This window comes from Peribacillus sp. ACCC06369, from assembly GCF_030348945.1.
GTDB lineage: Bacteria > Bacillota > Bacilli > Bacillales > DSM-1321 > Peribacillus.
In genome coordinates this window covers 4,727,662-4,785,332 of the sequence record NZ_JAUCEN010000002.1, presented here as the reverse complement: position 1 = coordinate 4,785,332, position 57,671 = coordinate 4,727,662, and the positions used below count along the sequence as shown (strand labels likewise).

At 41.5% G+C, this 57,671-nt stretch carries 54 protein-coding genes, 2 pseudogenes, 1 riboswitch and 1 other annotated feature (2 of these 58 only partly in view); of the genes and pseudogenes, 37 read left to right on the top strand and 19 right to left on the bottom strand.

From position 1 onward, the window contains the following. Positions 1-46, top strand: a riboswitch (SAM riboswitch) (it extends 118 nt beyond the left edge of the window). Positions 47-209: 163 nt separating this feature from the next. From metK to QUF78_RS24210, 3 genes are all read left to right on the top strand, one after another. Then, positions 210-1,403 carry a methionine adenosyltransferase gene (gene metK, locus QUF78_RS24220; RefSeq protein ID WP_289314667.1) on the top strand — a complete coding sequence of 398 codons (1,194 nt, stop codon included), beginning with the start codon at positions 210-212 and terminating at the stop codon, positions 1,401-1,403. A gap of 160 nt (positions 1,404-1,563) precedes the next feature. Beyond that, entirely contained in the window at positions 1,564-1,731 is a 168-nt protein-coding gene (locus QUF78_RS24215) for a hypothetical protein (protein ID WP_289326705.1), read from the top strand. A 36-nt stretch (positions 1,732-1,767) separates the two neighbouring features. Beyond that, positions 1,768-1,917 carry a hypothetical protein gene (locus QUF78_RS24210; RefSeq protein ID WP_289326704.1) on the top strand — a complete coding sequence of 50 codons (150 nt, stop codon included), beginning with the start codon at positions 1,768-1,770 and terminating at the stop codon, positions 1,915-1,917. Positions 1,918-2,367: 450 nt separating this feature from the next. Here the strand turns inward: QUF78_RS24210 and QUF78_RS24205 are convergent, their stop codons facing one another. Beyond that, positions 2,368-2,886 carry a gamma carbonic anhydrase gene (locus tag QUF78_RS24205; RefSeq protein WP_289318282.1) on the bottom strand — a complete coding sequence of 173 codons (519 nt, stop codon included), beginning with the start codon at positions 2,884-2,886 and terminating at the stop codon, positions 2,368-2,370. A 210-nt stretch (positions 2,887-3,096) separates the two neighbouring features. Here QUF78_RS24205 and QUF78_RS24200 point away from each other — a divergent pair, with 210 nt between their 5' ends. Beyond that, positions 3,097-3,900, top strand: coding sequence for an alpha/beta hydrolase (locus QUF78_RS24200; protein WP_289314668.1), 804 nt, complete (start codon positions 3,097-3,099; stop codon positions 3,898-3,900). A gap of 274 nt (positions 3,901-4,174) precedes the next feature. On the opposite strand, the gene mnmM is transcribed toward QUF78_RS24200, so the two are convergent. Together mnmM and mnmL are read right to left on the bottom strand one after the other, a co-directional pair. Continuing rightward, the gene (mnmM, locus tag QUF78_RS24195) at positions 4,175-4,747 is read right to left on the bottom strand and encodes a tRNA 5-(aminomethyl)-2-thiouridylate-methyltransferase MnmM (protein WP_289326703.1); all 573 of its coding nucleotides are present in this window, start codon (positions 4,745-4,747) and stop codon (positions 4,175-4,177) included. Continuing rightward, a complete protein-coding gene (gene mnmL, locus QUF78_RS24190) occupies positions 4,744-5,703 on the bottom strand; it encodes a tRNA modification radical SAM protein MnmL/YtqA (protein ID WP_289326702.1) in 960 nt (319 codons plus the stop codon). Before mnmL ends, mnmM begins: the two co-directional genes overlap by 4 nt. Before the next feature lie 169 nt (positions 5,704-5,872). On the opposite strand from mnmL, the gene QUF78_RS24185 reads away from it, so the two are divergent. The 12 genes from QUF78_RS24185 (at position 5,873) to QUF78_RS24130 (ending at position 18,581) form a co-directional block, all read left to right on the top strand. Further along, positions 5,873-6,379, top strand: a complete 507-nt coding sequence (locus QUF78_RS24185) for an SMI1/KNR4 family protein (protein ID WP_289326701.1) — start codon at positions 5,873-5,875, stop codon at positions 6,377-6,379. A 95-nt stretch (positions 6,380-6,474) separates the two neighbouring features. Further along, on the top strand, positions 6,475-6,738 hold the full coding sequence (locus QUF78_RS24180; RefSeq protein WP_289326700.1) for a DUF2524 family protein: 264 nt from the start codon (positions 6,475-6,477) through the stop codon (positions 6,736-6,738). Positions 6,739-6,891: 153 nt separating this feature from the next. After that, positions 6,892-7,124, top strand: a binding site (T-box leader). A 53-nt stretch (positions 7,125-7,177) separates the two neighbouring features. Further along, the gene (gene leuS / locus QUF78_RS24175) at positions 7,178-9,592 is read left to right on the top strand and encodes a leucine--tRNA ligase (protein WP_289326699.1); all 2,415 of its coding nucleotides are present in this window, start codon (positions 7,178-7,180) and stop codon (positions 9,590-9,592) included. Between the two features lie 340 nt (positions 9,593-9,932). Beyond that, positions 9,933-13,097 (top strand): S8 family peptidase, encoded by a 3,165-nt coding sequence (locus tag QUF78_RS24170; RefSeq protein ID WP_289326698.1) that lies wholly within the window; start codon positions 9,933-9,935, stop codon positions 13,095-13,097. 280 nt (positions 13,098-13,377) lie between these two features. After that, positions 13,378-13,863: a DUF2712 domain-containing protein gene (locus QUF78_RS24165; protein ID WP_289326697.1), complete on the top strand. Its 486-nt coding sequence runs from the start codon at positions 13,378-13,380 to the stop codon at positions 13,861-13,863. A gap of 70 nt (positions 13,864-13,933) precedes the next feature. Next, the gene (locus QUF78_RS24160; protein ID WP_289326696.1) at positions 13,934-14,698 is read left to right on the top strand and encodes a DUF2705 family protein; all 765 of its coding nucleotides are present in this window, start codon (positions 13,934-13,936) and stop codon (positions 14,696-14,698) included. Further along, positions 14,688-15,419 carry a WxPxxD family membrane protein gene (locus tag QUF78_RS24155; protein ID WP_289326695.1) on the top strand — a complete coding sequence of 244 codons (732 nt, stop codon included), beginning with the start codon at positions 14,688-14,690 and terminating at the stop codon, positions 15,417-15,419. Before QUF78_RS24160 ends, QUF78_RS24155 begins: the two co-directional genes overlap by 11 nt. Continuing rightward, positions 15,412-16,134 (top strand): DUF2705 family protein, encoded by a 723-nt coding sequence (locus tag QUF78_RS24150; protein WP_289326694.1) that lies wholly within the window; start codon positions 15,412-15,414, stop codon positions 16,132-16,134. Before QUF78_RS24155 ends, QUF78_RS24150 begins: the two co-directional genes overlap by 8 nt. An 11-nt stretch (positions 16,135-16,145) precedes the next feature. Next, positions 16,146-16,787: an ATP-binding cassette domain-containing protein gene (locus QUF78_RS24145; protein ID WP_289326693.1), complete on the top strand. Its 642-nt coding sequence runs from the start codon at positions 16,146-16,148 to the stop codon at positions 16,785-16,787. Then, positions 16,774-17,418, top strand: a complete 645-nt coding sequence (locus QUF78_RS24140; protein WP_289326692.1) for a hypothetical protein — start codon at positions 16,774-16,776, stop codon at positions 17,416-17,418. The genes QUF78_RS24145 and QUF78_RS24140 overlap by 14 nt, the downstream gene beginning before the upstream one ends. A gap of 52 nt (positions 17,419-17,470) precedes the next feature. Next, positions 17,471-17,962, top strand: coding sequence for a DUF2716 domain-containing protein (locus tag QUF78_RS24135; protein ID WP_289326691.1), 492 nt, complete (start codon positions 17,471-17,473; stop codon positions 17,960-17,962). A 97-nt stretch (positions 17,963-18,059) separates the two neighbouring features. After that, complete coding sequence (locus QUF78_RS24130; RefSeq protein WP_289326690.1) at positions 18,060-18,581, top strand: hypothetical protein; 522 nt, start codon at positions 18,060-18,062, stop codon at positions 18,579-18,581. A gap of 594 nt (positions 18,582-19,175) precedes the next feature. On the opposite strand, the gene QUF78_RS24125 is transcribed toward QUF78_RS24130, so the two are convergent. From QUF78_RS24125 to gltC, 3 genes are all read right to left on the bottom strand, one after another. Next, positions 19,176-19,775 carry a hypothetical protein gene (locus tag QUF78_RS24125; protein WP_289326689.1) on the bottom strand — a complete coding sequence of 200 codons (600 nt, stop codon included), beginning with the start codon at positions 19,773-19,775 and terminating at the stop codon, positions 19,176-19,178. A 127-nt stretch (positions 19,776-19,902) separates the two neighbouring features. Further along, positions 19,903-20,397, bottom strand: coding sequence for a spore coat protein (locus tag QUF78_RS24120; protein WP_289326688.1), 495 nt, complete (start codon positions 20,395-20,397; stop codon positions 19,903-19,905). 136 nt (positions 20,398-20,533) lie between these two features. Then, a complete protein-coding gene (gene gltC / locus QUF78_RS24115; RefSeq protein WP_289326687.1) occupies positions 20,534-21,436 on the bottom strand; it encodes a glutamate biosynthesis transcriptional regulator GltC in 903 nt (300 codons plus the stop codon). 133 nt (positions 21,437-21,569) lie between these two features. On the opposite strand from gltC, the gene gltB reads away from it, so the two are divergent. Then, positions 21,570-26,120, top strand: coding sequence for a glutamate synthase large subunit (gltB, locus tag QUF78_RS24110; protein WP_289326686.1), 4,551 nt, complete (start codon positions 21,570-21,572; stop codon positions 26,118-26,120). A 16-nt stretch (positions 26,121-26,136) separates the two neighbouring features. Further along, positions 26,137-27,618 (top strand): glutamate synthase small subunit, encoded by a 1,482-nt coding sequence (gene gltD, locus QUF78_RS24105; RefSeq protein ID WP_289314680.1) that lies wholly within the window; start codon positions 26,137-26,139, stop codon positions 27,616-27,618. Between the two features lie 29 nt (positions 27,619-27,647). Here the strand turns inward: gltD and QUF78_RS24100 are convergent, their stop codons facing one another. Together QUF78_RS24100 and QUF78_RS24095 are read right to left on the bottom strand one after the other, a co-directional pair. Further along, entirely contained in the window at positions 27,648-28,025 is a 378-nt protein-coding gene (locus QUF78_RS24100) for a hypothetical protein (protein WP_289326685.1), read from the bottom strand. Between the two features lie 40 nt (positions 28,026-28,065). After that, entirely contained in the window at positions 28,066-28,632 is a 567-nt protein-coding gene (locus tag QUF78_RS24095; protein ID WP_289326684.1) for an MEDS domain-containing protein, read from the bottom strand. A 330-nt stretch (positions 28,633-28,962) separates the two neighbouring features. On the opposite strand from QUF78_RS24095, the gene QUF78_RS24090 reads away from it, so the two are divergent. Beyond that, complete coding sequence (locus QUF78_RS24090; protein WP_289326683.1) at positions 28,963-29,682, top strand: DUF4386 domain-containing protein; 720 nt, start codon at positions 28,963-28,965, stop codon at positions 29,680-29,682. 144 nt (positions 29,683-29,826) lie between these two features. Here QUF78_RS24090 and QUF78_RS24085 read toward each other — a convergent pair whose 3' ends face one another. Next, on the bottom strand, positions 29,827-30,462 hold the full coding sequence (locus tag QUF78_RS24085) for a FusB/FusC family EF-G-binding protein (protein WP_289326682.1): 636 nt from the start codon (positions 30,460-30,462) through the stop codon (positions 29,827-29,829). A gap of 159 nt (positions 30,463-30,621) precedes the next feature. Further along, positions 30,622-30,885, bottom strand: coding sequence for a CD3324 family protein (locus tag QUF78_RS24080; RefSeq protein ID WP_101225543.1), 264 nt, complete (start codon positions 30,883-30,885; stop codon positions 30,622-30,624). 349 nt (positions 30,886-31,234) lie between these two features. Here QUF78_RS24080 and QUF78_RS24075 point away from each other — a divergent pair, with 349 nt between their 5' ends. Next, complete coding sequence (locus QUF78_RS24075) at positions 31,235-31,879, top strand: SDR family oxidoreductase (protein ID WP_289314685.1); 645 nt, start codon at positions 31,235-31,237, stop codon at positions 31,877-31,879. 43 nt (positions 31,880-31,922) lie between these two features. Here QUF78_RS24075 and QUF78_RS24070 read toward each other — a convergent pair. Beyond that, positions 31,923-32,484: pseudogene (locus QUF78_RS24070) on the bottom strand (maltose acetyltransferase domain-containing protein). 356 nt (positions 32,485-32,840) lie between these two features. Between QUF78_RS24070 and brnQ the strand changes: the two are divergent. The 4 genes from brnQ (at position 32,841) to QUF78_RS24050 (ending at position 38,381) form a co-directional block, all read left to right on the top strand. Next, complete coding sequence (gene brnQ / locus QUF78_RS24065) at positions 32,841-34,172, top strand: branched-chain amino acid transport system II carrier protein (RefSeq protein ID WP_289326681.1); 1,332 nt, start codon at positions 32,841-32,843, stop codon at positions 34,170-34,172. Positions 34,173-34,703: 531 nt separating this feature from the next. Then, a complete protein-coding gene (locus QUF78_RS24060) occupies positions 34,704-35,570 on the top strand; it encodes an ATP-binding protein (RefSeq protein WP_289326680.1) in 867 nt (288 codons plus the stop codon). 15 nt (positions 35,571-35,585) lie between these two features. Further along, positions 35,586-37,502 (top strand): vWA domain-containing protein, encoded by a 1,917-nt coding sequence (locus QUF78_RS24055; RefSeq protein ID WP_289314688.1) that lies wholly within the window; start codon positions 35,586-35,588, stop codon positions 37,500-37,502. A gap of 183 nt (positions 37,503-37,685) precedes the next feature. Further along, a complete protein-coding gene (locus QUF78_RS24050; RefSeq protein ID WP_289326679.1) occupies positions 37,686-38,381 on the top strand; it encodes a hypothetical protein in 696 nt (231 codons plus the stop codon). Positions 38,382-38,432: 51 nt separating this feature from the next. On the opposite strand, the gene QUF78_RS24045 is transcribed toward QUF78_RS24050, so the two are convergent. After that, complete coding sequence (locus QUF78_RS24045; protein WP_061465287.1) at positions 38,433-38,552, bottom strand: DUF4023 family protein; 120 nt, start codon at positions 38,550-38,552, stop codon at positions 38,433-38,435. Between the two features lie 174 nt (positions 38,553-38,726). Between QUF78_RS24045 and QUF78_RS24040 the strand changes: the two genes are divergently transcribed. After that, positions 38,727-39,470 carry an SDR family oxidoreductase gene (locus QUF78_RS24040; protein WP_289326678.1) on the top strand — a complete coding sequence of 248 codons (744 nt, stop codon included), beginning with the start codon at positions 38,727-38,729 and terminating at the stop codon, positions 39,468-39,470. 65 nt (positions 39,471-39,535) lie between these two features. Here QUF78_RS24040 and QUF78_RS24035 read toward each other — a convergent pair whose 3' ends face one another. Continuing rightward, entirely contained in the window at positions 39,536-40,135 is a 600-nt protein-coding gene (locus tag QUF78_RS24035; RefSeq protein ID WP_353957926.1) for a Na+/H+ antiporter NhaC family protein, read from the bottom strand. Between the two features lie 741 nt (positions 40,136-40,876). On the opposite strand from QUF78_RS24035, the gene QUF78_RS24030 reads away from it, so the two are divergent. From QUF78_RS24030 to eutC, 7 genes and pseudogenes are all read left to right on the top strand, one after another. Continuing rightward, positions 40,877-41,206, top strand: a complete 330-nt coding sequence (locus QUF78_RS24030) for a hypothetical protein (protein WP_289314690.1) — start codon at positions 40,877-40,879, stop codon at positions 41,204-41,206. Between the two features lie 163 nt (positions 41,207-41,369). After that, complete coding sequence (locus QUF78_RS24025; RefSeq protein ID WP_289326677.1) at positions 41,370-42,749, top strand: sensor histidine kinase; 1,380 nt, start codon at positions 41,370-41,372, stop codon at positions 42,747-42,749. A gap of 9 nt (positions 42,750-42,758) precedes the next feature. Further along, the gene (locus QUF78_RS24020) at positions 42,759-43,343 is read left to right on the top strand and encodes an ANTAR domain-containing response regulator (protein ID WP_289326676.1); all 585 of its coding nucleotides are present in this window, start codon (positions 42,759-42,761) and stop codon (positions 43,341-43,343) included. A gap of 146 nt (positions 43,344-43,489) precedes the next feature. After that, the gene (gene eutH / locus QUF78_RS24015; RefSeq protein WP_289326675.1) at positions 43,490-44,761 is read left to right on the top strand and encodes an ethanolamine utilization protein EutH; all 1,272 of its coding nucleotides are present in this window, start codon (positions 43,490-43,492) and stop codon (positions 44,759-44,761) included. An 18-nt stretch (positions 44,762-44,779) separates the two neighbouring features. Then, positions 44,780-46,186 carry an ethanolamine ammonia-lyase reactivating factor EutA gene (locus QUF78_RS24010; RefSeq protein WP_289326674.1) on the top strand — a complete coding sequence of 469 codons (1,407 nt, stop codon included), beginning with the start codon at positions 44,780-44,782 and terminating at the stop codon, positions 46,184-46,186. 18 nt (positions 46,187-46,204) lie between these two features. Then, a complete protein-coding gene (locus tag QUF78_RS24005) occupies positions 46,205-47,569 on the top strand; it encodes an ethanolamine ammonia-lyase subunit EutB (RefSeq protein WP_289326673.1) in 1,365 nt (454 codons plus the stop codon). A gap of 32 nt (positions 47,570-47,601) precedes the next feature. Then, positions 47,602-48,327: pseudogene (gene eutC, locus QUF78_RS24000) on the top strand (ethanolamine ammonia-lyase subunit EutC); the annotation flags it as partial. Between the two features lie 321 nt (positions 48,328-48,648). Here eutC and QUF78_RS23995 read toward each other — a convergent pair. Further along, a complete protein-coding gene (locus QUF78_RS23995) occupies positions 48,649-49,374 on the bottom strand; it encodes a DUF4261 domain-containing protein (protein WP_289326672.1) in 726 nt (241 codons plus the stop codon). Positions 49,375-49,636: 262 nt separating this feature from the next. Here QUF78_RS23995 and QUF78_RS23990 point away from each other — a divergent pair, with 262 nt between their 5' ends. Beyond that, positions 49,637-50,356, top strand: coding sequence for a YebC/PmpR family DNA-binding transcriptional regulator (locus tag QUF78_RS23990; protein WP_289314697.1), 720 nt, complete (start codon positions 49,637-49,639; stop codon positions 50,354-50,356). A 98-nt stretch (positions 50,357-50,454) separates the two neighbouring features. Here QUF78_RS23990 and QUF78_RS23985 read toward each other — a convergent pair whose 3' ends face one another. Beyond that, on the bottom strand, positions 50,455-51,861 hold the full coding sequence (locus QUF78_RS23985) for a polysaccharide deacetylase family protein (protein ID WP_289326671.1): 1,407 nt from the start codon (positions 51,859-51,861) through the stop codon (positions 50,455-50,457). A gap of 185 nt (positions 51,862-52,046) precedes the next feature. On the opposite strand from QUF78_RS23985, the gene QUF78_RS23980 reads away from it, so the two are divergent. Together QUF78_RS23980 and rsiV are read left to right on the top strand one after the other, a co-directional pair. After that, positions 52,047-52,562: an RNA polymerase sigma factor SigV gene (locus QUF78_RS23980; protein ID WP_289326670.1), complete on the top strand. Its 516-nt coding sequence runs from the start codon at positions 52,047-52,049 to the stop codon at positions 52,560-52,562. Beyond that, positions 52,547-53,416: an anti-sigma-V factor RsiV gene (gene rsiV, locus QUF78_RS23975; RefSeq protein ID WP_289326669.1), complete on the top strand. Its 870-nt coding sequence runs from the start codon at positions 52,547-52,549 to the stop codon at positions 53,414-53,416. The genes QUF78_RS23980 and rsiV overlap by 16 nt, the downstream gene beginning before the upstream one ends. 107 nt (positions 53,417-53,523) lie before the next feature. On the opposite strand, the gene QUF78_RS23970 is transcribed toward rsiV, so the two are convergent. Further along, positions 53,524-53,748: a hypothetical protein gene (locus QUF78_RS23970; protein WP_289314701.1), complete on the bottom strand. Its 225-nt coding sequence runs from the start codon at positions 53,746-53,748 to the stop codon at positions 53,524-53,526. 333 nt (positions 53,749-54,081) lie between these two features. Here QUF78_RS23970 and QUF78_RS23965 point away from each other — a divergent pair, with 333 nt between their 5' ends. After that, complete coding sequence (locus QUF78_RS23965) at positions 54,082-55,572, top strand: peptide MFS transporter (protein WP_289326668.1); 1,491 nt, start codon at positions 54,082-54,084, stop codon at positions 55,570-55,572. Here QUF78_RS23965 and arfA read toward each other — a convergent pair. Continuing rightward, entirely contained in the window at positions 55,569-55,790 is a 222-nt protein-coding gene (gene arfA / locus QUF78_RS23960; protein WP_289326667.1) for an alternative ribosome rescue factor ArfA, read from the bottom strand. The two genes, QUF78_RS23965 and arfA, sit on opposite strands and share 4 nt — an antisense overlap. Before the next feature lie 21 nt (positions 55,791-55,811). Next, positions 55,812-56,084 (bottom strand): YesK family protein, encoded by a 273-nt coding sequence (locus QUF78_RS23955; RefSeq protein WP_289326666.1) that lies wholly within the window; start codon positions 56,082-56,084, stop codon positions 55,812-55,814. Between the two features lie 474 nt (positions 56,085-56,558). On the opposite strand from QUF78_RS23955, the gene QUF78_RS23950 reads away from it, so the two are divergent. Continuing rightward, positions 56,559-56,840, top strand: coding sequence for a hypothetical protein (locus QUF78_RS23950; protein WP_289326665.1), 282 nt, complete (start codon positions 56,559-56,561; stop codon positions 56,838-56,840). Positions 56,841-56,917: 77 nt separating this feature from the next. On the opposite strand, the gene bioA is transcribed toward QUF78_RS23950, so the two are convergent. Next, positions 56,918-57,671 carry the 3' portion of an adenosylmethionine--8-amino-7-oxononanoate transaminase gene (bioA, locus tag QUF78_RS23945; RefSeq protein ID WP_289326664.1) on the bottom strand. The gene runs 629 nt beyond the window's last position, so the window shows 754 of its 1,383 coding nt (coding positions 630-1,383); its start codon lies beyond the right edge, outside the window — the gene reads right to left on this strand; it ends in the stop codon at positions 56,918-56,920.

Genomic DNA, 57,671 nt, shown 5'->3' with positions numbered 1-57,671 from the left:
GATGGTGCTAACCTGAGCAAGGTAAAAAACCCTTGAACGATAAGAGTGAAAGGATAGAAGACAGAATTTTAAACCTTTCCTCATTTGCCAGGGAAGGTTTTTGTGTATTTATAAGTAATTCTGTGTCTATAGTTGAAACTAATGAGGGAAACGAGTTCCGTAAAAAATCAGGCTTATGCCTACAACATACTAACTTCCAAGGAGGAAATATGATGTCAAAGAAACGTCTATTTACTTCTGAATCTGTTACAGAGGGCCATCCGGACAAAATTTGTGATCAGATTTCAGATTCCATTTTAGATGCTATCCTTGCTAAGGATGCAAATGCACGTGTTGCGTGTGAAACAAGTGTAACAACAGGTCTTGTGCTTGTTGCTGGTGAAATTACAACATCCGCTTACGTGGATATTCCGCGTATCGTTCGTGATACCATTGCAGGAATTGGTTACACACGTGCGAAATATGGTTTCGATGCTGAAACTTGTGCTGTATTGAGTTCCATTGATGAGCAGTCTGCTGATATCGCAGCTGGCGTCGATAAAGCATTGGAAGCTCGTGAAGGAAACATGTCAGAGGAAGAAATCGATGCAATCGGTGCAGGGGACCAAGGTCTTATGTTCGGATTTGCTTGTAATGAAACAGAAGAGCTTATGCCACTTCCGATTTCCTTGGCACATAAACTTTCATTCCGCTTGGCTAAAGTTCGTAAAGATGAAACTCTTGCTTACTTACGCCCTGATGGTAAAACACAGGTAACTGTGGAGTATGATGAGAATAACCGTCCTGTACGTGTAGATACGATCGTTATCTCTACACAGCATGATGCAGAAATTACGCTTGAACAAATTCAAGCCGATATAAAAGAACATGTGATTAAAGCAGTTGTTCCAGCTGAATTGATCGATGCTCAAACTAAGTACTTCATCAACCCGACCGGCCGTTTCGTAATTGGCGGACCTCAAGGGGATGCTGGTCTTACTGGACGTAAAATCATCGTTGATACGTACGGCGGATACGCTCGTCACGGCGGTGGTGCATTCTCTGGTAAGGATGCTACTAAAGTTGACCGTTCTGCGGCATATGCAGCGCGTTACGTTGCGAAAAACATCGTTGCCGCTGGCCTTGCTGACAAAGCGGAAGTTCAATTGGCATACGCAATTGGTGTGGCAGAGCCTGTATCGATCTCGATTGATACATTCGGAACTGGTACAGTTAGCGAAGAAGTCCTAGTTGACCTAGTTCGTGCAAACTTCGACCTTCGTCCAGCTGGTATCATCAAAATGCTTGATCTTCGTCGCCCAATCTACAAACAAACAGCTGCATACGGACATTTTGGCCGTACAGATGTCGATCTTCCATGGGAACGCACGGATAAAGCAGAAACATTAAAAGCACAAGCATAATCCATAAAAAAAGGTGTCCCGCAACAGCGGGGCACCTTTTTTTATGGATTAATTTTGCCTTCAGGGGGAATAATTCAAGAAATCGATAGTTACTCTTGAGTTTGGAGCTTTCTCGTGAATTGGAGCAAATACTCGCGTGTTATGTGCGTTTACTCGTGGATTGGAGCAAATACTCGCGTGTTATGTGCGTTTACTCGTGGATTGGAGCAAATACTCGCGTGTTATGTGCGTTTACTCGTGGATTGGAGCAAATACTCGCGTGTTATGTGCGTTTACTCGTGAATTGGAGCAAATACTCGCGAGTTATGTACGTTTACTCGTGAGTTAGGAGTATTTACTCGCGAAATTAGCATTTACTCGTGAAATGGGAGCAAATACTCGTGAGTTATGTGCTTTTACTCGTGAGTTAGGAGCAAATACTCGTGAAATGGGAGCAAATACTCGCGAGTTAGGAACGTTTACTCGTGAATTGGAGCAAATACTCGTGAGTTATGTACGTTTACTCGTGAGTTAGGAGTATTTACTCGCGAAATTAGCATTTACTCGTGAGTTAGGAGCAAATACTCGCGAGTTATGTGCATTTACTCGTGAGTTAGGAGCAAATACTCGCCAGTTATATACGTTTACTCGTGAGTTAGGAGTATTTACTCGCGAATTAGAGCAAATACTCGTGAATTGGAGCATTTACTCGTGAAATGGGAGCAAATACTCGCCAGTTATATACGTTTACTCGTGAGTTAGGAGCATTTACTCGCGAATTAGAGCAAATACTCGTGAATTGGAGCAAATACTCGCCAGTTATGAACGTTTACTCGTGGATTGGAGCATATACTCGCGTGTTATGTCGTTTACTCGTGAATTGGAGCAAATACTCGTGAGTTAGGAGCAAATACTCGCCAGTTATGTACGTTTACTCGTGAGTTAGGAGTATTTACTCGCGAGTTAGGAGCAAATACTCGTTAGTTTATTTTATTCGTTCTGCCGTTTTATAGTATTGTCCTTTTTCGGCATATTCGCGTACGATTCGTTCCATATCCTGGCGATCTTCTTCGTTGATTTCGCGAATGACTTTAGCTGGGCGTCCGAATGCCAACATGTTCGGGGGAATGACTTTACCTTGGGGAACGAGACTGCCGGCACCGATAAATGCCCCTTCGCCGATTTCCGCTGCATCAAGCACAATCGATCCCATGCCGATCAAAGCTCCTTTACGGATTTTGCAGCTATGTAAAATGACCTGATGGCCGATGGTCACTTCATCCTCGATGATCAATGGATTATTTGGGCTTTGGTGCAGGACGCTATTATCCTGTATACTGACTTTTTTCCCTATGATGGTTGGGGATACATCACCGCGAATGACGGAATTGAACCATATTGATGATTCGTCACCAATTTTCACATCACCTGTGACGACAGCATTTTCAGCAATATAAGCGCTTTCAGCGATTTCAGGTTCTTTGCCTTTAAACGGATAAATAATCATTTTCAATCATTTCCTTTCCGAAGTTAATGTTTTTATGTATTATTTTAATATACCGTATGCAAATACACTTGGCTATTTATAATACCAATGTACAACTTGTTAGATTTCTTTTTTGTCGAAAATCACGAATATGGTTATAATTTATATATATTATTTTAACTATCATGGATCGTATACAACAAGTGAAAAGTGAAAGGGGGATTTCGAATGTGGAAATGGGAGACAGAAGGAGACGCAAAAGGCGTCATTGTCATCATTCATGGGGCTATGGAGCATCACGGCCGTTATAAGTGGGTTACACAAATGTGGCTTTCAGCCGGATACCATGTGGTCATGGGCGACCTTCCTGGGCAGGGAATGACAACACGCGCCTACCGGGGACATATCGATTCCTTTGATGAATATTTAGATGAAGTGAAAAGCTGGATAGAAGATGCCTACGAATATTCGCTGCCGGTGTTTTTACTTGGTCACAGCATGGGCGGTTTGATCTCGATACGCCTTCTTCAGGAAGAGGAATGGGACATTGCAGGGGTGATTCTATCTTCACCATGCTTAGGCCTCATGACGAAGCCGCCGAAGTTCATGACAGCCCTCTCTCATGGTTTGAACATCGTGATGCCTAAGTTCAGGGTAGATTCCGGATTGACACCTGAAATGGCAACGAGAAGTTCTGAAGTTCGTGAATCCGATAGAAACGATACCCTATATATCACAAAAGTTTCGATTCGTTGGTATCGCGAGCTTGCACAGGCTATGAAGGATGCTTTTGAAGAGATTCCCGAAATTCAGGATGTACCGCTTTTGGTCATGCAGGGCGGAGATGACAAAATCGTGAATAAGAAGGCGGTTCGTGAGTGGTTTAATTATAATTTGGCCAGTGAAAAGCAATATAAGGAATGGCCGAAGCTTTATCATGAAATCTTCAACGAGCCAGAGCGTGATGATGTATTTCAATATGCACTGAGTTTTGTTGAAAATCGTTTAAAGATATTAGGGTATGTCGTTTGATCGGTACATACTGCGGGATATAATGAAAAAGCTGCCGAAGTGAGATCTTTGGCAGCTCTTTTGATTTGGATTAACCTGTGTTTGTAAGCAATTCGTTCGTCTTGATGACCGGTGCACGGAATACATAACAAGTATCTTTTTATAATGTGGAGGATATTGGCGAATAGGTCTAAAAGGGGGGCTTTCATATTTTGTTCCATGCACCCTTCGAGTGGAGGCTTAAACGAATGTCTAATGCAAAAACACCGTTACTAAAGAACGGTGTCATGCGTGATCATCTCTTTTCAATCGCCACGATGAATGGCGGATTGTTGGCTTGGTTGATGAAACCGTATTTCAGGATATGCGCTTTCTGTTGAGGAAAGTCCCGTACATAATCCATCAATGCATCCCGTTCTTCAGATCCCCCTGGATGTCCATGATAAATGACGAGGATGATGATGCCTTCTGGTGCCAGCATCTCGAACAGCTGTTCAATGGCCGATATCGTCGTATCTGCTTGGGTGATGATTGATTTGTCTCCGCCAGGAAGGTAGCCTAGGTTGAATATGGCACCTGTGATCTTTCCGGAATGTTCTTGCCTGATGTATTTGCTCAATTGTTCATGCCCATCGTGAATGAGGGTGCAGTGCGCTTGTAAATTCTCGGCCTTCAGTTTCGCCGCTGTGGTTTGGAGGGCTTCTTTCTGAATGTCAAAACTATAGACATGTCCGTTTTCACCTGTAAGTCCTGCAAGAAAGACCGTATCAAAACCGTTGCCCATCGTGCCATCAATGCTTATATCTCCAGGCTGAACCGCCTTTTCAAGCAGAATCCTGGCGAATGGCAAAATTCGATCAAGCTTCATGTTTGTACCTCCGTCTGATGATTTTTCCCCTGCCAGCTGTGGCGGCGTTTCAATTCGGCGTCAATGGCATTCAAGACATCCCATTTATTGACGCTCCACATTGGTCCGATCATCAAATCGATCGGACCGTCACCCGTAATGCGGTGAACAATCATTTCTGGAGGGATAATTTCCAACTGGTCACATACCAGGCTGACATAATCGTCACGGTCGAGAAACTCAAGTAGGCCTTTTTCATATTGTTTGACCATTGGTGTCCCTTTTAATAGATGAAGTAAATGGATCTTTATGCCCTGCACATCGAGTTTGGCGACTTCCCGGGCTGTTTCCATCATCATTTCGTAATCTTCCTGAGGAAGACCATTGATGATATGGGAGCATACGCGGATGCCGTGTTTACGCAGTTTATCGACACCCTCTTTGTAGCAATTGAAGTCATGGGCACGGTTGATCACCGTCGCGGTCTTTTCATGAACCGTCTGGAGACCGAGTTCCACCCATAGGTAAGTGCGCTCGTTCAATTCCGCTAAATACTCGACTACATCATCTGGGAGGCAATCCGGGCGTGTCGCGATGGAGAGTCCGACGACACCTTCCTGGGTCAATACACTTTCATATTTCTCGCGAAGCTCTGCCACGGGTGCATGGGTATTCGTGAACGCTTGGAAATAGGCCATATATTTTCCGTCTTTCCATTTATGATGCATCCGTTCGCTGATTTTCTTAAATTGGACTTCTAACGGTTCAACCCTGCTGCCCGCAAAGTCACCCGAGCCTGAGGCACTGCAGAAGGTGCAGCCTCCATGTGCGACGGTGCCATCACGGTTCGGGCAGTCAAAACCGCCATCCAGGGCAACTTTAAAAACCTTATGTCCAAAATGATTTCTCAAGTGGTAATTCCATGTATGATATCGTTTGTTATCCGTTGCATATATAAACGGGTTTGCTTGATTCAAATCAGCAACCTCCTAATTAAAAATAAAGCGCAACATATATTATACAACATTCTGGCAGCTAGGTCTTTTTTTGAAAAATAAGCGTATACTGTATACTTGAAGGTTAAAATTTAGCTGCTATTTTCAGTATATCTAATGAATGACTATATCCAATCGGGAGCTGATGGACATGACCGGTCAAGTTGAAGAAGCGATTAATCAAATGAAAAAGAAATTAGCCGAAAATAATCAGGTGATCGAAGTAAATGAAGATGGGTTCATATACAAAGCCACTTGCACCTTCAATTCACCTGCTTCGGATGAACAAATTCATTCCTTTGAAAAGAAAACCGGATTGCTTCTGCCCGATGATTATAAAGAGTTTTTAAAAATAACGAATGGATGCCGTCTATTCGATAATGTGGAATCTGGCGGGGAAAATGATTTATACAGCCTGGATGATATTGTTAATTACACATATGAAAATTCATACGAAGGATGTTATAAAGTGGCATGCATTTATCAAGATAATATCGTGATAGATGGGGAAGCCGTCGCTAAAGGTGATAAGGATTATTTAATGGTAAAAGGCCATATTGATGATTTTGAAGAAGGCGAGAAACTCCATATGGGCTTTGCCGAGTGGATCGAGCAGTTCATTTCCCATCATGGGGAGAAGTTTTGGGATAAAGGTTGATTCCTCAAAAAAAATGATAATCCACTCGTTATTTGCTCAAACTAAACAAGATGATTCCGAATCATCCACATGAGACGCGAAGGAGAGGGTTTGTAATGGCAACCAGACAATCCGTCGATCATTTTTTAGAGCAATGTGAAGGAGCTCTCCATTTTGCAGAGTTTGAATTTAACGAGGCCTCACGGCAGGAGCATTATGATGATGAACAATTTCAAAATTCGCAAAAGTATATCGAAGAGGCTTTGACGGATATGGAACGATTGTATGCCAGTTCGAATGCCCAACAACGGGATATGCTTTCGCGGATGCGGCAGCAGATGAATGAATTGAAAAATGAAATGATTTTACTGCGGCATTAAAGGGAAGCAAGGGAGCTATGGATGCATAGCTCCCTTTTTTGCACGATTTTCCTTGAATTCGAATATATAATGAAAAACCTGTCGATAATGTTTATGTACGGCTATTGCAATTATCGGTGAAATTGACTAGAATTAATATAATCAAATATTCTCATAAAGACTATGATGAGGAACAGTAGCGATTTGATTCCAGTAAAGAGAGTTGACGGGTGGTGCAAGTCAACCTGGGAGGGTCGTGAACTCCCCTTGGAGTTCCGGGTGTGAAGGTAAAAAGTAATGCCTGGCGTTTTAATCCATGTTACGGATGTTTTAAGCTGGGCGGATTTTAGCTATCGCCAATGTGGGTGGTACCGCGGGAAGATATACATAATCCTCTCGTCCCTATTTTGGGATGAGGGGTTTTTTATTGTTTTTTATACGGAAATTAGGAGGAAATCATATGAGTTTTGACCATAGAAGCATAGAAACGAAATGGCAGCAGTATTGGGAAGGCAATAAGACATTCAAAACGGGTGAAGAAAGCGGCAAACGTAAATTCTACGCGCTGGATATGTTCCCATACCCTTCAGGCGCAGGTCTTCATGTGGGGCACCCGGAAGGTTATACGGCAAGCGATATTTTAGCACGTATGAAACGGGCGCAGGGGTATAATGTTTTACACCCGATCGGCTGGGATGCATTTGGACTTCCGGCAGAGCAATATGCGATCGATACGGGAAATGATCCAGCTGAATTCACGGAGCACAATATCAACACGTTCCGCCGCCAAATCAAAGCCCTTGGTTTTTCTTATGATTGGGATCGCGAAATAAACACGACAGATCCCGACTATTACAAATGGACGCAATGGATCTTCTTGAAATTATATGAAAAGGGCCTTGCATATATTGATGAAGTGGCCGTTAACTGGTGTCCGGCTCTTGGCACGGTATTGGCGAACGAAGAAGTCATCGATGGAAAAAGTGAGCGTGGAGGCCATCCGGTTGAGCGCCGCCCGATGAAACAATGGATGCTTCGAATCACGGCTTATGCGGACCGCTTAATCGACGATTTGAATGATGTGGATTGGCCTGAAAACATCAAGGATATGCAACGTAACTGGATTGGACGTTCCGAGGGAGCGGAGGTTACATTCAATATCGATGGCTTTGAAGATACATTCACGGTATTCACGACCCGTCCAGATACGTTATTCGGTGCAACATATGCCGTATTGGCACCTGAACATCACTTTGTCGATAAAATTACGACAGCTGATCAAAGGTCGGCAGTCGACGCATATTTAGATGAAGTGAAACATAAAAGCGATTTGGAAAGAACAGACTTGGCTAAGGATAAATCAGGCGTGTTCACGGGGGCATATGCCATTAACCCGGTAAACGGCGAAAAAATGCCGATCTGGATTGCTGATTACGTGTTGATCAGCTACGGAACAGGTGCGATCATGGCCGTTCCTGCGCATGATGAGCGGGATTATGAATTTGCAGTCAAGTTCAACTTGCCGATCAAGGAAGTCGTAGCTGGCGGAGATGTGACAAGTGAAGCATATACAGGCGATGGCCTTCATGTGAATTCGGAATTCCTTGATGGATTGAATAAAGAAGAAGGCATTTCAACCATGATCAAATGGCTGGAAGAAAAAGAAATCGGCACGAAGAAAATAACTTACCGTCTTCGCGACTGGTTATTCAGCCGTCAACGTTACTGGGGTGAACCGATTCCAATCATTCATTGGGAAGACGGCACGATGTCTGCAGTGAAGGAAGAAGAACTTCCATTGATTTTACCGAAAGCTACGGACATCAAGCCTTCGGGTACGGGCGAATCACCACTTGCGAACATTACGGAATGGGTGAACGTAACGGATGAAAACGGACGAAAAGGGCGCCGTGAGACAAATACGATGCCACAATGGGCAGGCAGCAGCTGGTACTTCCTTCGTTATATCGATCCGGACAACAAGGAAGCACTCGCAGATCCTGAAAAATTAAAAGAATGGATGCCGGTCGACATTTATATTGGCGGCGCTGAGCATGCGGTGCTTCACTTGCTTTACGCTCGTTTCTGGCATAAATTCCTATACGATATCGGTGTTGTGCCAACGAAGGAACCTTTCCAAAACCTATTTAACCAAGGGATGATCCTTGGCGAGAATAATGAAAAAATGAGTAAATCAAAAGGGAATGTCGTGAACCCGGATGATATCGTTGAAAGCCATGGTGCAGATACACTTCGCATGTACGAAATGTTCATGGGACCATTGGATGCTTCGATTGCCTGGTCTACAAACGGATTGGACGGTTCCCGCAGATTCCTTGACCGCATTTGGCGTTTATTAGTCAACGAAGACGGTTCGATCACAGATAAGATGACCGAAACGGATGACACGGGCAAGCTTGAAAAAGTCTATCATCAAACAGTTAAAAAAGTGACCGAGAATTATGAAGAATTGAAATTCAATACGGCGATTTCACAATTGATGGTTTTCATCAATGATGCTTATAAAGCCGATTCGCTTCCTAAAGTATATATCGAAGGCTTCGTCAAATTGCTTGCACCGGTTGCACCGCATATCGCCGAAGAGCTTTGGTCTAAACTAGGCCATTCCGAGAGCATCACATACGGAACATGGCCGGCGTTCGACGAAGCGAAGTTAGTGGATAACGAAGTCGAAATCGTCATCCAAATCAACGGAAAAGTCAAAACGAAATTAATGGTGCCGACTGACACTACGAAAGAAAAGTTGGAAGAAATTGCGATGGGTGATGATTCCATCAAAGAACAAATCGATGGGAAAACCATCCGTAAAGTCATTGCTGTACCAGGTAAATTAGTCAATATCGTCGCAAACTAACGAAATCGAATGAGAGCTGTTCCGCATGTTTTAATGCTGGGACAGCTTTTTTTTTCGCGGGCATTGGCGGAACTTAGGAATTAGGTCATGTTAGGATTTTCACCGATTTAAGTCCATTAACGATGAATCTATCAAATTTTGGCATCAACAATCCTTATAAGGTGTCGATCGGAGCTCAAATATCTTGCTTAATTGGTACAGGAGAATCATTTTTCTGCTCGCTGTCCAATTATATCAAGCATTTCTCATAAAAAAGGGAAAAAATTGGTTGATAAAATTATACAGTGTGATAGTTTGGTATAGTACTGTTATTTTATAACCAAATATTGGAGGCGGAACTGTGAAATTTAAGAATGTGAGTCGAATTACGGTGTTTGTGCTTATTTTTGCACTGATTTTCAGCTTGGTTCCACAAAATTCTCAAGCTGCAGCTGTAACACCTATTGAAAATGTAAATACGATTAAAAATGGGGACACTTTGGACGGGAAGTTTGAAAAGCCGGGTGTTCAATGGTATCAAATCAGTCCCACACAAGAAGAAATACAAAAATTCTCCCATATTGAGTTCGAAGTCAATTCGGATAAAATCTTGAATATTTCCGTATATCAAGATAAAGAAAAAGCAGAAAAAGATGAGAGCAATTATTTTGTCTCTTCTTATCCTGATGAAAAAGCTGTAGTCGATTTCCCATATGCTTGGGACGGCACATATTATGTTAAAGTTGAATATTTCGGCGATACGGATGATGAAGGAAATCCTCTACCGGATGCGGAAAATGTAGCTGAATACTCCATCAATGCCCATTCAGTGACATTGCCACCATCTGCCGGGGACGAAGGGGAAAATCTCGAATCATGCCCGGTTGAATTGAGTGTAAACGATAAGAAAACGGGAGAATCCATGTTGAAAACACTCCGCGTGTTTAGAGATGAAGTTCTCACGAAATCATCTGAGGGACGCACCATGTCCTCTTTATACTATAAGGCTTCTCCATTCCTGGCACTTCATCTGGCTGGTAATAAAACGGCAAGGGAAGCCGTCTATAATCATTTAGTCGTCATTAAGCCCCTTATTGAGGATCTTAATGAAAATGGAGCAAGCAGTACGGCAGTCATTAGCAACAAGCAGCAAGAAGCGATTAAAGCTTTATTCACTAAGACGGCAGACGTCGCTCCGGCTGGATTGAAAAAGGATATGGACGGCATTGCAAAGAAAATCAATCTTGATAAGCTTGCCGGTGAGAGAATCGTCGATATCGCAAGCAAAGCGGGAATTGAAGTTCCGGCTTCGAAAAATATAAAGAACAAATATATCGTCAAACTTAAACCAGGGAAGTCATTAAGCTCTGTCCAATCCAAAGTAAGCGGAAAAGGATATGGAACATTATCGGCACCTAAGAAACAAGAGGTTCTGTATGATGATATGTATGTCGTAGAGTTAAAGAATCAAGCAAAAATGAGCACAGCAGCTCTTTCCGGTATTGAAAATCTTCCAGAAGTGGAATATATCGAACCGGTAAAAACGTATAAAGCACTTTCAGCCGATATTCAATCATCGTATCAATGGTCTTTAAATAACCTCGGTGGTGAAGAGGGCATAAAGGGTGCGGACATCGATAACGAAAAACTGCAAAACCTTATTAAGAAACGTAATCTAAAGGATACATTAGTAGCGGTTATCGACACAGGTGTCGATGATTCACTTGCGGATTTGAAAGATACGGTTCGCATGGACTTAGGCAAGAATTTCATTGATAAGAAGGGAAATGCCGTCGATGACAATGGCCATGGTACACATGTATCCGGAATTATCGCTGCAAAAGCAGACAATGGCTATTCCATGCAAGGAATCAATCCAGTAGCTAAAATCATGCCTGTAAAGGTCTTGGACTCTTCAGGATATGGAGACAATGAGAAAATTGCACTAGGCATTAAATATGCCGTGGAACATGGTGCCAAGGTCATAAACCTTAGCTTGGGCGGAGAATATAGCAGGACGATTGAACACGCCTTGAAAGATGCAGCCGCCAAAAATGTAATGGTTGTCGTAGCAAGCGGTAATGATGGGATGGAAGGTCTTTCTTATCCTGCATCATCTAAATACGCCATTTCCGTCGGCGCAACCAATGCCCTTGATTTAGTATCGGATTATTCCAATTATGGAACGAAATTGGACATGGTCGCTCCAGGGACAGGCATCCCGAGCCTTGTACCTAATGGAAATGTTACCTATATGGATGGTACATCAATGGCAGCTCCCCATGTTGCGGCAGCTACGGCCTTGTTATTATCCGGAAACCCTGGATTGAAATTGAATGAAGTAAGGGAAATCCTTCATGAGACATCGGAATATGTTGCTTTTGAAGAAGAAGATAATGTAGACCCTTATGAGGACTATCCACCTGAGGATGGAGAAATCATAATACCAGAAGAAGAACTTCCTGTCGGAAAAGATTTAGTATCCGGATATGGAAGGCTGAATGCATACAGTGCACTTAGTGCAGTGGATTTAAAAGCAAAAGTCAATCTTGTGATGGATACGCAAACAAAACTGACTGGTTCAGCTAAAAAAGGTTCAGTAATCGAAGTGAAAAGCGGAAGCAAAACGATCGGTAAAGGAACGGCGTCAGCTAACGGAACGTTCACCGTTACGATTCCGGTCCAAAAAGCTGAGCAAATGCTTACTGTGAATATCTCTGATTCTTCAAAACTGGCAACCTCTTCAATCAAAGTATTCGTGAAGAAAGGGGAAACCCCTAATAAGCCAACCGTTAAAGCTGTAAGTGACAAAGATACGTATGTAACTGGTCAATCACAAGCGGACATGAAAATCACGGTCAAAAATAATGCAAAAAAAGTAATTGGTTCAGGTAACACGGACAGCAAAGGGAATTTCAAAGTGAAAATCAGCAAACAAAAAGCTGGCACTAAACTTTCAGTCACAGCTACAGATCTAGCAAAACGGGAAAGTAAGGCGACAACCGTAACTGTTCTGGATAAAACCGCCCCAGGTGCACCGAAAGTGAATGAAGTGAACGACAAAGCCACCAAAGTAACAGGTAAAGCGGAAATCGGTTCAACCGTTACCGTGAAGTACAACAATAAAAACATCGGAACGGCAAAAGCTGATAACAAGGGGAACTTCTCCATCAAAATCAGCAAGCAAAAAGCAGGGTCCGCATTATATGCCTCTGCAAAAGACAAAGCAGGCAATACAGGAAAAGCAGCAAAAGTAACGGTTAAAGATAAAACGGCTCCAGGAGCACCGAAAGTGAATGAAGTGAACGACAAAGCCACCAAAGTAACAGGTAAAGCGGAAATCGGTTCAACCGTTACCGTGAAGTACAGCAATAAAAACATCGGAACGGCAAAAGCTGATAACAAGGGGAACTTCTCCATTAAAATCAGCAAGCAAAAGGCAGGGTCCGCATTATATGCTTCAGCAAAAGACAAAGCGGGCAATACAGGAAAAGCAACAAAAGTAACCGTTAAAAAATCAAAATAGTTATAAGAGGTGAAGGCCGTTTAACTTACATGTTAAACGGCCTTTTTATGTGAGAAGACGAATGAAAACACCGCTCGATAATCAGCGGTGTTTTTGCCATGAGCGTGTCTTTTGACTGTGTGTTGTCATTGCATGATGTCAGATCTGGAGTTTCGCGTTTTAATTCTGAAATAGAACCTACTCTTTTTTCTTGTACTATAAAACTTTATTAGAGAAAAGGAGAAGAGAAAGAATAAAAGTCAAATTGCAGTAATACCAAATTTCAGGAGGAATTATAATGATGAAAAAAGGAAGAGTAATAGCATTAGGTACTATTTTAGCTTGCTCAATCGGGTTAGGAACGCTTTCAGTTGAAGCTGGAAATGAGAATTCGGGATATTCTTTTATGATTAAGAAAGATCAAGCAAACACATCTACAGGTACAAAGTATCGCCAAACGACTACAGAACGGAATACATGGAAGGTGAGGATGTATTTTTCACAAGAAGGTACGAATACTTATACGAAGTATTGGCTCGAAAAAAGCGATGGCACGAATGTATCTCCTGCAGTGGATGTGAAAGCTGGCAATAAAGACTCAAAAAGTGGGCGCAATCATTATATTAAAGGCAATGCAGGTGCCAATGCGACCGAGGTACGATTAACGGCAGAAAATAATAATGTAAATTCTAGCACCTATTCAGTAGAAGGGTATTGGGATGAGGAGACCGGGAGAATATTACCTGGACAGTATAAGACTTTTTACACCACGGAATATAATAAATAAAAAATGATGAATATGGTGAAGCCACCTTGGATGATTGTTGACTCAAGGTGGCTTTCTAAAGGGAGACAAAATGAATAGTTATTATTATCGATTAACAAATAATAAAAAAACAAAGTTCATCGTGTTATGTATTGTGGCGATTGTTATTATTGATATTTTTATTTTGATCGGCAATGTTTTAGAGTCATGGATCATGCCCCATCTAGCCACTTTTTTAGCGGGAAGTTCATTAGGTCATATGATGCAAATACTACTTATTTGGTTTTTGCCTATTTTTCTATTAATCTTGTGTGCCGACAGCTATATCCAAGACTATAAAACAGGCTACCGATATATCGTAGCGACCAAAAAAGGGAGATATAATTATTATAAAACCATGCTATTCGGAAATATGTCATTTTCCTTTTTAGTCATGGTTGGTTGCTTGCTATTAAACATGATTATTGCATATTTGGTATTCATGAATGGTGAATTTGATATGGGTTTATCACCAGATTTATCGCCGGAAAATCCTTTATATACACTCGCCAACAAAATGCCTTTTGTTAGCAATGTGTTTTATATCATCATTTTTGGATTTTTCACTAGTTTATGCGCAGGCATGGCTACCGTCCTTAGTTGGTGTTTTCCGGATATAAAGTATACGTATCCGTTAAGCTTTGTTATTTGGTTTTCACAAATTTTAGGGTTGAATTATTCAGTGGCCCTAATTTTTCAACCTTTTAACGAAGTGACCTTAGAAGCTTTCATTTTGATTTTCTTTAAATCTACCATTCTTTTTTTAGCGATCATCATTATCGGGTTCATGTATAAGGTGAAAAGTGATGAAGTCTAATCAAAAAAAAGTATATGTATCACTGCTGCTTGTTCTGTTATTTGGATGTTTATGGATGACCTATAATATTCATTATTTAAAAATAAAGCAGCTAGACCCAGCGTATCTTTTGATCATTGATGTAAGTGCGAGTGTAGATGGCTATCTCTCGGTTAAAAATTTATTGATCACATATATTGTTCCTTTGTTACTATTTTATCGTTTTTTTATTGAAGATGAGCATCCACACATTATCGTTCGCTTACAATCAAGAATCGACATGTATCGGAGACGGACCATCCAAGTTTTTATAAGTTCGTTTATCTTTGCGTTCATCATTTTCTTGATTAATTTCGCAGCTGTTTTCATATTCGATAGATTTCACTTTATATCATCAAAATATTGGAACTTATCTCTTCTTAATTTAGCCCTATTGACGTGTATATATTTCTCGATTGGCCTGCTTTATTATTTCATTTTTGATTATTCCAATTCAATCATAGCGACGGCAGCAACCTTTTGTATCTGTTTTCTATTATATGTGATGAAGAGTCAGCTGAATATTGATTGGGGTCCTGCCAGCTCCGCAAATGTTATCGATCCTTTATTAAGCAGCGGAATTACAGGATATTATTCGCTAATCATGATTGGAAAAGAATTATTTCTATCTCTCGTGATGGTTTTACTTGGGCTATTTGCGATCGAGAAAAAAGATTTCATTTTTGGTTTTTCTGATGACTAAACGAATCTTCTTAACGATGTTGATCGTCATTTTGTTGCAAATTTTACTATTTGATTATTTCGATGGCTCTAAAACCGATCTTACGGGATATATGATCGTTAGCGGAGTTCCGATCAGTAATAAGTTTGTTGTATTGGGAACATGGTATATGTTTTTTTCTGGATTGAGTTTTTTGTCGTTAGGTTATTTGCGGCAATATATTTCCGGTTATGGGGTCTACCTCATGATCAGGGAAAAAAGCAGGGTGAAACTTGGGCTTAGAAGAATCGGGAACTTAATGATCCTTATATCTGGATTATCGTTAATTCAACTTCTTTTCTCGATCATATTCGCTTTTATAAATAAGGAGGATCAGGTTTTTTTTTATGATGATTTTCAATCATTGATTTGTATAGCGGGTCTTTATATGATGTCCAATATTGTCCTGATTTTCATTCAAATGGCACTCGAACTTCATTTTACGGAGGAAGTATCTTTATTGCTGATAAATGTTTATGTGCTTTTTTCGGTTACAGTAGGCGGAGTTCTATTATCTACACAAAAGCTGACGTGGATTTTATATTTTTTGCTTCCCAATTTCGGCATGTATGTAAGAAGTGATGTACTTGAAACTGGCGGAATATCAACAGTAAATGCTTATATCGTTTTAACCGTAATGACGATCATTTTAACTGTTTTAACCTATAGACGATTAAAGAAAATCGATTTAATTTAACGAGGTGCACAATGACAAAAATACGAATTAGCTCTTTACATAAAAAGATGAAGAAGAAGACACTTTTGCATGATATCAATTATGAGTTTAACAGCGGGAAAATTTATGGTTTGTATGGAAGGAATGGCTCCGGTAAAACGATGCTGCTTAGAGCGATTGCAGGATTAATCATGCCAAGCTCAGGAGAAATTGCCATAGACGAAAAAATTCTTCATAAAGATATTTCCTTTCCTGCTAATAGTAGTGTCATTATTGAAAACACTTCGCTGCTGCACCAATATGACGCTTATACAAATCTGGAAATATTAGCAAAAATCAGGAACATCGCCACTGATGAAGATATTAAAGCGAATATAAAAAGAGTCGGCCTTGATCCGGAATCAAAAATGAAGGTTGGAAAATTTTCGTTAGGAATGAAGCAGCGTCTAAGCGTCGCCCAAGCGATATTTGAAAAACCGGACATTTTATTATTGGATGAACCGACCAATGCCATCGATGAAGAAGGTGTTACGCTAGTTTATCAGATCTTGAAGGAAGAAAAAGAGCGCGGTGCACTCATTCTGTTGACAAGCCATCATAAACAGGACCTGGAGGCATTAGCCGATGAATATGTAAAGATGGATAATGGAGGAATCGTCCTTGACTCTAAATAAAACCATAGCCGCGATAACTTTACTATTATTAGTAGGCGGATTTCTTATTTATAAAGTGTACTTTGTTTCTTCAGCGATGAGTGCCGCTAATAGAAATACCGAAAATAATGCTGCTTCCTATAAGGTGTTGGAATCACAAAACATCATGGTCGGGAAAGACATCGATCAGGGCTATTATGATATCAAAGCTCTCGATAATGAAGCGGAAGTTGGTAGCAATAAAATGCACAAAAATGCTGTACTGCATGCAGAGCCCTTTCATATGAATGTGAAATTCTCGATTAAAGGGAAGATCGAATTCAAGCCTTCTGAATTTAAAAAAGCAGGGAAAAAAAATCAAAAAATCATCATGAAAAATCCTGGTCATTATGTGGTCGGTACAGAGATACCAGCGGGGAATTATGTACTAACAAGGACAACCGATAAAATCCGAGTGTTTGTCGATATAAAAGATGAAACGCAAACCGAAAGCTTGCAAACGATTCAATGGGAAATTGACGAAAAAGTGAAAAAACCAATCGAGATCGAACTGAAAAAGGGCTATAACGTATATATTAAGAAAATGGATAAAGATGGTTTTATATCAAATGAGGGCGATCTGGTATTGGAGAGAAATAATGAGAAATTTTAGGAAATTTAATAGTTTGAGATCCTAGCAACTGCAATTTAAAGGTGGTTATTTAATGAAGAACTGGGTTCCTTTTTCGGACAAAGAGTACGACCAAATTTGGGAAAGGATATATAGAGATTTTAAATTTGAGCCAAGTATTTCTGAATTTCCTTCCTTTAAAGTGCCGTATCCTTTTATAACATATGATGTTTCTGATTACTTCGGAGAGTCAGTGGATTTGGATGCTTATGATGACCTCGAAGAAAAGGCATTACTTGTATTTAAAGAGAACACATCATTTAACGAATATATACTGGCACTCGATTGGCAGCACGAATGTTATTGGGTAAATCCAAACGTAAAGTTTGAAAGAGATGAATTCGGTGAATGGATAATACCAATCTTTCCGAATGGCGATTACTATTTCTTTATTCAGAAGGATTTTAAGTGGGGCTTTTTAGGGCATCCATGGGAAAAAAGTATAACTATATTTGGAAAAGAACTAATAAATGGTTTTTGTAAACATAAGCCAAGGATGTTTCATAAGATTTTAAGACAGGAATGATATATAATTTTAAAGACCCCATATTGGGCCCCTTATCGTTTTGGTAAAATCAACACTATCATTTAATAGAGCCATTAATTTTTAGGAGTATTTATAATTGGAAAAAATAAAAAAAGCAAACAATTTTTTGTTATTTACTATAATCATTTTAGCAGTAATAAGTTTTTTTGTAGGGTATAAGTTTTATGAATATAAAACAAAAACGACAGATCTATCAAAAGAAAATATAGATCATATATATTTATTGGACAGTATGGAAAAGTATCGAAAGAACCACTTTTTTTCTCTCGCTAAAGATGTTAGCCATCCGGGTTATAAAATGTATAACATCGATAAAAATCTAAATAAACGAATTACTGTACATAAGGGTAAAAAAAATAACAGGATATATAGAATTGAAACTTTTGATTCTAGCTCCAAGACTTCTAAGAATGTTTCCATAGGTACATCTGAAAAAGACTTAATTAAAATCTATGGGGGAAACTATATAGAGCGCTCCAGTGATCAAACTGACAAATTAATTGAATATATTGATCAGGATAACCATATATTAATTTCATTCTTTATCTATAAAGATAAAGTAGATGGTATTAATTTAGAAGTGAAGGACTTTAAATAAATTCACAAAATTTATATTAGAACAATAAGAACTTGTACGCTCTTGGCGGACTCTCATTAGCTTATTTTAATCTCGGTAAAAAAGTCTAGTGTACTTACGATAAACTAGGGGAATGTTGGAACATTGATCCGTAATCTGTCATCTTGCAGGATTCCTTATTTCAAATGTATATACCTAGGGCGGGATTTTCGAGGGTCATTATATCCGCCGGTTATTTGATGTCCGAGAGAGCTCGCAATGACTACTGCTGCAAAGAGGAGGATGATTTTCTTCAATTTAATATCTTCTTTCCGTTTTTTTTTATTTTAAAAGATTACACCCAAATGCCTCTTCCTTCAACCCCTTTTTAAAATGTAGAAAAATTTACTCATTAAAATTTTCCCATACCCATTATTTGGACTTGCTCATATATCGAATGAGCAAGATCAGCATTTGCTTGGGCTTTTTCACTTCATCAATTTGATCGCCAACCCTTTTTTGAATCTTCAAATGTCTCATTTATTTTCTTGAAACCATAGAGTTTTGTAGTATTAGCGTGCTATAAAAAACTTTGCAGGTGCAAGTTCGATTCAACTTGCCCCTGCATTTGTCAGCTCATTTAGTGAATTCACTTCTGAGGAGGTAGACAACATCGTATTCCTTCAACTCGTCCATATGGGCATCCATATCACCATAAAAATCAGTGGAAAGTGAACGTATGCCTCCATTTCCGCTTGAGTAGCATATACTCGCCAATGCAAGCTTTGTTGTGCTGTTAATATTGATATTATCAGGACTGCCCCATACGCTGGAATCCTTTCTATCAATGCTCTCAGGATAAGTAGCTGAAACCAAACCGTCATCGTTTTGAATGCTGATATTGAACATCGATTGATCTTGGTCATCATCCGTTTTGGATGTGGTGAAGATAATCGTCCCATTCTTTTCAACCCCAGTTGTCATGCGGCCTTTTTCATCCTCAACTAGTTTACCAAATTCATATTTCTCGACCCAGACGGATATCTCCTTGTATGTATCATCAACTTTGAAATCGATAAGGAAGGAATGTTCACTTGAACTCTCCAGGATTGCTTTTTCCCTAGCGGTCAACTCAGGAACTGAAAGGATATTCTCGGATTTTGGCCCATCAGCCTTACAGGCGACTAAAGAAAATGATAGTAGGGATATGCTGATGGATAAAAAGATCTTTTTCATGATTTTCACCTCTTTAATACTTTCAACCTAATTAAAACCAATTCTTATATATTATAACATTATAATGAAAACCGGAATCGGAACGCGGCAAAAAGGCAAGCAATCGGTATGCTTACCTTTTTTGCATTTAGAATGGCTGGGAAAGAGCCTTATTGGCAACATCGACGTCATTTTGAAGCAGTTGGTTCAAGTCGTATGCAGGATAGAGGTTTCTTTCATAAAGGTAGTTGAAAATCTTGGCATGGGTATCGATGGCTCCATTTAAATGTTTCTTAAATACTTTTCGAAGAGAAGGGGTGGCTGTTTCAGTAATGGCAAGTGCATAACTTTTGATGGATGATTTGGCAAAGCCCAGCAATTCCCCGGCAGCAGCGGCCGAAGCGTCATCCCTTAATACATCGTCATCCCGGCCCGTCTTAGGCGCCAATGGGTAAAATTGCAGCAGCTCCATGATGTTTTGGGTAAGGGTATCAATCGTTTGCTTATATATCGTTTTTAAAATGGGGTCTTTTATTTTTGGAAAAGCTTTTTTAAATTTCATAAGGGCATTGGACTGGGCGGCGACCAATTCATGAAGCTCGAGTGTTTCATGCCATGCAAGATGTGAATGGGTGGGTGTCATTTAAGTTCCTCCTGAACGAATAATCTTGATACGTTATTCGAACAGTGGGCTATTTGTAAGTTGTCTAGTGAAATCATTTATGGAAAAGGCTGTCCCATCTTCGTTCACATTCACAGTTTAGAAGGATCGCCATATTTTATTGATATTGCTCGAGAACAGAGAAAAACTTTTTGGCAAATTCATAAAACACCTTTTCCGATGGAGCCAATTCCCTGTGTTTTGGAGTGATGATGCCAACAGTCCGTTTGACTTCGGGTGTATCGATCGGGATTTTGACGGTAAGTCTTGGAGTGACTTCATAAAACGTACTTTCAGGGAGCAGACTGACTCCGATTCCGGCTGATACGAGACCTTTAATGGAATCCATGTCTTCACCTTCCGAGGTGATGTTCGGTGCGAAACCAGCTGCTTTGCACGCTTCGATAGCGATAGTGTGAAGGATGTATCCTTTCGGAAACAAGACGAATGGATCATTTCGTAAGTCATTTAGTCGCAAACTCTTCCTTTCCGCTAATGGGTGAGTTATGGGCAGTAAAGCGGAAATGTTTTCCGTGAACAGGATATGACCTTCGATATCTGGATCGTTTGTCGGGATTGGTCCAAGGAAGGCTAATCCGATTTCGCGATTTTTGATGGCTTCCTTTAAAGAGGAATAAGATCCCTGTCTTAAGTGGAACCCGATATTCGGCTGCTCATCTTTAAAAGCAGAAATAACGGTAGGCAGTAAATGGGTGGAAAGGCTAGTCGGGAACCCAATCTTAATGGTTCCGTGTTCAGGGTCCAAAAACTCCTCAATTTGATATTTGGCATATTCTATCGCATGTATCGCCGTTTTTGCATGGATAAGGAATATTTTTCCGATAGGGGTTAACTGAATATTTCGGCCGATTTTTTCAAATAAAAGGACGCCAAGCTCATCTTCCAATCTGGAAATTTGCCGGCTGATTGCTGATTGTGCGATATGCAGGTGCTCTGCGGCTTCAGAGACGTGTTCTCTCTCGGCGACTTCAACAAAATAACGTAATTGCCGTAGTTCCATTTATTCATCCTCCAACCATTCATCTCAAATTGAGATAGATTCTATTAGAATTATATATTGTTTATATCGATTTGAAAACCTAGAATAAATGTAAGTGATATAACGGTGTAAGAATACGATGGGGGCGATTAATATGACATACAATCAAATACCAAAAGCACAAGGGCTCTACCATCCTGAATTTGAACATGATGCATGTGGGATCGGTTTATACGCTCATTTAAAAGGGCTTGCTACACATGACATCGTCAAACAAGGACTGAAGATGCTGTGCCAATTAGATCATCGCGGCGGACAAGGCAGCGATCCCCTTACAGGAGATGGCGCAGGATTAATGGTGCAGATTCCCGATAAATATTTCAGGCTGGCATGCCCGGAGATGAATTTGCCAGCAAAAGGGCGCTACGGTGTAGGCATGCTTTTTTTCTCTAACAATGAGGATGAACGGAATGAAATTGAAGCTCGTTTGAATGCATTTATCGAACAAGAGGGCCAAACGCTATTAGGCTGGAGAACGGTCCCTGTTGATGCAGCGAAAATCGGGGAGGTCGGTAAGGAGACATGTCCGACGATCCGCCAAGTATTCATCGGTGCCAGTGAAGGAATAACCGATGATTTAGCTTTTGAACGTAAATTGTTCATTATTAGAAAACAAGCTGAAAACTGGGCTCGTGAACGTGGGAATCGTTTTTATTTTGCCAGCCTTTCAAGTACTACGATCGTTTACAAAGGTTTGTTGACACCTGAGCAGGTGGATGCATTTTATCTTGACCTTCAACAGGAGGATTTCGTTTCGGCTTTCGCTTTAGTGCATTCCCGCTTCAGCACGAATACTTTTCCTAGTTGGGAACGGGCACATCCAAACCGTTACCTGATTCATAATGGCGAAATCAATACGCTTAGAGGCAATGTGAATTGGATGAAAGCGCGTGAGCAGCAGTTTGTTTCAGAAGCATTCGGAGATGACCTGCAAAAGGTACTGCCCATTTTGGATATAGACGGCAGTGATTCCTCGATTCTTGATAATGCACTTGAATTCTTCGTCCTAGCCGGGCGTAAACCGGCACATGCGGCCATGATGCTCATTCCTGAACCATGGACGGAAAATCCGCATATGACGAAGGAAAAGAAGGCATTTTACGAATATCATAGCATGCTCATGGAGCCATGGGATGGTCCGACGGCCATATCCTTTACGAATGGCAAGCAAATCGGGGCAATCCTGGATCGAAATGGTTTAAGGCCTGCAAGGTATTATGTGACAAAAGATGACTACATCATTTTCTCCTCCGAAGTCGGCGTGATCGATGTGGAGCCGGAGAATGTATTATATAAAGATCGTTTAAGCCCAGGCAGAATGCTTTTAATAGATTTAGAGGAAGGCCGTATTGTTTCCGATGAAGAAATCAAGACGGAAATGGCTCAGGAAAATCCATACCAGCAATGGCTGGACGAACAGCTTGTTCAATTAAGTGACGAAGAACCAGTGACCGAAGGGAAGCCATTGAGTGATTTGTTATTCAGGCAAAAAGCGTTCGGATACACATATGAAGATGTCCAAAAATATTTACTGCCGGTCATTACCGAAGGCAAAGACCCGCTGGGCAGCATGGGGAATGACATTCCGTTAGCGGTCTTATCAGATCGTCCGCAGTCGCTATTCAACTATTTCAAACAATCCTTTGCACAAGTAACCAACCCGCCAATCGATTCGCTTCGTGAACAGATCGTCACGTCAACGATGACATTTCTGGGTGCGGAAGGAGATTTGCTGAAACCGGATGAAACGAACAGCCGCCGCATTCAATTGGATTCACCTGTTTTGACGCCAGGTCAAATGCAGCAGTTGAAGGAAAATGCCTATCCGGAATTCAAAAGCAAAGTCATACACACTTTATTTTCAGAAGATTTAGAGAGTGAACTCGATCGCATCTGCCGTGAAGCGGAACAAGCGATCGCTGATGGTGTCAGCCTTTTGATATTATCTGATAAGGATATGAGCAAAGAAAAGGCTGCGATTCCTTCCTTGTTGGCTGCGAGCTCCCTTCATCAAGAGCTTATCCGTCATGGAAACCGTACGAAAGTGAGCATTATCGTTGAATCGGGTGAAGCAAGGGAAGTCCATCATTATGCGTCCCTTATCGGGTATGGAGTGGATGCGATTTACCCATACCTTGCTTATGAAACATATAAGCAAGCTGTATTGGAAGGCAGTTTAGCCATCAGCTACGAAGAAACGGTAAGGAAATATGTAAGCTCCTTGACGGAAGGTATCGTAAAAGTGATGTCGAAAATGGGGATTTCCACGATTCAAAGTTATCGTGGGGCACAAATTTTCGAAGCAGTCGGAATTGGTGCTGATGTAATCGAACGCTATTTCAGTGGTACGGCATCGCAGCTTAGTGGGATAGATTTGGAAACGATAGCGGATGAAGCGTTGATTCGCCATAGAAAAGCTGCAGCTGATTCCCTTGACCAAACACTTGAAAGCGGAAGTGATTTTCAATGGAGAAAAACAGGGGAACATCATGCTTTCAATCCTAAAACGATCCATACACTGCAATGGGCCTGCCGGAAAGGCGATTATAATTTATTTAAGCAATATTCAAACTTGGCGAATGAAGAGAGACTCGGATTTTTACGGAATTTATTCTCGTTCGATCAAAAGCGCCAAAGCATTTCAATAGATGAAGTGGAATCCGTGGAATCCATCGTCAGCCGATTCAAAACGGGTGCGATGTCATTCGGTTCATTGAGTCAGGAAGCACATGAAACATTGGCGATCGCGATGAACCGTTTAGGCGGAAAAAGCAATAGCGGTGAAGGCGGGGAACATCCAAGCCGTTACCAAGTGGATGAAAATGGTGATAACCGCCGTAGCGGGATTAAACAAATTGCATCTGGACGCTTTGGTGTGAAAAGCCATTACCTAGTCAATGCCGATGAACTTCAAATCAAAATGGCACAAGGTGCAAAGCCGGGTGAAGGCGGCCAGCTACCGGGGAATAAAGTATATCCTTGGGTTGCAGAGGTTCGTGGTTCCACACCAGGTGTCGGCCTGATTTCACCGCCTCCGCATCATGATATCTATTCGATTGAGGATTTGGCACAGCTGATCCATGATTTAAAGAATGCGAATCGTGATGCCAGGATCAGCGTCAAGCTAGTGTCAAAAGCAGGCGTAGGCACGATTGCAGCGGGTGTGGCCAAAGGTGCCGCAGATGTCATCGTTATCAGCGGGTATGATGGCGGTACGGGTGCATCACCAAAAACAAGTATTAAACATACGGGTCTTCCTTGGGAGCTTGGCCTTGCTGAAGCACACCAAACATTGATGCTGAATGGCCTGCGCAGCCGTGTAGTCCTTGAAACGGACGGGAAATTAATGACGGGACGCGACGTTGTCATGGCGGCAATCCTTGGAGCGGAAGAATTCGGCTTTGCTACGGCACCGCTTGTGGTACTTGGCTGTGTCATGATGCGTGCTTGTCATTTGGATACATGTCCAGTCGGGGTAGCTACTCAAAACCCTGAGCTTCGCAGCAAATTCACTGGAGATCCGGATCATGTCGTGAATTTCATGCGCTTCATCGCTGAGGAAGTGCGGGAAACGATGGCTGAGCTTGGTTTTAGAACACTAGAGGAGATGGTCGGCCGCACTGATGTTTTACAAGTGAGCGAGCGGGCACAAAACCATTGGAAAGCGAAGCATCTGGACTTGACGACACTTCTTTTCCAACCGGAGGGGATACGTACGTATCAACTTCCGCAAAACCATAAAATTGACGAATCCTTAGATATCCGTGAGATTTTACCTGTGGTGCAGCCTGCTTTAAATGATCAAACCCAAGTGGATGTCAGCTTCCCGATTACAAACGTGAACCGTGTGGTGGGAACGATCGTCGGCAGTGAAGTATCCAAACGCTATGGGGAAGATGGTTTGCCTGAAGATACGATCACACTTCGCTTTACGGGATCGGCGGGCCAGAGCTTCGGTGCGTTCATTCCAAAAGGAATGTCGATGTATTTGACAGGTGATGTCAATGACTATGTTGGGAAAGGATTATCTGGCGGAAAGATCATTGTCACGGCACCTTCTGGGAATCAGATTGAGGCCGGGGACAATGTAATTGCCGGTAATATCGCCTTATACGGTGCAACAAGCGGCGAGGCCTACATTAATGGCCGTGCGGGAGAACGATTTGCCGTACGGAACAGTGGAGTCAATGTCGTGGTTGAAGGAATTGGAGACCATGGCTGTGAGTATATGACAGGCGGTCGTGTGGTCATCCTTGGCGACGTCGGCAAAAACTTTGCGGCAGGAATGTCAGGCGGCATCGCTTATGTACTTGCCGATGATGCAGAAGAATTCAAGGCATTATGCAATGGTGAAATGATAGAATTCGAGACGCTGGCGGATATGGATGATGCAAAAGAGGTAAAAGAAATGCTTTACAGCCACCTTCATTATACAGAGAGTGCAAAAGCCTCTTATGTACTGGAGAACTGGGAGGATTTCGTTAAGAAATTCGTAAAAGTCATTCCGAAAGATTACAAACGGATGATGAAAAGCATCAATGAGCAGAAGAACGCTGGGTTGTCGGATGAAGAAGCGATCATGAGTGCATTTCAGGCAAATTCCGTTCAAGATAAAAAAATCACTAAACAAGCTGTGATGCAGTAAGGAAGGGGAGAGAAAGATGGGAAAAGCAACAGGATTTATGGATTATCCGCGAGAAAAGCCAACAGACCGGAATCCTCTCACTCGTTTAAGCGACTGGAGAGAATATACAGCTCCTTTCTCTGATGAAAAGTTAAGTACACAGGGAGCGCGGTGTATGGACTGCGCGACCCCTTTCTGCCATATGGGCATGGAATTGAACCGAGTCACAACAGGATGTCCGATTCATAATCTGATCCCGGAGTGGAATGATTTGGTTTACCGCGGCAGATGGAAAGAAGCATTGGACCGTTTGTCGAAAACGAATAATTTCCCTGAATTCACCGGGCGAGTTTGCCCGGCCCCATGTGAAGGGTCTTGTACGGTAGCGATAAGCGACCCTGCGGTTACCATCAAGAACATTGAACGGACCATCATCGATAAAGGATTTGAAAATGGCTGGATCACGCCTCGCATCCCTGAGAGCAGGACCGGCAAGAAAATTGCCATCATCGGTTCAGGCCCAGCAGGATTGGCGAGTGCCGATCAGTTAAATCAAGCAGGTCATTCTGTCACGGTTTATGAGCGCGCAGACCGTGCAGGCGGGCTGTTGACATACGGCATCCCGAACATGAAACTTGAAAAAGATGTCGTTGCACGCCGGATCAAATTATTGACCCAAGAAGGCATCGATTTCATTACCAATACGGAAGTGGGCAAAGATATTTCAGCCGAAGAACTGCAAGATCAATATGATGCAGTCATCCTATGCACAGGTGCCCAAAAGCAGCGTGACCTGGAAATTGAAGGCCGCGGGGCATCAGGCATTCACCTAGCTATGGATTACTTGACCACTTCGACTAAAAGCCTGTTGGACTCCAATTTTGAAGACGGCAAATTTTTAGACACGAAGGGTAAGGATGTCATCGTCATCGGCGGCGGGGATACAGGAGCGGACTGTGTCGCGACTGCCCTTCGCCAGGAATGTAAGAGCGTCGTACAATTCGGGAAGCATCCAATCCTTCCGACGGCCCGTACATCTGATAATATGTGGCCGGCCTACCCGAATGTATTTTCACTAGAATATGCGTATGAAGAAGCGGAAGCGAAATTTGGTGCAGATCCGCGTCAATATTCCATCCAAACAAAGAAAATCGTAGCCGATGAAAATGGAAACGTTAAAGAACTGCATACAATCTCAATGGAAAAAATCAAAGGTGAAGATGGAATATACATTTTCAGGGAAGTTCCAGGAACTGAAAAAGTATGGCCTGCCCAATTCGTTTTCATCGCAATCGGATTTGAAGGCACTGAACAGCCACTATTAACTCAATTTGGCGTAGAAACAGTCAATCAAAAAATTGATGCCGTCTATGGCGAATACAGAACGAATGTCGAAGGCGTTTTCGCTGCCGGAGATGCAAGGAGAGGCCAAAGCCTCATCGTTTGGGCGATAAATGAAGGCCGTGAAGTAGCACGTGAAGTGGACCGCTACTTGATGGGCGCATCGGTATTGCCATAATTGCAAAAGAAGAAGTGCCATATCAATCATTATGGCGCTTCTTTTTTTGTGGTGGGAAATGTGGAATTCACGAGTAAAACGCTAAAACTCACTAGTAAAGCGTCGGAATTCACGAGTAAAACGCCGGAATTCACGAGTAAAACGCCGGAACTCACGAGTAAAGCACCGGAATTCACGAGTAAAAGCACGAAATTCACGAGTAAAGCACCGGAACTCACGAGTAAAGCACCGAAACTCACGAGTAAACGCATGAAACTCACGAGTAAAAACACGAAATTCGCAAGTAAAAGCATGAAACTCACGAGTAAAAGCACGAAATTCACGAGTAAACGCACAAAACTAACAATACTTCGGCTTAAATATACAAGGAATTCATAACAAGTGGTCGGTAACTCAATAAAATGCATGGCAAAAAAACACGCTTAGGAGAATTCCTAAGCATGTTGTCTATTTTTTCACAGGCAAGTATTGTTCCGAGGTGATGATATCATCCTCGGTTAGAACATAAGGGTGTGTTTCCATCAATATCTTTTTTAGGTAGTCTGGCATCCTAGCACCTTCGTACGCACAAATTAATGGAAATGACAGCAGATTTACTGCCTCATCTACTGTTCTCTCAAAATCTTCTATGATGTGCAGTGGCTCTTCCATGGTCGCCCACTCCACATGTGCCCATGATCGGAAAGAGATTTTATTTTCCACATAGGGCTGTACTGTTTTATTAAAGTATTCTTCGATTGCAGGGGGATGATAACTACCGCTTGAACAATAGAAATCGAAGTTGTTCACGAAGTGAATGAACTCCATTTGCTCTTTCGTTAATCGTGTACTCAGTTCTCTGTGAATAATGGGATAAATACGGTCATTTTCAATAAGAATGACGTAGTCTCCCGCCGCGACGCCATCTTGGATATAACTTAAAACCTGTTTAATGTAATTTTCCATTTCATTATAGGAATACAGCACATGAACGTTCTTTTGGTCTTCAAACAACTGATTCATTTTGCTTTTCAATTTATCATTCCTTCTCTCATGTATCTCTCAATTATACTAGATTTGTGTAAACAGAACAAAATCAACCGGAGACAGCAGGTAAAGGTGTTGCTTGAAGAAGCGCCACGGCAGCAGGGGGATCGATAACTCAACTAAAACGGTAATTAATATAGAAGATAGTAATCATGCATGTTGTTATCGATTGTTAGCAATTCTTTATATCTTTGAGAATACGAATTTCAAGGCCATTCGAGAAAAGAGAATAAATTTTGCCACAGCAATCCTTTTGATTCATATGACAATAGTACTTCGAATATTGTAAAGTTAGCAGGAAATTAGGAGGAGTCAGAAATGACAAACCGTAATAATGAAACCCCGCCATTACATTATTCTAGAGCCGCAGGAGTAGGGCTATTGCTTATGGCAATACTTGCGATGTTTTCTAACTTTTCTGTTCTTGAAGGACTTATTGTCTTTGATGATCCAGCAGCAACTGCCACTAACATCATGACCAATGAGATGTTATTTAGGACTGGATTCATTAGCTTTGTCATCGTGCTCATTCTTGATGTGCTGTTAGCTTGGGCTCTATATGTTCTGCTTCTACCCGTTAATAAGAATCTGGCGATGCTCGCTGCGTGGTTTAGGTTGGTGTACACCGCCATCTTTGGGGTCGCCTTGCATAATTTCCTGGGTGTACTGCAACTGCTAAGTGGTACTGAATATTTGGCGGCATTCACACCTGAACAGATACATGCTCAAGTGCTGTCATTAATCGATGCTTTCAATAATGGATGGCTTATTGGGTTGGTGTTTTTTGGCTTTCATTTGCTTATCGTTGGTTATTTAATAATCAGGTCAGGAGGCTACATGCCAAGATTGATCGGAATCTTCCTGGTCATTGCATCTGCTGGGTATGTAATAGACAGTTTTGCACACTTTCTTCTGACCAACTATAGCGACTATAAAACGATATTCTTATTGATTGTAGCCATACCTGGTGTGATTGGGGAGTTATCATTAGCTTTCTGGCTTTTGGTTAAGGGTGTTAAAGTTCAACAAAGGCGATAACCTTCCAAAATTAGGAGCCGTACCTATTGAGGCTGATGAGTAAAATGCGTTAGTTCATAAAATGCACACATTCAAAAATAACATGAGTGTATAACAAAACCCAAAAAAGCAATCCTTCACCATTTGAAGGATTGCTTTTCCGTATTATTTCAGCCGCTCGATTAAATCGGTCATTTTATCTAAAGTGGTTATGTTCTGGTTACATTTCATACTATCCAGGCAAATGTAATTCCCTTTTTTAATGAATGTCCCTTGGACGGTTCCTTTTGTTTCAGACATGAACATCCCTACTTCTTCAAAGCGGCTGCATATGGCACAGATCCCTTTTTTGTTGGCGGGTTTAATGGTTCCATGCAATCCGGTGAGTTTATTATGATGGGGTGCAATGATGAATTTCTTTCCGGATCCGCCATCATCCCATCCCAAGTATGAAATCTCTCTCAAATCGATGTTTTCCAACAAAGGGGCTCTTAATTTCTTTGCTTTAGGAAACAATTTTTTTATCGTTTTTTCGCTTACTTCTTTAAATGGGATCACAAACGGCTTTACCTGTAAGAGAAAGGCTTCAGCTTGTGCGGGATCTTTAATGGTATCTACTGGATCCAGTAGTTGTTTTTGTTCTTCGCTCAAGTCACCGAATAAGCTTAATACTCTTTCTTTGGCAACAGTTCTCAGGGTGTTGATCACATCCTTATCGTTGGCCGTCGCGTGTCCATTTATAAGAATCTGCGTTTGGGATTTAATGAAGTTATATTGCTCGCTTCTGATATAAGGTTCCATTTTCTTCACTCCTGTTTTTATTGCGCGATACTTGTAACATGATCCCGTTTTTATATACTTTACAGAAATCGCATCTGCATTAAAAGGGGGAAAACGACTAAGAAACATTCTTGGCATATGAATAGCACTGATATCATTATCAGTGCTGCCCATGCAATCCTATTTAGAATAAACGATTTTCTTAATGGTTTCCGCGGAGAGAAAATGTTCCTCGGCTAATTGATGGATGGTATGCCCGTCTTTGAATGCATATTTTATAGAGGCATTTCGGTCATCGATCAATTCCCTTGATCCCGAACGGGTTCCCCATTTGTGATGGGCCTTTTCAGGTTTCGGGATATATATGGTTTCACCTTGCACATACTTTTGAATTTCAACGATCAGCTTTTCAGGCAACACGGCCGTTGCTTTTACATATTTCATTTCTGCCAGCCCCTTATTCTTTTTTAAGAATGAAATAAGGTGCAAAGCCAAATATTAGAAATGATAAGTCGGGCGATTAAGTTTAGCTTAATTTAACCCCATGCAAAGTATCGCCTCCAATACTAGGCTTTGCATGAGACGCTGCAGAAGGTGGCATTAACATTCTTATTGCCATCTTTACACCTCCCTTTTGTGTCCTAGAAGAACACGTACTGTCATTATTATAAAATATATAAGGGTGGTTGCCAAACTTTTTCCAATGTATGGCGGGCTGATTGTTTGATAATGATCTAAGTACATGAAATAATTTGAAATGAAATCAAACTAACCATTATGGGAGCTGACTTTCATGAAAGTATTCGTAGTTGGGGCAAATGGGCAGATCGGTAAACATCTGGTGGATTTATTAAAAGATAGTCCGGATCATACTGTACGGGCAATGATTCGCAAAGAGGATCAAAGGAAGCATTTTGAGAAAAACGGAATTGAAGCTGCAGTCGTCAGTTTAACGGGAACAGTGGATGAGATTGCGAATGCGGCAAAAGGCTGTGATGCCATCGTGTTTACAGCAGGGTCCGGAGGAAGCACTGGCGCTGATCAAACGCTGTTGATTGATCTGGATGGTGCAGTTAAAACGATTGAAGCGGCAGAAAACTTGGGAATCAACCGATTCATAATGGTGAGTGCTTTTCAGGCCAATAATCGCGAAAACTGGAATGAAGCCATCAAACCGTATTATGTGGCCAAGCACTATGCGGATAGGGCATTGTTACAAAGCGATTTGAATTATACCATCATTCGGCCTGGCGGTCTGGTTAATGAACCGGGAACGGGCAAAGTGACCGCCGCCGAAGAATTGGAAAGAGGTTCGATTGCCCGTGAAGATGTAGCTCGAACTATTCTTGCTTCTTTAACTGAAGAAAATACCTACAAGCGTTCATTTGATTTAATCTCTGGTGATACTGCAATCGCGGAAGCATTAAGGAAAATATAACGAAAAAAAGGAGGCAGAGCCACTCAGCGTAGAGTGAGCTCTGCTATTTAATTCCCTCAATATGCTTGATGACCCTCGCTGGGTTTCCACCGACAACAACGCCTTCAGGAACATCCTTTGTTATGACGGCCCCTGAAGCGACCACGGAATGACTCCCTATTGTAACGCCAGGATTGATGATGGCCCTTCCGCCAATCCATACATGATCCCCAATCGTAACCGGTTTTCCGTATTCCACTCCAGAACTGCGTTCGAAGGGATTCAGCGGATGTGTGGCCGTATAGATATGCACTCCGGGAGCCAACATGCAGTCCTTGCCAATCTTCACTTCACAAACATCCAAAATGACACAATCTAAATTAGCATAAAAGTTTTCCCCGACAGAAATATTGTATCCATAGTCACAATGGAAAGTGGGTTCAATACATTTAGTCCAGTGGAACCTAAAAGCTGTTTTAGCAGTGCCCTTCGTTCATTCCCTTCGCTTTCCGTTGTCTGATTGTATAACCGGTCAACTTTCTAGCATTTTCCCTATCTCTTATTAATTCCGGATCAGCGGCCATATAAGGTTCCCCGCTCACCATCTTTTCTTTTTCAGTATTCATGTTTACTCCTCCTATTTTTTTGGTTTTTATATAGTTTATTTAAATATCTGAATATTAAAACATTTTTCCTGCAAAATAAATTGCAGAACATTTTACTCAAATTTTCTGTTGAATCTGAATGCCTCTCTCATTTTTATAAAAAGAAGTAAGAAAAGAAAGATTTTTCCGAATAATGAGTGAAATAGCTTTGACAAACTTTCCGCCGGATTTTATAGTAAGGAGAGTTATCAATAATCAATAGTTTCATGAAGGTGCATTTTAATAGATAAGTAGAATGGACCGAGGCTCATTTCACTTTTTTATCGAATGGACAACTCTTTTCTTCGTTAAGATAATCAAATAATGGAGGGCTCAATATGTCACAGAAAGCACCACTTTCTTTTATCGTTGTAACAGGATTAATGCTTTTTGCTTTATTTTTTGGTGCAGGAAACTTAATTTTCCCTGCCATGCTCGGTCAATCCGCTGGGACCAATTTATGGTCGGCTAGTTTAGGATTCATCATTACTGGTGTTGGATTGCCATTCATTACAATATTGGCATTTGGTTTTTCGGGAAAAAATGATGTTCAATCGCTTGCAAGCAGGGCACACCCGTTATTCGGCATCATTTTCACAGTCGTTCTTTATTTATCTTTGGGACCGCTTTTCGCGCTTCCGAGAACGGGAAGTGTCTCTTACGAAATAGGGATTAAACCTTTCCTTTCCAATGACGTCGGTTTTTTACCATTGCTGGTATTCACGATCATATACTTTGGAATTGCCTGTTTATTATCCATCAATCCATCCAAAATGCTGGATATCGTCGGAAAAATATTAACACCGTTATTATTGATTTTCATCGGGATTCTCATTGTGGTCGCAATTATTAACCCAATGGGTGAAATCCAGTTACCAGCGGCAGATTATTCAGATAATTCTTTCTTCAAGGGATTTAAAGAAGGATATTTGACCATGGATACGCTGGCCGGATTTGCATTTGGTATCATTGTCATCAACGCGATCAAAGACAGGGGGATCACTTCAAGAAAAGAAGTGTTAGGCTTCTGTATGAAAGCTGGCTTGATAGCTGCAACCTTGTTGGTGATCGTGTATACGGCATTGACTTATGTCGGGGCAACAAGTGTGGAAAAACTAGGTCAACTGGGTAATGGCGGAGACGTTTTGGCTCAAGCCTCGAATCATTTTTTCGGATCGGCTGGTGCCGTGTTGTTAGGGTTGATCGTGATCGCAGCATGCCTGACGACAAGCATTGGGTTGATAACGGCTTGTTCTGCGTATTTCAATAAAATACTGCCTGCTGTATCGTATAAATCATTTGTCGTCATCTTCTCCATTTTTAGTGCGGCTGTTGCAAATGTAGGTTTGACAAAGCTCATTTCAATTACAGTGCCTGTGTTAACCGCACTTTATCCCGTGGCGATCGTTTTGATCGTTCTGACGTTCTTCCATTCCCTTTTCAAAGGGAAATCGGAGGTATACTTAGGAAGCTTATTATTAACGGCCATCATCAGCATAATGGATGGAGTAGTGGCATCAGGCATTAAATTGGATGCTGTTTCGAACTTTTTCACCCAATACCTTCCACTATATAGTGTTGGGGTAGGATGGGTGATTCCTGCCATCATCGGCGGTGTATTGGGCTATATGATATACCTGATGAAAGGGGACCCTGAGGAAGCTTTTTAAGGGTCATCAGAATGAACTTCGAATAACGTTGATTTCCTCTCCAGGCACTCGCTTTCCGCGGGCGGTCCGGGAGCCTCCTCGGCGCTCTTTGCGCCTGTGGGGTCTCCCTTGGACGCGCTTTTCCCGCAGGAGTCTCGTACCTTCCGTTCCAATCAACTGGATTGTTTTTTTAAGAAAAAACTGTAGTCTGGTTTTATCCCGAACCTTGATTAAGACAAGGTTACACTTTGATTTTTTTATTATTTTATAATCCTTATTGGATTGAAGAAATTTGCGACACTCCTGCCGAATAACTGGCTTGCCGAGACCCCACAGGCGCTTGCTTTGATGTGGCTTGGCAGACAGTCTGCGGAAAGGGAGCGGATTTCTGAAATCAACTGGAACGTCTTTTAAATAAAAAACTGCAGGCAAACACACTTTTCTTCTAGTTTGTCACAGTCTGGGAGCTGTCTTGATGACAGCTCTTTTTCTTAGTGTTTGTTTTTAATGGGAAAGAGCCTTAAAATGTTCAGAAAGGGGTGTAGGAACACAATGATCAATCGACTACCAATAGAAATAGCAAATATATTAGAAGCTAATAAAAAAAATCCTGCTCAATACGAGGAATTGATCAGGAGCGGCGGATATCTGCCTCCCGAGATGGAGTTGATGGTAGATGCCATCACTGCCTTAAGCATGGGGAAGAATATCCTTTTGAAGGGTCCGACAGGGGCAGGAAAGACAAAGTTTGCCGAGACATTATCGAATTTATTCAACCAGCCAATGTTCAGTGTCAACTGCTCAGTCGACTTGGATGCCGAAAGTTTATTGGGCTTCAAGACGTTGGCTTATAAAGAGGAAAAACAGGTGATAGAATTCGTACCCGGACCTGTGACCAATTCAATGAATCACGGTCATTTCCTATATATAGATGAAATCAATATGGCAAAACCGGAAACACTGCCGCTAATCAATGGGGTGCTTGATTACAGAAGGACGATAACGAATCCGTTCACGAATGAAGTCATCACTGCAAAAGATGGCTTTAATGTGATTGCTGCAATCAATGAAGGGTATGTCGGTACAGTGCCGCTGAATGAAGCGCTGAAAAATAGGTTTGTCGTAATCGAAGTTCCCTATATCGAAGGGGAGCAGTTAAAGCAATTGATAGAAACCAATACAAAGTTGAAGGACCCAAGAAGTATTGAATTGTTCGTTAAACTGTCGAGTGATTTGATAAATGCCGTGAATCAAGGGAAGGTCGCTGAAGATGCGGCATCGATCAGGGCTTTGCTTGATGCTTGCGATCTGAGTGTATTGATCCCGCCGAAACGGGCGATTCTTCGTTCCATTGTGGATAAGTTGGACGAGGAGCGGGAGCGTGAGTTTGTGAAGAACTTGGCTGACACATTATTCTAACTAGGAGAATGCCTCATGAAGTATATCCGGTTTAATGATTCAATAATTGATACGGCCCTTTTTTTACAGCTTCAGGATCTCTCGACTGTCTTATCCGGCATTTCTGAGCTGGAATTCGAATATAATTATGGTTCCTTCATTGATCTGATCGAGAATAAGGTCACAGCCAGCCATTTTTGGGAAAATGGCAATAAGGAAGTGAAGGAAGCGGGACTGAAAACGGACGTGCTCCTTAGGACGATAGGTACGCTGCATCATTCAACAATCCAGAGCATGAAGGAGTACCAGGACATCATCGGGGAAAGTTCGCTTCCGAAGTTTGCAGCCCAATTATTCGCTATAATGGAAGATTTGCGATTGGAAGAATTGGTGAAGAAAGAAAGGCCAGGCACGAAAAAATGGTTTTCGGTAAGGGGAGCTTACCTTAAACAATATTTCGAAAGCCAATTAGCAACGAATGTCACAAGAAGTTTTGCGCTGGATGAATTATATTGCCTCATCTATTTACTGCTTCAATCCGACCGGCCGGATCCGATTTTTCCCAGAGCCAATGTACGGCAGCTGGAAGAGCTGGAGAAAATCAAACCGTTCATCCATTCTGTCTTTGAAGCCACTAAAACCAGTGATATCACGAGGATTTGCGAGCAAATCGTTTTTCGTGTGAACGATGGATACGAGGATACGATCAATGAATATTTCATCTTCCCCATTGCAAATGTGGAAAAGTATAAGGCAAATACCTTATTTGATGAACTGACTAGAAATGATGAACTGGTTAACGATGATACAGAAGAGGTAGACGAAGAAAAAAGTGAGTTCATCGATGAGAAATTCTCAACTTGGCATCGGGAGAATAAGAACGGCGAGAGTAATTCGACTTTCCTTCAATTTGAATTGGAGCAGGGAACGAAAACAAGTCTGATGGGCGGCGGTGCCCGAGAAGCGGAAGATGCCGACCAAGCGCTGGCTTCGATCCAGGGTTCATCAGGGGAAAGTAAACAAAAGGAATACAATCAGCAGGAAACGCTGGAGAAGAAACAAACCAATATGGGCAAAAGTGGTGAACATCCATTTGGTGAAGAAAATAAAGACGTCGTCCAAGTAATCAAGGAAGCAAAAATACCAACACTTTCGGAGGAGAAACGCTACCGTGAGTTTGTTGCGGATATTGAACCGTTTAAGAGGAAACTTTCCAGTACAATTGAAAAGACACTGGAAAATAAAAAGAATGCACCAAGAAAAGATTTGGTTTTTGGTCGTTTATCGAAGAAATTACTGCCGCTTGTACTTGAAGAAAATCCAAGGGTCTTTTATAAAAAGAACCAGGATTCAAATGAATTGGATGCCGTATTCACATTGCTTATCGATTGCTCGGCCTCCATGCATAACAAAATGGATGAAACGAAACGAGGGGTCGTCCTGTTTCATGAAGTGCTGAAAAAATTAAGGATTCCCCATTCGATCGTGGGATTTTGGGAAGATGCGAATGAAGTGAGAGAAGGATATCAGCCGAATTACTTCCATGTGATCCAGTCGCATTCCGATTCTTTTTATCTGAACTCAGGAGCGAAAATCATGCAGCTTGAACCGGAGGAAGACAACCGGGACGGATACAGCATCAGGGTGGCCACAATGGAATTGGAAAAAAGGCGCGAAAAAAACCGTTTCTTGCTCGTATTTTCCGATGGTGAGCCGGCAGCAAGCGATTATGATCAAAATGGAATTGTCGATACACATCTTGCCGTATCGGAAGCCAGGAAAAAAGGCATAGAAGTCATAGGCCTGTTTTTAGCGGATGGAGGCGTCGATGAAAGTGAAGAATTGACGATGAAAAACATCTATGGCAAAGAACGGCTAATGATTCCGAGTGTAGCTGAATTGCCAGAGCAGTTTACACCGCTGTTAAAAAAGCTACTGCTGAAGACCATTTAAGAATTAGGTGTATATAGGGAAAAAACGCAGTAGGATTCTCATTTGGATCTTACTGTGTTTTTTTTGTTTCATATCAGTTATTCGCAGTAAGTGAATATATTGATGAGAAGCTTGAAAAGAAAAAAGGATGCGATTCTTTTGGCGGAATTAGGGTAAACCATAAATGAGGAAGTGATCGTGTTGATGAATTTACTGTTTATGTTACTTTACTTTATAATCATTGTTCTTGTTATTGAAATATCGGTTACCTTGCTGAAATTGACTGGATTAAAAAGCACAGTAGCCAGATTTCAGGTTATCTCCATGCTGACAGGTACTGGTTTTACAACTGATGAGTCAAAATCCATTATTGATCATCCCGTTCGCAGGAAAATAAGCATGTTTTTAATATTATTTGGTGCTTTCTCACTTGCTGTCATTATTTCATCGATCAGTACATTGCTTACAGATGACCTACGCTTGATGGAGTTAAGCATCATTATTGGTGTATTGGTGGTCTTAACCATTTTTGTGAAGACGCCATTCCTGAATAATAGAATATCGAATAAGTTGAAAAGTGAAATGTATAATCATTATGAATTATGGGAGCACCCGATAGAGGAGGTCCTATTTTTAGAAGATGATGACGTGGTCATGGAGATTGATATTTATGAGGACTCTGAATTCATAGATGTCAAAGCGTTTGATGTCATATCGCATGGAGCGGACATCAATATTTTATTTATTGAAAGCGGAGAAGTGAAAATCAGGAAAGAGTTATCTGAGTATAAAATTAAATTAGGGGATAACCTCTTTTTATATGGAAATAAAAAAGAGATAGAAGACACATTTTCAAAAGAAATCGAAGTGATGAAGAAGAAAAAAAGTACATCGGGGTGAAAAAATCCCTGCCTTGAAATAAGGCGGGGATTTTTTGAATTGCGGTCTTCATTAATGTTTTTTATTCGGTAATTTCTGAGCGGGATTACCGTTACCTTGACGGCGAAAATTGCCTTCTTCCTTTTTCTGCTGCTCTTGAATGCTTTCGACAAATTCCTTTGAACTTTTCATGGAATGAACCTCCTCCGTTATTTTCTTCTTTACTATAACCAGAAGAGGTGAAATTCATGAGTAGGGAAGTTATGCTGACTACCTTATAAAGAGGGGAAGGTGGTAATATTTGGACTATGGGGATTCTTTCATGAACTGGAACCACCTTATCATGAAAAGAAAGAAGGGAAATGAATGGAAAATCGGTTGGATGGAAAAGTTGCAGTGGTCACAGGTTCATCAAGGGGAATTGGTCGCGCCATAGCGGAACAGCTTGCAGAATTGGGTGCAAAAGTGGTGATCAACTATTCAGGCAGTGCGCAGAAGGCATATGAAGCAGTGGAAAGGATTAAGGAGAAGGGCGGGGAAGCCGTCGCCATCAAAGCCGATATTAGCCAAGTTTCCCATATTGAATATCTCTTCGAAGAAACGGTCCAGGCGTTTGGGAAAATCGATATTTTAGTGAACAATGCCGGACTGATGATAAATAAACCACTTTCCGAAGCAACGGAAGAAGACTTTGATAAACAATTTGCAGTGAACGTGAAGGGGACATTCTTCGCTTGCCAACAAGCCTTAAAATATATGGAGGTCGATGGCAGGATCGTCAATATATCAACCTCTGTAATAGGCCAGATGTTTCCTTCGTATAGCATGTATGCAGGTACAAAAGGGGTAGTTGAACAGTTCACAAGACATTTGTCTAAAGAGTTCGGGCCAAAACGGATTACGATCAAAGCAATTGCTCCAGGTCCGGTCAACACAGAGTTGTTTAATGTAGGGAAATCGGAGCAGCAAATTGAAGGGATGAAAAAAATGAATGCCTTCGGACGTTTAGGTGAAAAGGATGACATTGCCAATGTGGTTTCGTTTTTGGTAGGTGAACAAGCGCAGTGGGTTACGGGTCAGACGATTAGGGTAAATGGAGGATTCATTTAATGTAATTCAACTAAAGCAACGTAATAATCGTTGCTTTAGTATTTTGTAATATCATTAATTTGCATTTAACCATTCCAGTGAATTGTTTGAGCGATGACCAAGAAAGCGCCCGATAAGAGGAACCAGATAAAAAACAAGGGTAGGTAAAAGCGCACCCATTTTTGCCAGGCGACTCCTGCTAAGGCAAGGGTGGCCATGGAATATCCAGATGTTGGATATAATATATTGCCGATTCCATCTGCCAGCTGATAAGCTAACACGGCTGTTTGTCTTGTAACGCCGATGATGTCGGCCAATGGAGCCATGATGGGCATGGTAACTAAAGCCTGACCGCTGCCGGAGGGGATTAAAAGACTACATAACATTTGTACAATAAACATGCCAAGGGCGCTAAATACAGCGGGAAAGTCGCCGACAAGATTGCCGAGACTATGAACGATCGTGTCCATTACTTGACCATCCTCCATAACAACAGCGACAGCTCTTGCAATACCTACTATCATGGCACCTACCAAAACTTCTCGAAATCCGTCATTAAATCCTTCGCAAATTTCCGTTAAATTTAACCCGGCAACTAAACCGACAACGATTCCCATGATTATGAAGAGTCCTGCCATTTCCAACATAAACCAACCCTTTGCTAAAACGCCATATACGTGTCTCAAATTTGGGAATTTGAATTTCAAAAATGAAACGCCATGATGCGATTCAGATGATTTAATTAAATTATAAAAAAACCACGTAGCGTGTTTTGGGTTTTTGATTTGGAGGGATTATATGAGAAAAATTTTAGTAGTTTTAGTTGGTTTTTTAATATGCTTAACGGTTATTCCAATGAAGGGGAGAAAGCATTAGATTATTCGACCGAGGATTTATTTGGAACTTTTGATTATAATAATATTGATCGCCAATATTATTCACCGAAGAACCTAAAGTTGAGTATAGAGAGTTAATGCAACCAACTAACGGTAAACTATCGTCTCGGTCTAGTATAGGATGGAAGGATCATACAAAAGTTTCAAGCTGGACAGAAAAGAGTAAAGTGTTTTTACGTTGGCATCCAGCTTTTTCTGGAAAAAATTACAATAAAAGTTATTATAATTTTTCTAATTCAAGTTCCTCGATTTCTGTAGCTTTAGGAGGGACATATGGAAGTGTTTCAGTTTCATATAGTCCCAAAGGTTCCGGGTACTCAATTAAAGCGAATCCAAAAAAATGGAGTAGACCTGCCATCTATGGAGATTTAATTGCTACCAGATATCAAGTAAAATCATATACAGGCGCTGGAAAACTAATAAGCACAACTTATGTAACGTACTATCATACAACAAAAACATATATAAAAATTTTATATTAGTATAAAGGGCTGAGGTGAAATTATTTTCAAAAAATCTTCATTTTTTTTAGTGGCAATACTATTAGTTGTTGGTTTTGTTAGCAGTGATAAATTGGGATTATTCGAAGATGTACCACCTTCAATTGTTTGGGAAGGGCAATCTTACAGAATTACTGATGAACCTGTTGAAGTTCAAGATATAGGGAATGAAGTAGGAGAAGTTATTCGAAAGATTAGTAGCAATAGCACTCCTAATGCGGATGGAGAATCTAATGTTTTAGAAAAGGGAACAAAAATCTTCGAATCTAAAATACAATTTGAGGATAAAAATTATAAAGAGTTAGTTCTTCAAATAAATAATAAAGAGTATATAAAAGCGTATCCAATGTTAGGATTATAATAGCAAGGAAAAAATGTTCTCTTAAAAAAGAGGACATTTTTTCCTTGCTATCTAATGTCAGGATATATAACATTTGAATATTTTGAATATTGACAAAAATAGGGGCGGTATCTATAATAATCAATAATAATATCCATGAATAAACGTTATTGGGGTTTTGCCTATGGAACGGACAACTACAACTGCTGTCCGAGAATTATGTGAGATGCATACTCACCTACTGGACAAGGATATTCAAATTCTTGAAAACCTATCAACGAATTTATCGTTGATAGCCAATTTGAATAAAGCGAATGTCTTTATTGATTGTCCGGTGCGTGAAGGGAAGCATGCCATAGTCGTGGCAGAGGCAAGCGCATATTCCGTAAAATCGGTTTATGATCATCCGGTTGTCGGGAAATTTGCCTATGAGGCCTTCGAGCCGGCAGTATTTTATGTATTGCGCACCGGAAAGGAGATGTTCGTGAATCGGGCATTGACTCAAGAGGGAGCAATGGTTCAGCAAAGTGTCGTTCCGGTCAAGGGAGAATACAATCGGGTCATAGCCGTTTTGATCATGGAAAAGGTGATTCAGGAAGAACCTGAAACTTCAAATCAGTTTGAAAGGCAAGATCAACAAAATTCCTTAGTTCCTGAATTCATCGAAGAGTCCATTTTCCTAATCAATAACCAGAACCGACTTGTTTATATGAATCCTGCTGCCATTAATCTAGTAACGGAAATTGGTTTGAGGGACTGTGTCTTGGGGGACTCCATTTTCGATTGTTTTCCTGACTTTGCCGATGTTCTTGCTTCAAAAGAAGAGATTTTAATGAAAGAAATTAATATTGGTAAAAAGACTTTCCAAATTAAGAAATTCCATTTAGGCAACAAGAATTCCGATGAAACATTCATCATCATCCGGGATCTGACTGAACTGCGGGATAAAGAGAGAGAGCTGATTAGCAAGTCAGTAGCCATTCGTGAAATTCATCATAGGGTGAAGAATAATTTGCAGACTGTTGCCAGTTTACTTCGGCTGCAAATGAGGATAGGGGCCCCTGAAGAAAGCAAGCCCCATTTATTGGTCAGTTTGAACCGGGTGTTAAGCATATCGTCGGTTTATGAAATCATTTTGGCAAGCAGCCATGCGGATCACGTGGATTTACTGGAGCTTATTAAGAAAATAGGCGATATGATCGTTTATACGGAGGATCATACCCGTAACGTCCTAAGCATTGAATATACGGGTGAGCTTCATTCCATTGATTCCGACATTGGCATTTCCGTCGCGCTGGTGGTGAATGAGCTGATTCATAATTGTGTGAAGCACGCTTTCATGGAAGGTACGGAAGGGAAGATTACCGTATGCTTTCAAAAGGATGGTTCTGAATTGGAGATTCAAGTAAGAGATGATGGCATCGGCTATTCGCCGGCAGTGAAACCTTCTTTGGGGCTGGACATCATCCGCATGACGGTGGAAAATGATTTGGATGGGGAGTTTTCGATTCGTCGGATTAAAGAAGGTACCCTGGCTTCTGTGAGATTTCCATACAAGAGGTAGGTGGGAGAAGTGGTCAAGAGGATTTTGGTCGTGGAGGATGAATCGATCGTTCTGCTTGATATAACGATTATGCTCAAGGATGCAGGCTACGATGTGGTTGGACATGCACGTGACGGCGAGAAGGCAGTTGAATTGGCACATGCTTTACAGCCGGATCTCGTTTTGATGGATATAAAAATGCCTAAAATGAATGGACTCAAGGCTAGCGAAGTGATATCCAATACCTTTCAGATACCGGTCCTGCTTTTAACTGCATTCAGCCAGCGTGAATATATCGACGAGGCGAAACGGGCGAATATCGTCGGATATCTTGTAAAGCCAATAACGGAGGCGAATTTGATTCCGGCAGTGGAGATTGCTTTACTGCAAGCGGCCAATGCAAAAAAGTATCAGGAACGAAATGCTCAATTGGATGAAACGCTCACAAATCGTAAAGTCATTGAAAAGGCAAAAGGAATTATCATGAAAAGGAAGAAAGTAACGGAAGAAACCGCTTACAAAAAGCTGAGAAGGCTGAGTATGGATAAGCAGCTTTCCATGGAGACAGTGGCACGCATGATCATTTCAAATGATCAAAAACAAGTAAATAGATGAAGCAATGGCGCTTTGATGGACCAAATTGGTTATAGGTAGGCAATTCTACTGAAAAACCTAAGTTTGGGCTATAAGAGGCGTCTTTTTTTATACCCTTTTTTAAAAGTCGATAGGCCAAATCAAATCGGAATTCAGGGGGAATATGTATGGAGATGGTAGGAAAATTCGTTATTTATATCATTATGGTGTGTGCTGTTGTTGGTGCTTTTGCATCGATTAAAGACAGTGAGCGAGGGTTGGGCAAGCAATTCATGGAAGGTTTGCATACCGTGGGCCATATATTCATCCCGGCGGCTGGAATCATGGCCTCAATCCCATATTTATCATGGTTCATCGATACAGTATGCGGTCCGGTTTTCGCTGCAATTGGTGCAGATCCCGCCCTTGCTGCAACCACGATTTTGGCAACGGATATGGGGGGCTACCAATTGGCTGCCGAGCTCCAGGAATCATATGAAGGTTGGATCATGGCGATGATTGTCGGATTCATGTCTGGAGCAACGATTGTATTCTCGATTCCAATGGGACTTGCCATGTTAGAGAAGCGTGATCATAAATACATGGCTCTTGGTGTCATGTCAGGAATCCTGACGATTCCGATTGGCGCTTTCATCTCAAGCGTGCTAGTGGTGGCAACGAATTCGAAAATCCGCGAAGTTATTTCCACGAATGCGGATTCTACATACGAATTCGCGTTGAGCTATTTGAAAATTGCCCTGAATCTTTCCCCCCTTCTCATTTTTGTGGTATTGCTTGCGTTAGGTCTTTATTTCCTGCCGGATTTGATGATCAAAGGTTTCATGTGGTTTGGGAAAATACTGGATGCCGCGATTAAACTCGTACTTGTGTTTTCAATCGTGGAAATTTTCACCGGACTGTTTTCCAATGTATTTGGTGCTTGGGGATTCCATCCGATCATGGCCGATAAGGCAGACCAGTTCCGTGCCCTGGAAACGGCGGGGTATATCGGAATCATGCTGGCAGGTGCTTTTCCAATGATTTACCTGATTCAAAAGTATGCAGGCAAGCCGCTTGAAGCGATGGGCGGGAAAATCGGATTGAGCAAAGCGGGGAGTGCAGGGATATTAGCCACGGTAGCCAATATATTGGCGATGTTCAAACTTGTTAAAGATATGCCGCCGAAGGATAAGGTCATAAACATTTCCTTCGCTGTGTGTGCGGCCTTCCTATTAGGCGATCATTTATCTTTCACAGCCAACTTTCAGCCATCCTTAATATTACCGATCATTGTAGGCAAGCTATCTGCCGGTGTTATTGGAATCGGTCTTGCTTACTGGCTGTCCGTTCCGAAAGCTTTGGAATTGGAGGAAAAGGATCGTGCAGCAGGAGTTATCGGCATAAATGAATATAAAGGTGAAAACAAGGAAGAAGATGGAAATGAAATCCGAGTGGTGTAAAACTGAGGTGGAATTCTAATGAATGAACAGGTGGAACGAATCATCAGTGCAGGAATTGATATTGGCACCAGTACGACGAAACTTGTTATCAGCGAGCTTTCGCTTAGGAATGTGGCGGGTGGCGGACAGGTGCCAAAAATCGAAATTACCGATAAGAAAATTCTGTATCGAAGTCCCATTTTCAGGACCCCGCTTTTATCCGATACGGTAATTGATATACCTGCCGTTCAAAGAATGGTGGAAAGTGAATATCATCAAGCCGGAATCATGATGGAAAACATACAAACAGGGGCTGTCATCATCACAGGGGAAACGGCAACCAAACAAAATGCAGAAGAAATGGTACACCAGTTATCCAAAGCGGCAGGGGAATTCCTTGTAGCGGCAGCCGGTCCGGATTTGGAGGGAATCATTGCCGCCAAGGGATCCGGTGCCTATCAACATTCCATTGAGACAGGAAAGACAATTGCGAACATAGACATTGGCGGGGGAACGGCGAATATTGCCGTATACCGTTCTGGCATGCTTTGCGGAACTTGCACACTGCATATAGGAGGCCGTTTGGTTGAATGGGAGGGAGCGGAGGTGAAGGTTGCTCCTTCAATAGGAAAATGGCTGAAATCAAAGGGGTATTCTCCTTTGAATGGTGATGGGGCAATCATCGCAAATGAAATGTCGAAGGTGCTTTTGCGGTTTCTGGCTGGTTCATACACAAACGAAGATAAACTCCTTTTAGTGGGCAAGGAGCCATCGTGGACAGGACGAATAGATGGGTTAATGTTCTCGGGCGGGGTCAGTGATTGCATTTATCATGAAGAACGGAAGGACAAAAGCTTCCGGGATATCGGCATGATGCTTGCAACCTCTATAAAGGAAAATGAAGGATTGGCTGCATGGGAGTGGGAACAGCCCGTTGAAACGGTTCGGGCGACTGTCCTTGGAGCAGGCGCACATACAACTGAAATCAGCGGTGCTACCATCGAGGTGAATGATTCCCATCTGCCAATTCGTAATATCCCAGTCTATCGGCTCGATTTTCAAGGCGTGCTGGATGATGGAGCCGAGAGAATGAAACAAGCTGTTCAGGATGCGATCACGATATACGATCCCCAGCATGAAGGCCTTAATTTTGCCTTTTATTTAACGAATTTGCCTTATCTATCATTTCGGGACATTCAGCAGCTCGCAGTCGTTTTTACCGAGGCTTTGAAGCAAAAACCGAATCAGCAGCAGCCTCTGATCATTGTCATGGATAGTGATTATGGGAAGGTGCTTGGTCAAACATTTCTAGCGAATCAACCAGATCTGCCGGTCATCTGCATTGATCAGACACAAGTGGAACATGGTGATTATTTAGATATAGGAAGGCTGCTGCGTACAGGGGTCGTTCCGGTTGTCGTAAAAACGCTAACCTTTCACAGTTAGAAAAAGGAGGATTACACGATGAAATTATCCACTCAATACTTTGGGGAAATCCATCAATTCAAATCGTTGAAAGAAGTCTTGGCCAAAGCGAATGAAGAGAAATCAGGAGATAGGCTTGCGGGAATTGCAGCAGAATCGGTCCAAGAACGGATTGCGGCGAAAGCGGTGCTTAGCGAATTGACTTTGGCAGACATTAGGAACTATCCCTTACTCTCCCCGGAAGAGGATGAAGTGTCACGGGTGATAGATGGTCTCATCAATGGAACCATCTATCAATCTGTGAAGAATTGGAGCGTTGCCGAGCTGCGTGAATATATTTTAAGTGACGAAACGACGGGAGAGGATTTAAAGCGAATAAGCAGGGGGTTGAATAGTGAAATGATTGCTGCTGCCGCCAAGCTGATGTCGAACCTCGACCTCATTCATGCAGCCAATAAAATTGAAGTGCTCACCAAGAATAATAGCACGATCGGATATAAAGGAACGCTTGCCTCGCGCCTTCAGCCTAACCACCCGACAGACAATGTGGATGGCATGCTCGCTTCTTTAAAAGAAGGCCTCTCCTATGGAATCGGGGATGCACTCATTGGAATCAACCCTGTCGATGATTCAGTCGAAAGCGTAAAGCGGCTGCTTCATGCGACACAGGATGTCATCCAGAAGTGGAACATCCCGACCCAAAATTGTGTGCTTGCGCATGTGACCACACAAATTAAGGCCGTACAGCAGGGGGCACCTGCTGATATGATCTTTCAAAGCATAGCCGGAACCGAAACGGCCAATCGTTCTTTTGGAATTAATGTTCAATTGCTCGAAGAAGCCAATGAGGTGGCAAAGGCCTATGGGACCGGAACAGGTCCACAGCATCTTTATTTTGAAACGGGGCAAGGCTCCGAGTTATCGGCGGAAGCGCATTTCGGAATCGATCAGGTGACGCTTGAAGCGAGGAACTATGGATTTGCCCGCTATTTTGATCCGTACATTGTCAATACGGTCGTCGGATTCATCGGACCTGAATATTTATATAACAGCAAGCAGGTAATCCGCGCCGGGTTAGAAGATCATTTCATGGGAAAAATGCATGGACTGCCGATGGGAGTCGATATTTGCTACACGAATCATATGAAGGCGGATCAAAATGATATCGAGGACTTGGGTGTACTTTTAACTGCGGCTGGCGTGAATTTCATCATCGCAACTCCGATGGGGGATGACTGCATGTTAAACTATCAGTCTTTGAGTTACCACGATATAGCGACTTTGAGGCAAACGATGGATAAGCGGCCTGCCCCCTTATATGAAGTTTGGGTGGAGAAGATGGGGATTATGGAAAACGGCAAGTTAACGAAGCGTGCAGGTGATCCAACGATATTTAACCATTAGGAGTGGATGATATGGGAATGAATAATAAGGAAGATTTGGATGCTTTGATGGCGAAAACCCCTGCGCGGATAGGGGTAGGCAGATCGGGAACACGGCCGAAAACGGATTCTTGGCTGAAATTCCGTTTTGACCATGCAGCAGCTGTTGATGCTGTATATGGTGAGGTCAGTGAAATTCTGTTGAAACGCTTGGATTTATTCAAGGTGAAAACGAAGGCCGATGATAAGGAAGTCTATCTGCGGCGTCCGGATTACGGCAGGAAGCTTTCGGATGAAGCAAAGCGGGTGATAGAAGCCAAATGCATTAAGGCCCCTACGGTTCAGATCATCATATCCGATGGCTTAAGTGCCAAGGCGATCGAAGAAAATATGGAGGACGTCTATTTATCTTTCAAACAATCCTTGGCAGTGGCAAAACTGGATACAGGTACCCCTTTTTATATTGAAAAGGGCCGGGTTGCCGTGATGGATGATATCGGTGAAATCCTTGGACCTGAGGTCATTGTCCTGTTAATCGGTGAACGGCCTGGTCTCGTCAGTGCTGAATCATTGAGCGCTTATATTTGCTATAAACCTCGCTTGGGCACAATTGAAGCAGAGCGGATGGTCATTTCCAACATCCATAAAGGCGGGATTCCACCCGTTGAAGCTGGAGCACATCTTGGCACGGTCATTCAAAAGATCCTCAAATACAAAGCGAGCGGCATGTCCCTCGTGAAGAAAGAACATGACGAAGAAAAGCGTGAAAAACTCAGTTGAAAAAATAAAAATGGAGGAGCGAATTACTCCTCAGAGTTTGTCGGTAAAAGTGGGGAGATATGGTCTCATCCCGAACCAAGATTTTAAAACAAGACTAGATTATCCTTAAAGTTTTTTTATTGTAATCCTTATTGGATAGAAGAAATTTGCGACACTCCTGCCGAAAAACTGGCTAGCCGAGACCCTGCTAGATGCTTGCGGCGAGGAAGCTTGGCAGACAGTCGGCGGAAAGGGAGCAGATTTCTGAAATCAATAAAAAAACTGTAGGCAAACTCGCTTTATTCGAATTTGTCTACAGTTTGGGAGGAGCGAATTGCCCCACTATTTACTTGTCCCTAAATTCCACAATCCAAATGGGTTATAGAAGGGATGGTCTTCTTCGTATCTAAAGTCCTGAAGGCCCGTCAATATGAAGTCAGGTGCGTCTTTTTGTATGCTAAAGGTTTCGCCATTCTTAAAGAGAGGCTGTTCACCTACATGGTAATAATTGAATGTGTTAAGTAGAGCAGCCGCCTCTTTCGGACTCATTGTGTTAAGTGTCACGGCATCCGGAAGACCAAAAGCTTTCATTCCGAAAGAACAATAATAATCCTCTTCACCGATGATCGTGACAAAATGAGCATATACCGAGAGAATATCGGGGCTATGATGAAGTTGTTGCCAATCTTCCTTTGAATGGGCAATGCCAGCTGTTTCTATTTTCACTGCCATTCCGCCTGCCCTAAGGATTGCTGCACCGGCATCGATCAAATCTGAAACATTTCCAACATTGGATATATCAGCAATTATATAAACGGTAAAGGTATGGTCATTGATTTCCGCTAATAAACTCTCTGGAAAGGCGCCTTTACTGGCGTAGGAAAAGGTCTCTGTTAAAGTGGGTTCATAATCCTGGATCTCCGCCTGAAAAGTTATGTTCTTATCCTTGTTATGAAAAATATTCCCGGCTAACAGATACCCTTCGCTTTGGGAGGCTACCGTTTGAATCAATTCTGTCCGGTCCTTCCACTTTCCGGGTATCCCGATGATGATTTGGTTTTCCGTCATGAATCATCTCTCCTTTCCAATCACTTCATACTATACCACTCTTGATGTATTCCGTAGTATTTTATAATATATGGCGCCAAACCGTCGATTTAATGCCAGTGGTTGATGTGCAGACTTTTTCAAATTTATACAATTGATGTATAATATAATCTAGTAAACGTACTGTCTATCTTTAAAGGAATTCTCTTAATGGGTTTTCTCTTAGAGCAGTATCTTAATAATCAATTCGTATATATTCAATGATGAAAGAGAGTGGAATATAATGGGTCGTAAGTGGAATAACATTAAAGAAAAAAAAGCGTCAAAAGATGCAAATACAAGTCGGATTTATGCTAAGTTCGGACGGGAAATATATGTAGTGGCGAAACAAGGTGAACCAGATCCAGAATCCAATCAGGCATTAAGGGTCGTACTTGAGCGTGCGAAAACGTACAATGTTCCGAGAGCGATCATTGACCGTGCGATTGAAAAGGCCAAAGGCGGTTCAGAAGAAAGCTATGACGAACTTCGTTATGAAGGATTCGGTCCAAATGGTTCAATGGTCATCGTGGATGCATTGACAAATAACGTGAACCGGACGGCATCTGATGTACGTGCCGCGTTTGGGAAAAATGGCGGGAATATGGGTGTCAGCGGATCTGTTGCTTATATGTTCGACGCAACGGCTGTAATCGGGATTGAAGGTAAAACGGCTGATGATGTGCTTGAACTGCTCATGGAAGCGGATGTTGATGTACGTGACATCATTGAAGAAGAAGAATCGGTCATCGTTTATGCTGAACCTGAACAATTCCATGCTGTGCAACAAGCATTCAAGGATGCAGGAATCACCGATTTTACCGTGGCAGAGTTGACTATGCTTGCACAAAATGACCTTACCCTGCCAGAAGATGCACAAGCACAATTCGAAAAAATGATTGATGCATTGGAAGATTTGGAAGATGTTCAACAAGTTTATCATAATGTAGACCTTGGTGAATGAGAAAACAAGCAGACCTTTGCTTTATGATCAAAGGTCTGCTTATTTTATTTGAATGCAAAGAGCCTGTTTCGAATGACGAAACAGGCTCTTTCTTTTGATTATTCATTTATGGTGATTCCGGAAAGTTCACGATCTTTTTTTACCTTTTCCAATTCCGAAATTGTGACCAGTTGATAACCTTGGTCATGCAGTTGTTTGATGATTTTTCCTGCAGCCTGGGCGCTAGTTTGATAGATATCATGCATTAATATGATTCTGCCATCTTTGGCTTTGCTCATCACTTTGTTTACGATTTTCTTTTCATTGCGTTCTTTCCAATCTTCTGGATCGACATCCCAAAGTGAGACTTTCATATCCTCCATGTGTTCACGCACATTATTGTTAATCGCTCCATATGGGGGACGGACGAGATTTGGCTCAGTACCTGTAGCTTTTTCTACAGCGTCTTGGGTCTTTTCGATTTGATCTTCGATTTTGTTCTTGCTTAAGCGCGTCAGCTGCGGATGATCCCATGAATGGTTGCCGATCTCATTTCCTTGCTGCAGCATTTTTTGCAGAACTTCCGGATAGTGCTGTACGCGGCTTCCAAGCACGAAAAACGTCGCGTGTCCATCATACTTTTTCAGGTTTTCAAGAATGGACATGGTATAACTTGGATGCGGCCCGTCATCGAACGTCAAGGCAATGACCTTTTTTGAAGGGTCGATCCATTCCTTTTGCACGGGCAGTTTGGCGACGATATGTTTCGGCTGCCATTCCTTTACACGATCCTCATTCAAATCTTGACTTTGATATGAATCTAGCAAACTATCTTTAAAAAGATCCTTCTTGATGGCTATTGTATGGGTCTTAGTTGAATCATCAGTCTTAACGTAGAATATGAGCGTATTTTTCAAGACTGAAAAAGAATTGAAGTTGGCTGCCTTCAGTTTGTTTTCCTTTTTAATGAGACTGTTTGAAATGCCTTCTTCTTCCTTCTGCGTTAACTCTTCAAAAACAATATCGGATAAAACGGATAAATAATCAGTATCCGTGGCAAAGATGTCTTCTATAGAGAGCTTTTGCTGAGATGGAATATCATAAGTGAAGATCTGGGTTCCAGACTGTTTCTTTCCTTCCACTTGCTCATATTTATCGAAGGAAATCGTAATGGTCTGTTTGCTGAAATGGAGGATCGTATAGGTGAGGTTAAGCTCGGAAGCTTTTCCGTCGGATGCTTTCCATTTCTTTTCATAATTCTTAATTTCTTTCTTTATGTAAGCTTCTAGCTGCTTGTCGATCTTTTCTAAATGCAGAACAGGCCTGCTGGCTGAATACCCGCCTTTCGTATTATCTTTCACATACGTTTGAATATCGGCTTCTGGGTAATTTTTATCAGTTGTATAGGCCGAAACGGTTCTTTTCTTATCAAAAGCAAGGCTTTTAATGGCTAACCCCATCGTTCCCACTGCAGCTGTTAGACAAAATAGAAAAATAAAGACTTTTTTATAATTTAATTTCCTCATGATGCACTCCACCTCGATAATCATTCTACTATATAGACGCGCCAAAAGCCTTAAAAGTTTGTAAATATTTTCATTTTTTTATATAAAAATATTTCCTTGATCAATTTCAAACTTTTATGGCTGCACGAACGTCTATCCTTTGTACCTAGGATACGTAATTTAAATGTAAGGAGCTCTATCATGCAATGAAAAATCTAGATATGAATCAATTAATAACGGACCGGATAACCGAACGGCAGGAAAATTTGTACAGACTTGCTTTTTACTATGTCAAAAATCAAGAGGATGCGCTTGATATCGTGCAGGAATCGATCAGGAAAGCGCTGGCCTCCAGCAGCAAAATAAAAGACGCTGCTTCTATAGATAGTTGGTTATATAAGATCATCGTCCGAACGGCAATTGATGTTTTGCGAAAGAAAAAGAAGCTGACCGTCGCCGATGACGAAACAATAGAGTACTTACGCAGCGGTGAGGAAGATCACTATGCTGATCTGGATTTGCAAAAGGCCCTTGAAGGACTTTCGGTCAAGTATAAAACGGTAGTCGTCCTTCGTTTCTTTGAGGACCTGAAGTTGGAAGAGATAGCGGAAGTGCTGGAAGAGAACGTAAGCACGATTAAAACGAGATTATATAAAGCGCTGCAACTATTGCGGATCAACATGACTGAACGGGAGGAAACGAAAAGATGGAAAAAAAATTAAAAGATCTACGGGAAGAGTATCTTAAAACACCGATCCCAAAGGAATTGAAAGATGTCGTTCAAGCCGCCTTGAATGAAAGGCCAAGGAAGAAGCCAAGGGTTGGCAGGAATATCCTGGTGTCAGCGGCTGCAGCGCTTCTGATTGTGACAGCTTCCGTAAACATCAGTCCGGCAGTGGCGAAAGCCATGAGTGATATTCCAATAGTCGATAAGGTCATTGATGTGATCACCTTCGTCGAATGGAAAGAAGAAGCGAATAATTCCTCGGCAGTAATCAAAACACCTGCTATATCCGGTCTGGAGAATAAACAGCTTGAAAATAGCTTGAATGATAAATACTTATCGGAAAGCAAGCAGCTCTATAAGGAATTCTCGGATTCCATGTCAAAACTGAAGGAAGGCGAAAAGGGTAATATCTCGGTGGAAAGCGGGTATGAGATATTGACGGATAATGAAACGATCTTATCCGTACGGCGTTATACGGATAAGATCCAGGCTTCCAGTTCTACAGAAAGTCAATTCGATACAGTCGACAAGAAAAACGAAGTGCTTTTAACGTTAAATAGCTTATTTAAAGATGATCGTTATCTCCAGGTGATCAGTGAGAACATAAAGGAACAGATGAAGCGGCAGATGGCTGAAGATCCGGAAAAGATATATTGGGTCGAAGATGATGATTTTACTGCTTTTAAAGGCATAGATGAAAACCAAAACTTTTATATAAACGAAGATGGCAAGCTAGTCATCGCCTTTAACAGCTATGAAGCTGCCCCGGGATATATGGGGGCCGTCGAGTTCATAATCCCGACAAAGGTGCTAACAGATCTTCTTGTGGGCAATCAATATATCCATTAAAACGAACTTATTTGTAAGGTGCATTAATCATTCTTATGACGGGCGGGATGGTTTTAAAACGGGGACCTCACAATGCCCACTAAAAAGGACGAACCAACGTTACTTGATTACAGTAACCTTGGCTCGTCCCTTTTTTCATCGAATTTCATCTGATCCAGTTCCAGCCTCATTTTTTCCGTCTCCATAAGAAAGTTTGCATGTTTAAGTTTTTCAAGTTCCAATTCATCTTTGAGCATGTTGTGTTTGGTTTTTGACTGTTTTTCGAAATGGGTTGTCAGTATGCCGAGTATAGGGATGGAAAAAATCATCACGACGGTTATGATACCGAGCATTATTGTGCCTCCTCATTTTTGTGTTATTTCTATTATACGGTGTCTATAACGGTTTTGGTTGGGGATTTGCGTTTTCCTTTTTGGACTTTCATTTAATTGGTAAATTATTACTAATGAGGTATTAAACGTAATATCATTCGTGAAGTTAGGGCAATATATCATTGATGGTGTTTCCTATTGGATGGTGTTTTTTTCCGGAGGATTCGCAGTGTTACTTGCAGGGTGAAATGCCATTATTATTTACTTTGAAATTAATTATTTAAATATACTAAATATTTGTTTACAATAGAGAAAATAAAATGTTATTATACAATAATAAAAGGAGGACTGGGTATGGCAACGATAAATAAACAGAAAATTGTGGATAGTGTACCTCAAAAAGGTTTTTTTGGAAACCCAAAAGGACTATTTACCCTTTTCTTTACTGAGTTCTGGGAGCGTTTCTCCTATTATGGCATGAGAGCCATTCTTGTTTACTATATGTATTATGAAGTTTCTAAAGGGGGACTAGGACTTGATGAAACCACAGCCCTTTCCCTTGTATCCATTTACGGATCTTTAGTTTATATGTCCGGTATAATTGGCGGATGGCTTGCCGATAGGATTTTCGGGACCTCAAAAGCCGTATTATACGGTGGTATCTTGATCATGCTCGGGCATATTGTCCTTGCTGTACCAGGCAATCTCTCCATGTTCTTTGTTTCCATGGTACTCATTGTTCTAGGTACTGGTTTATTAAAACCGAATGTTTCCAGCATTGTCGGTGAAATTTACGCGGAAAACGACGAACGCCGGGATTCCGGTTTCAGTATATTCTATATGGGTATCAACATGGGTGCATTCCTTTCACCACTCATTGTTGGTTCAGTCATGAACTACAGCTTTCACCTTGGGTTCGGCATAGCCGCAATTGGTATGTTAATTGGACTCATCGTCTTTGTTGCAACAAAGAAAAAGAACCTGGGTCTGGCTGGAACTCTTCCTGCTAACCCATTATCACAGAATGAAAAGAAAAAAGTATTCACTAAATTGGGGATAGCTGCACTTATCATAGCTGCCATTATCGGCATCACTGCCACTAAAGGCATCTTAACGATTAAAACCTTCATTAATCTTGTAGGTATCCTAGGGATCGTTATTCCGACCCTTTATTTCTTTTTCATGTATCGCAGCCCTAAAACGACTTCTGTTGAACGTTCACGCTTGATTGCCTATATTCCTTTGTTTATAGCAGCTGTCATGTTCTGGGCGATTCAAGAGCAAGGTGCAACAATATTGGCAAACTATGCAGATAAAAGGACACAGTTGAATTTTGCTGGAATAGAAATAAACCCGGCATGGTTCCAATCTTTGAACCCTTTGTTCATCATTACCCTTGCACCAGTATTCGCATGGTTATGGATTAAACTAGGAAAGCGTCAGCCGACCATTCCTCAAAAATTCTCAATAGGTTTACTGTTCGCCGGTTTATCATTCCTGGTTATCCTGCTTCCTGTTTATTTCGGTGGATCAGACGCATTAGTCAATCCACTATGGCTTGTACTAAGCTATTTCCTTGTAGTACTTGGAGAGCTTTGCTTATCGCCAGTTGGACTTTCTGCCACTACCAAATTGGCTCCAGCTGCATTCTCGGCACAAACGATGAGCCTGTGGTTCCTGGCAAGTGCAGCAGCACAAGCACTGAACGCACAAATCGTTAGATTCTACACACCTCAAACCGAAATGGCTTATTTTGGAGTGATCGGTGTTGCTTCAATCGTCCTTGGACTGGCCCTGATGGCCTTATCACCAAAGATTCAAGGTTACATGAAAGGCATTCGCTAACACTTAGCAAGCATTAAAAGAAATAAGCTAATATGAAAAAAAGAGCATCCTTTATAGGATTGCTCTTTTTTTCGGTTGTAAGAACCCTTTCCTTTTTTGTTTTTAATAATACGGGTGGAGGGGTCAAACGCCCAACGCATTCGGCTATTTGTCATTTCACCAATGGTTTTTTTATTGGTTTTAATCGTTTTAGTGCTTGTATATATTCCTGTTTTCATAGATTATCCGAACTAAATGGACTAGCTTTGCACACCTTTGTTTTTACTCGCAATTATTGAAGCCACAATTGCAAAGGGAAGTAAAAAGAAAGCCAGTATTCCATATCCAGCTCCTTCAAACCCTCTGATGTTCACAAAACCAATGTAAAACAAAATAATTGACGCTATAACGGTTAATACGCCTGGTAAAAGCCTTGCAAATAAAGATAAATGTAATTTCCTAAACCACCACGCCAAAAGTATTACTAACATCCCAGGGACACAAGCAACCAGGAGGGGAAATCCCAACATCATTTTGTAACCTCCTTAAAATTACCTAGAGTGGAAATTCGAATTTCATCAAAAAAACTATAGGCAAAATCAATTATTATCGAGTTTGTGTACAAACAAAGTTCACTTACATTAGTGATTGGCCTTTTTCTTATCAAAATCTCCAAATAGCCAAATAAAAAGTAAAATAAATGCTACGAAATAGAATGCATATCCTAAATTCCCTGACCACTTTATCGGTTGGCCACTGAAGTATTGCAGACCAGAGTTAGCAAGAAACATGAGTATGATACCCACTATAGAACTTATGAAAAATCTTTTCTTTGTTAACGCCATACTGCAAATCCACTCCTTTGCTTATCCAGTTTACAATAAATATCCAATCATTTACATCAACATTATTAAAATTAGTCCATTAATGGTGCGTAATGAAGAAGCGGATAGGGATGAATGTTATATTTATATCGCACTCGATTTTTCAAAAGACAGGAGGTAAAAATGAAACGTTTACTTGGAATATGCATATCCATGCAAATGACTTTCGTGCTGCTTTTCATCTCGGGGATTACTCCAAAGTTGAATTCCTATGTTGGAGCCAGCATTTATTTGATCATTGGGTTTGCAAGTCTGGTGATCAGCTTATATTTAGCAGGTAAGAAATTTCATTTGGGCATTTCGTTTATTGCAATCATCTTTTCATTGCTTATCATTTGTTTCACCATTTTCATTTATTTCTTGCCTGAAGCCGGGATACCGCCGGAAATCCCTTTGTTTGAATAGGTGACTTCATCCAAAATTCAAGCGAAAAAAAGGGCATCCCATTGAGGGTGCCCTTTTTAATTCTACATCTTTTTGAATCAGTTTGCTGCTGGGATCAATCCTTTATGAATGGAGACTTCCTGAATGGCACGGTAGACGGTTTCGACCATGAAATCGAGTTCCTTTTCTGACATGGAAAGGATCGGCATCATCGTGATGACTGGACCAAGTTCCCGGATGATCAGGCCATTTTCCCGTGCTGTATGGATGATTCCGTAAACGACATTCTCTTGGAGGGTGAACGTTTCTTTTGTTTGGCGGTCTTTAACGATCTCCACTCCAATCATGAAGCCGCGCTGGCGGATATCGCCGACTATCGGAAGCTCGTATAGTGCTTGCAGTTTTTCGGATAGGTATTTTGATTTTTTCTGGATGTCTTTAATGAGATTGCGGCTTTCCATTAGCTCGATATTCTTCAGGGCCAGTGCACAGGCTAGCTGATTTCCTGTATAGGTGTGGCCGTGATAGAAGGTTTTATGTTCTTCCTGTTCTCCCAAGAAGGATTGAAAGATCTGCTCATTCATGATGGTTGCTGCGAGTGGCATATATCCCCCAGTGATCCCTTTGCCCATACACATGATATCCGGAACGACATCTTCCTGTTCGCAGGCAAACATTGTACCGGTTCGACCGAATCCAACAGCCACCTCATCACAAATTAAGAGGATGTTGTATTTTCTGCATAATTGTTCGACTTCTTTCAAAAAGCCTGCCGGATGGGTTATGATGCCTGCCGCGCCCTGCACAAGCGGTTCGATGATCAATCCTGCAATTTCCTCTGATTGTTCTTGC

What these genes read in the sequence shown, in the direction of transcription:
- QUF78_RS24005 (WP_289326673.1), top strand. Translation starts at nt 46,205, where the DNA reads ATGAAATTATCCACTCAATACTTTGGGGAAATCCATCAATTCAAATCG.
- QUF78_RS24090 (WP_289326683.1), top strand. Translation starts at nt 28,963, where the DNA reads ATGACAAACCGTAATAATGAAACCCCGCCATTACATTATTCTAGAGCC.
- QUF78_RS24060 (WP_289326680.1), top strand. Translation starts at nt 34,704, where the DNA reads ATGATCAATCGACTACCAATAGAAATAGCAAATATATTAGAAGCTAAT.
- brnQ (WP_289326681.1), top strand. Translation starts at nt 32,841, where the DNA reads ATGTCACAGAAAGCACCACTTTCTTTTATCGTTGTAACAGGATTAATG.
- QUF78_RS24150 (WP_289326694.1), top strand. Translation starts at nt 15,412, where the DNA reads ATGACTAAACGAATCTTCTTAACGATGTTGATCGTCATTTTGTTGCAA.
- QUF78_RS24160 (WP_289326696.1), top strand. Translation starts at nt 13,934, where the DNA reads ATGAATAGTTATTATTATCGATTAACAAATAATAAAAAAACAAAGTTC.
- QUF78_RS24155 (WP_289326695.1), top strand. Translation starts at nt 14,688, where the DNA reads ATGAAGTCTAATCAAAAAAAAGTATATGTATCACTGCTGCTTGTTCTG.
- QUF78_RS24025 (WP_289326677.1), top strand. Translation starts at nt 41,370, where the DNA reads ATGGAACGGACAACTACAACTGCTGTCCGAGAATTATGTGAGATGCAT.
- QUF78_RS24100 (WP_289326685.1), bottom strand. Translation starts at nt 28,025, where the DNA reads ATGCATTTTATTGAGTTACCGACCACTTGTTATGAATTCCTTGTATAT.
- QUF78_RS24185 (WP_289326701.1), top strand. Translation starts at nt 5,873, where the DNA reads ATGACCGGTCAAGTTGAAGAAGCGATTAATCAAATGAAAAAGAAATTA.
- QUF78_RS23955 (WP_289326666.1), bottom strand. Translation starts at nt 56,084, where the DNA reads ATGATGTTGGGATTTCCCCTCCTGGTTGCTTGTGTCCCTGGGATGTTA.
- QUF78_RS24135 (WP_289326691.1), top strand. Translation starts at nt 17,471, where the DNA reads ATGAAGAACTGGGTTCCTTTTTCGGACAAAGAGTACGACCAAATTTGG.
- QUF78_RS24165 (WP_289326697.1), top strand. Translation starts at nt 13,378, where the DNA reads ATGAAAAAAGGAAGAGTAATAGCATTAGGTACTATTTTAGCTTGCTCA.
- QUF78_RS23970 (WP_289314701.1), bottom strand. Translation starts at nt 53,748, where the DNA reads ATGCTCGGTATCATAACCGTCGTGATGATTTTTTCCATCCCTATACTC.
- QUF78_RS24085 (WP_289326682.1), bottom strand. Translation starts at nt 30,462, where the DNA reads ATGGAACCTTATATCAGAAGCGAGCAATATAACTTCATTAAATCCCAA.
- QUF78_RS24040 (WP_289326678.1), top strand. Translation starts at nt 38,727, where the DNA reads ATGGAAAATCGGTTGGATGGAAAAGTTGCAGTGGTCACAGGTTCATCA.
- QUF78_RS23990 (WP_289314697.1), top strand. Translation starts at nt 49,637, where the DNA reads ATGGGTCGTAAGTGGAATAACATTAAAGAAAAAAAAGCGTCAAAAGAT.
- leuS (WP_289326699.1), top strand. Translation starts at nt 7,178, where the DNA reads ATGAGTTTTGACCATAGAAGCATAGAAACGAAATGGCAGCAGTATTGG.
- metK (WP_289314667.1), top strand. Translation starts at nt 210, where the DNA reads ATGATGTCAAAGAAACGTCTATTTACTTCTGAATCTGTTACAGAGGGC.
- QUF78_RS24125 (WP_289326689.1), bottom strand. Translation starts at nt 19,775, where the DNA reads ATGAAAAAGATCTTTTTATCCATCAGCATATCCCTACTATCATTTTCT.
- QUF78_RS23985 (WP_289326671.1), bottom strand. Translation starts at nt 51,861, where the DNA reads ATGAGGAAATTAAATTATAAAAAAGTCTTTATTTTTCTATTTTGTCTA.
- QUF78_RS24120 (WP_289326688.1), bottom strand. Translation starts at nt 20,397, where the DNA reads ATGACACCCACCCATTCACATCTTGCATGGCATGAAACACTCGAGCTT.
- gltB (WP_289326686.1), top strand. Translation starts at nt 21,570, where the DNA reads ATGACATACAATCAAATACCAAAAGCACAAGGGCTCTACCATCCTGAA.
- mnmM (WP_289326703.1), bottom strand. Translation starts at nt 4,747, where the DNA reads ATGAAGCTTGATCGAATTTTGCCATTCGCCAGGATTCTGCTTGAAAAG.
- QUF78_RS24055 (WP_289314688.1), top strand. Translation starts at nt 35,586, where the DNA reads ATGAAGTATATCCGGTTTAATGATTCAATAATTGATACGGCCCTTTTT.
- QUF78_RS24010 (WP_289326674.1), top strand. Translation starts at nt 44,780, where the DNA reads ATGAATGAACAGGTGGAACGAATCATCAGTGCAGGAATTGATATTGGC.
- QUF78_RS24180 (WP_289326700.1), top strand. Translation starts at nt 6,475, where the DNA reads ATGGCAACCAGACAATCCGTCGATCATTTTTTAGAGCAATGTGAAGGA.
- QUF78_RS23950 (WP_289326665.1), top strand. Translation starts at nt 56,559, where the DNA reads ATGAAACGTTTACTTGGAATATGCATATCCATGCAAATGACTTTCGTG.
- QUF78_RS23980 (WP_289326670.1), top strand. Translation starts at nt 52,047, where the DNA reads ATGAAAAATCTAGATATGAATCAATTAATAACGGACCGGATAACCGAA.
- arfA (WP_289326667.1), bottom strand. Translation starts at nt 55,790, where the DNA reads ATGAAAACAGGAATATATACAAGCACTAAAACGATTAAAACCAATAAA.
- QUF78_RS24200 (WP_289314668.1), top strand. Translation starts at nt 3,097, where the DNA reads ATGTGGAAATGGGAGACAGAAGGAGACGCAAAAGGCGTCATTGTCATC.
- QUF78_RS23965 (WP_289326668.1), top strand. Translation starts at nt 54,082, where the DNA reads ATGGCAACGATAAATAAACAGAAAATTGTGGATAGTGTACCTCAAAAA.
- QUF78_RS24210 (WP_289326704.1), top strand. Translation starts at nt 1,768, where the DNA reads ATGGGAGCAAATACTCGTGAGTTATGTGCTTTTACTCGTGAGTTAGGA.
- QUF78_RS24045 (WP_061465287.1), bottom strand. Translation starts at nt 38,552, where the DNA reads ATGAAAAGTTCAAAGGAATTTGTCGAAAGCATTCAAGAGCAGCAGAAA.
- QUF78_RS24080 (WP_101225543.1), bottom strand. Translation starts at nt 30,885, where the DNA reads ATGAAATATGTAAAAGCAACGGCCGTGTTGCCTGAAAAGCTGATCGTT.
- QUF78_RS24050 (WP_289326679.1), top strand. Translation starts at nt 37,686, where the DNA reads ATGAATTTACTGTTTATGTTACTTTACTTTATAATCATTGTTCTTGTT.
- eutH (WP_289326675.1), top strand. Translation starts at nt 43,490, where the DNA reads ATGGAGATGGTAGGAAAATTCGTTATTTATATCATTATGGTGTGTGCT.
- rsiV (WP_289326669.1), top strand. Translation starts at nt 52,547, where the DNA reads ATGGAAAAAAAATTAAAAGATCTACGGGAAGAGTATCTTAAAACACCG.
- gltC (WP_289326687.1), bottom strand. Translation starts at nt 21,436, where the DNA reads ATGGAACTACGGCAATTACGTTATTTTGTTGAAGTCGCCGAGAGAGAA.
- gltD (WP_289314680.1), top strand. Translation starts at nt 26,137, where the DNA reads ATGGGAAAAGCAACAGGATTTATGGATTATCCGCGAGAAAAGCCAACA.
- QUF78_RS24145 (WP_289326693.1), top strand. Translation starts at nt 16,146, where the DNA reads ATGACAAAAATACGAATTAGCTCTTTACATAAAAAGATGAAGAAGAAG.
- QUF78_RS24075 (WP_289314685.1), top strand. Translation starts at nt 31,235, where the DNA reads ATGAAAGTATTCGTAGTTGGGGCAAATGGGCAGATCGGTAAACATCTG.
- QUF78_RS23995 (WP_289326672.1), bottom strand. Translation starts at nt 49,374, where the DNA reads ATGACGGAAAACCAAATCATCATCGGGATACCCGGAAAGTGGAAGGAC.